50 protein-coding genes and 3 pseudogenes are annotated in these 57,671 nt (G+C 62.5%); 21 read left to right on the forward strand and 32 right to left on the reverse strand.

Annotated features, from left to right (window positions below):
* Nucleotides 1–399, forward strand: a pseudogene (locus BSIN_RS09850) (MgtC/SapB family protein); the annotation flags it as partial.
* 168 nt (nucleotides 400–567) lie between these two features.
* Here the strand turns inward: BSIN_RS09850 and BSIN_RS09855 are convergent.
* Nucleotides 568–1,287 (reverse strand): autoinducer binding domain-containing protein, encoded by a 720-nt coding sequence (locus tag BSIN_RS09855; protein ID WP_059514478.1) that lies wholly within the window; start codon nucleotides 1,285–1,287, stop codon nucleotides 568–570.
* A 71-nt stretch (nucleotides 1,288–1,358) separates the two neighbouring features.
* Between BSIN_RS09855 and BSIN_RS09860 the strand changes: the two genes are divergently transcribed.
* From BSIN_RS09860 to BSIN_RS09870, 3 genes and pseudogenes are all read left to right on the forward strand, one after another.
* On the forward strand, nucleotides 1,359–1,814 hold the full coding sequence (locus BSIN_RS09860; protein ID WP_069235747.1) for a DUF4902 domain-containing protein: 456 nt from the start codon (nucleotides 1,359–1,361) through the stop codon (nucleotides 1,812–1,814).
* A gap of 217 nt (nucleotides 1,815–2,031) precedes the next feature.
* Nucleotides 2,032–2,655, forward strand: a complete 624-nt coding sequence (locus BSIN_RS09865; protein ID WP_059514482.1) for an acyl-homoserine-lactone synthase — start codon at nucleotides 2,032–2,034, stop codon at nucleotides 2,653–2,655.
* 95 nt (nucleotides 2,656–2,750) lie between these two features.
* A pseudogene (locus BSIN_RS09870) lies at nucleotides 2,751–3,528 on the forward strand (hydroxymethylglutaryl-coenzyme A reductase).
* Here BSIN_RS09870 and ribA read toward each other — a convergent pair.
* Entirely contained in the window at nucleotides 3,491–4,153 is a 663-nt protein-coding gene (gene ribA, locus BSIN_RS09875) for a GTP cyclohydrolase II (RefSeq protein WP_173678661.1), read from the reverse strand. The pseudogene BSIN_RS09870 and the gene ribA overlap by 38 nt on opposite strands.
* Nucleotides 4,154–4,318: 165 nt before the next feature.
* Between ribA and BSIN_RS09880 the strand changes: the two genes are divergently transcribed.
* Entirely contained in the window at nucleotides 4,319–4,786 is a 468-nt protein-coding gene (locus BSIN_RS09880; protein WP_089340344.1) for a CBS domain-containing protein, read from the forward strand.
* Nucleotides 4,787–4,979: 193 nt separating this feature from the next.
* On the opposite strand, the gene BSIN_RS09885 is transcribed toward BSIN_RS09880, so the two are convergent.
* Nucleotides 4,980–5,309: a DUF4148 domain-containing protein gene (locus tag BSIN_RS09885; RefSeq protein WP_059514488.1), complete on the reverse strand. Its 330-nt coding sequence runs from the start codon at nucleotides 5,307–5,309 to the stop codon at nucleotides 4,980–4,982.
* A 527-nt stretch (nucleotides 5,310–5,836) separates the two neighbouring features.
* On the opposite strand from BSIN_RS09885, the gene BSIN_RS09890 reads away from it, so the two are divergent.
* Nucleotides 5,837–6,235: a GreA/GreB family elongation factor gene (locus BSIN_RS09890; protein ID WP_059514490.1), complete on the forward strand. Its 399-nt coding sequence runs from the start codon at nucleotides 5,837–5,839 to the stop codon at nucleotides 6,233–6,235.
* A gap of 151 nt (nucleotides 6,236–6,386) precedes the next feature.
* Here the strand turns inward: BSIN_RS09890 and BSIN_RS09895 are convergent, their stop codons facing one another.
* Nucleotides 6,387–7,505 (reverse strand): porin, encoded by a 1,119-nt coding sequence (locus tag BSIN_RS09895; protein WP_089340345.1) that lies wholly within the window; start codon nucleotides 7,503–7,505, stop codon nucleotides 6,387–6,389.
* A gap of 596 nt (nucleotides 7,506–8,101) precedes the next feature.
* Here BSIN_RS09895 and BSIN_RS09900 point away from each other — a divergent pair.
* Nucleotides 8,102–9,163 (forward strand): alkene reductase, encoded by a 1,062-nt coding sequence (locus tag BSIN_RS09900; RefSeq protein ID WP_089340346.1) that lies wholly within the window; start codon nucleotides 8,102–8,104, stop codon nucleotides 9,161–9,163.
* Nucleotides 9,164–9,250: 87 nt separating this feature from the next.
* On the opposite strand, the gene BSIN_RS09905 is transcribed toward BSIN_RS09900, so the two are convergent.
* Nucleotides 9,251–9,733: a GNAT family N-acetyltransferase gene (locus BSIN_RS09905; RefSeq protein ID WP_089340347.1), complete on the reverse strand. Its 483-nt coding sequence runs from the start codon at nucleotides 9,731–9,733 to the stop codon at nucleotides 9,251–9,253.
* A 193-nt stretch (nucleotides 9,734–9,926) separates the two neighbouring features.
* Between BSIN_RS09905 and BSIN_RS09910 the strand changes: the two genes are divergently transcribed.
* The gene (locus BSIN_RS09910; protein WP_089340380.1) at nucleotides 9,927–10,538 is read left to right on the forward strand and encodes a LysE family translocator; all 612 of its coding nucleotides are present in this window, start codon (nucleotides 9,927–9,929) and stop codon (nucleotides 10,536–10,538) included.
* Between the two features lie 646 nt (nucleotides 10,539–11,184).
* Here the strand turns inward: BSIN_RS09910 and BSIN_RS09920 are convergent.
* From BSIN_RS09920 to BSIN_RS09940, 5 genes are all read right to left on the reverse strand, one after another.
* Entirely contained in the window at nucleotides 11,185–12,123 is a 939-nt protein-coding gene (locus BSIN_RS09920; RefSeq protein ID WP_089340349.1) for a helix-turn-helix domain-containing protein, read from the reverse strand.
* 142 nt (nucleotides 12,124–12,265) lie between these two features.
* Complete coding sequence (locus BSIN_RS09925; protein WP_089340381.1) at nucleotides 12,266–13,753, reverse strand: APC family permease; 1,488 nt, start codon at nucleotides 13,751–13,753, stop codon at nucleotides 12,266–12,268.
* Nucleotides 13,754–13,892: 139 nt separating this feature from the next.
* Complete coding sequence (locus BSIN_RS09930; RefSeq protein WP_089340350.1) at nucleotides 13,893–15,239, reverse strand: aspartate aminotransferase family protein; 1,347 nt, start codon at nucleotides 15,237–15,239, stop codon at nucleotides 13,893–13,895.
* A gap of 34 nt (nucleotides 15,240–15,273) precedes the next feature.
* The gene (locus BSIN_RS09935) at nucleotides 15,274–16,776 is read right to left on the reverse strand and encodes an aldehyde dehydrogenase family protein (RefSeq protein WP_089340351.1); all 1,503 of its coding nucleotides are present in this window, start codon (nucleotides 16,774–16,776) and stop codon (nucleotides 15,274–15,276) included.
* A 196-nt stretch (nucleotides 16,777–16,972) separates the two neighbouring features.
* Entirely contained in the window at nucleotides 16,973–17,683 is a 711-nt protein-coding gene (locus BSIN_RS09940; RefSeq protein ID WP_089340352.1) for a response regulator transcription factor, read from the reverse strand.
* 188 nt (nucleotides 17,684–17,871) lie between these two features.
* Here BSIN_RS09940 and BSIN_RS09945 point away from each other — a divergent pair, with 188 nt between their 5' ends.
* Nucleotides 17,872–18,660, forward strand: a complete 789-nt coding sequence (locus tag BSIN_RS09945) for an SDR family NAD(P)-dependent oxidoreductase (protein ID WP_059514505.1) — start codon at nucleotides 17,872–17,874, stop codon at nucleotides 18,658–18,660.
* 108 nt (nucleotides 18,661–18,768) lie between these two features.
* Here the strand turns inward: BSIN_RS09945 and BSIN_RS09950 are convergent, their stop codons facing one another.
* From BSIN_RS09950 to BSIN_RS09965, 4 genes are all read right to left on the reverse strand, one after another.
* Entirely contained in the window at nucleotides 18,769–19,602 is an 834-nt protein-coding gene (locus BSIN_RS09950; protein ID WP_089340353.1) for an SDR family oxidoreductase, read from the reverse strand.
* The gene (locus BSIN_RS09955) at nucleotides 19,599–20,465 is read right to left on the reverse strand and encodes a molybdenum cofactor biosynthesis F family protein (RefSeq protein ID WP_089340354.1); all 867 of its coding nucleotides are present in this window, start codon (nucleotides 20,463–20,465) and stop codon (nucleotides 19,599–19,601) included. Before BSIN_RS09955 ends, BSIN_RS09950 begins: the two co-directional genes overlap by 4 nt.
* 301 nt (nucleotides 20,466–20,766) lie before the next feature.
* Entirely contained in the window at nucleotides 20,767–21,711 is a 945-nt protein-coding gene (locus tag BSIN_RS09960) for an aldo/keto reductase (RefSeq protein WP_089340382.1), read from the reverse strand.
* Nucleotides 21,712–22,172: 461 nt separating this feature from the next.
* Nucleotides 22,173–22,850: a DsbA family protein gene (locus BSIN_RS09965; RefSeq protein WP_089340355.1), complete on the reverse strand. Its 678-nt coding sequence runs from the start codon at nucleotides 22,848–22,850 to the stop codon at nucleotides 22,173–22,175.
* A 102-nt stretch (nucleotides 22,851–22,952) separates the two neighbouring features.
* On the opposite strand from BSIN_RS09965, the gene BSIN_RS09970 reads away from it, so the two are divergent.
* Nucleotides 22,953–23,852, forward strand: a complete 900-nt coding sequence (locus BSIN_RS09970; protein WP_089340356.1) for a LysR family transcriptional regulator — start codon at nucleotides 22,953–22,955, stop codon at nucleotides 23,850–23,852.
* Nucleotides 23,853–24,147: 295 nt separating this feature from the next.
* Here BSIN_RS09970 and BSIN_RS09975 read toward each other — a convergent pair whose 3' ends face one another.
* The 5 genes from BSIN_RS09975 to BSIN_RS09995 form a co-directional block, all read right to left on the reverse strand.
* On the reverse strand, nucleotides 24,148–26,415 hold the full coding sequence (locus BSIN_RS09975; RefSeq protein WP_089340357.1) for an ATP-dependent DNA helicase: 2,268 nt from the start codon (nucleotides 26,413–26,415) through the stop codon (nucleotides 24,148–24,150).
* Nucleotides 26,412–28,103, reverse strand: coding sequence for a VRR-NUC domain-containing protein (locus tag BSIN_RS09980; protein WP_089340358.1), 1,692 nt, complete (start codon nucleotides 28,101–28,103; stop codon nucleotides 26,412–26,414). The genes BSIN_RS09975 and BSIN_RS09980 overlap by 4 nt, the downstream gene beginning before the upstream one ends.
* A 202-nt stretch (nucleotides 28,104–28,305) precedes the next feature.
* Nucleotides 28,306–29,277, reverse strand: a complete 972-nt coding sequence (locus tag BSIN_RS09985) for a nucleoside hydrolase (RefSeq protein ID WP_089340359.1) — start codon at nucleotides 29,275–29,277, stop codon at nucleotides 28,306–28,308.
* Between the two features lie 95 nt (nucleotides 29,278–29,372).
* Nucleotides 29,373–30,722 (reverse strand): LLM class flavin-dependent oxidoreductase, encoded by a 1,350-nt coding sequence (locus BSIN_RS09990; protein WP_089340360.1) that lies wholly within the window; start codon nucleotides 30,720–30,722, stop codon nucleotides 29,373–29,375.
* 124 nt (nucleotides 30,723–30,846) lie between these two features.
* Nucleotides 30,847–31,191: a DUF3088 domain-containing protein gene (locus BSIN_RS09995; protein ID WP_089340361.1), complete on the reverse strand. Its 345-nt coding sequence runs from the start codon at nucleotides 31,189–31,191 to the stop codon at nucleotides 30,847–30,849.
* Between the two features lie 465 nt (nucleotides 31,192–31,656).
* On the opposite strand from BSIN_RS09995, the gene BSIN_RS10005 reads away from it, so the two are divergent.
* A complete protein-coding gene (locus tag BSIN_RS10005; protein ID WP_089340363.1) occupies nucleotides 31,657–32,541 on the forward strand; it encodes a metal-dependent hydrolase in 885 nt (294 codons plus the stop codon).
* Between the two features lie 520 nt (nucleotides 32,542–33,061).
* On the opposite strand, the gene BSIN_RS10010 is transcribed toward BSIN_RS10005, so the two are convergent.
* Nucleotides 33,062–33,352, reverse strand: a complete 291-nt coding sequence (locus BSIN_RS10010) for an H-NS histone family protein (protein WP_089340364.1) — start codon at nucleotides 33,350–33,352, stop codon at nucleotides 33,062–33,064.
* Between the two features lie 152 nt (nucleotides 33,353–33,504).
* On the opposite strand from BSIN_RS10010, the gene BSIN_RS10015 reads away from it, so the two are divergent.
* Entirely contained in the window at nucleotides 33,505–33,747 is a 243-nt protein-coding gene (locus BSIN_RS10015) for a helix-turn-helix domain-containing protein (RefSeq protein ID WP_069235727.1), read from the forward strand.
* A 136-nt stretch (nucleotides 33,748–33,883) separates the two neighbouring features.
* Here the strand turns inward: BSIN_RS10015 and BSIN_RS10020 are convergent, their stop codons facing one another.
* From BSIN_RS10020 to BSIN_RS10030, 3 genes and pseudogenes are all read right to left on the reverse strand, one after another.
* Nucleotides 33,884–35,269 (reverse strand): amino acid permease, encoded by a 1,386-nt coding sequence (locus BSIN_RS10020; RefSeq protein ID WP_089340383.1) that lies wholly within the window; start codon nucleotides 35,267–35,269, stop codon nucleotides 33,884–33,886.
* A gap of 588 nt (nucleotides 35,270–35,857) precedes the next feature.
* Complete coding sequence (locus BSIN_RS10025; RefSeq protein ID WP_089340365.1) at nucleotides 35,858–37,090, reverse strand: MFS transporter; 1,233 nt, start codon at nucleotides 37,088–37,090, stop codon at nucleotides 35,858–35,860.
* 87 nt (nucleotides 37,091–37,177) lie between these two features.
* Nucleotides 37,178–38,202 (reverse strand): annotated as a pseudogene (locus tag BSIN_RS10030) (VTT domain-containing protein).
* A 302-nt stretch (nucleotides 38,203–38,504) separates the two neighbouring features.
* Here BSIN_RS10030 and BSIN_RS10035 point away from each other — a divergent pair.
* Complete coding sequence (locus tag BSIN_RS10035) at nucleotides 38,505–39,290, forward strand: helix-turn-helix domain-containing protein (RefSeq protein ID WP_369828165.1); 786 nt, start codon at nucleotides 38,505–38,507, stop codon at nucleotides 39,288–39,290.
* 145 nt (nucleotides 39,291–39,435) lie between these two features.
* Here BSIN_RS10035 and BSIN_RS10040 read toward each other — a convergent pair whose 3' ends face one another.
* From BSIN_RS10040 to BSIN_RS10050, 3 genes are read right to left on the reverse strand one after another with little or no spacing between them, the layout of a single operon-like run.
* Entirely contained in the window at nucleotides 39,436–40,194 is a 759-nt protein-coding gene (locus BSIN_RS10040; RefSeq protein ID WP_059515453.1) for an amino acid ABC transporter ATP-binding protein, read from the reverse strand.
* A complete protein-coding gene (locus BSIN_RS10045; RefSeq protein ID WP_089340366.1) occupies nucleotides 40,191–40,871 on the reverse strand; it encodes an amino acid ABC transporter permease in 681 nt (226 codons plus the stop codon). The genes BSIN_RS10040 and BSIN_RS10045 overlap by 4 nt, the downstream gene beginning before the upstream one ends.
* A 14-nt stretch (nucleotides 40,872–40,885) precedes the next feature.
* Entirely contained in the window at nucleotides 40,886–41,662 is a 777-nt protein-coding gene (locus tag BSIN_RS10050; protein WP_089340367.1) for an amino acid ABC transporter substrate-binding protein, read from the reverse strand.
* 539 nt (nucleotides 41,663–42,201) lie between these two features.
* On the opposite strand from BSIN_RS10050, the gene BSIN_RS10055 reads away from it, so the two are divergent.
* The 3 genes from BSIN_RS10055 to BSIN_RS10065 all read left to right on the forward strand — a co-directional run bounded on the left by BSIN_RS10055 (nucleotide 42,202) and on the right by BSIN_RS10065 (nucleotide 44,837).
* A complete protein-coding gene (locus tag BSIN_RS10055) occupies nucleotides 42,202–42,894 on the forward strand; it encodes a heavy metal response regulator transcription factor (protein ID WP_069235719.1) in 693 nt (230 codons plus the stop codon).
* Entirely contained in the window at nucleotides 42,876–44,345 is a 1,470-nt protein-coding gene (locus BSIN_RS10060; RefSeq protein ID WP_089340368.1) for a heavy metal sensor histidine kinase, read from the forward strand. The genes BSIN_RS10055 and BSIN_RS10060 overlap by 19 nt, the downstream gene beginning before the upstream one ends.
* 150 nt (nucleotides 44,346–44,495) lie before the next feature.
* A complete protein-coding gene (locus tag BSIN_RS10065) occupies nucleotides 44,496–44,837 on the forward strand; it encodes a DUF4148 domain-containing protein (protein WP_069235718.1) in 342 nt (113 codons plus the stop codon).
* Between the two features lie 130 nt (nucleotides 44,838–44,967).
* On the opposite strand, the gene BSIN_RS10070 is transcribed toward BSIN_RS10065, so the two are convergent.
* From BSIN_RS10070 to BSIN_RS10080, 3 genes are read right to left on the reverse strand one after another with little or no spacing between them, the layout of a single operon-like run.
* On the reverse strand, nucleotides 44,968–45,357 hold the full coding sequence (locus BSIN_RS10070) for a DUF488 domain-containing protein (RefSeq protein ID WP_059514547.1): 390 nt from the start codon (nucleotides 45,355–45,357) through the stop codon (nucleotides 44,968–44,970).
* A gap of 39 nt (nucleotides 45,358–45,396) precedes the next feature.
* Nucleotides 45,397–46,599 carry an amino acid aminotransferase gene (locus BSIN_RS10075; RefSeq protein ID WP_089340369.1) on the reverse strand — a complete coding sequence of 401 codons (1,203 nt, stop codon included), beginning with the start codon at nucleotides 46,597–46,599 and terminating at the stop codon, nucleotides 45,397–45,399.
* Between the two features lie 37 nt (nucleotides 46,600–46,636).
* Nucleotides 46,637–48,022 (reverse strand): amino acid permease, encoded by a 1,386-nt coding sequence (locus BSIN_RS10080; protein ID WP_089340370.1) that lies wholly within the window; start codon nucleotides 48,020–48,022, stop codon nucleotides 46,637–46,639.
* Nucleotides 48,023–48,264: 242 nt separating this feature from the next.
* Between BSIN_RS10080 and BSIN_RS10085 the strand changes: the two genes are divergently transcribed.
* From BSIN_RS10085 to BSIN_RS10100, 5 genes are all read left to right on the forward strand, one after another.
* Complete coding sequence (locus tag BSIN_RS10085; protein WP_089340371.1) at nucleotides 48,265–48,732, forward strand: Lrp/AsnC family transcriptional regulator; 468 nt, start codon at nucleotides 48,265–48,267, stop codon at nucleotides 48,730–48,732.
* 955 nt (nucleotides 48,733–49,687) lie between these two features.
* Nucleotides 49,688–50,743 (forward strand): chitinase, encoded by a 1,056-nt coding sequence (locus tag BSIN_RS10090; RefSeq protein WP_143757395.1) that lies wholly within the window; start codon nucleotides 49,688–49,690, stop codon nucleotides 50,741–50,743.
* A gap of 827 nt (nucleotides 50,744–51,570) precedes the next feature.
* Entirely contained in the window at nucleotides 51,571–53,223 is a 1,653-nt protein-coding gene (locus BSIN_RS10095) for a hypothetical protein (protein WP_143757396.1), read from the forward strand.
* Nucleotides 53,213–53,740, forward strand: coding sequence for a hypothetical protein (locus BSIN_RS25275; RefSeq protein ID WP_143757397.1), 528 nt, complete (start codon nucleotides 53,213–53,215; stop codon nucleotides 53,738–53,740). The genes BSIN_RS10095 and BSIN_RS25275 overlap by 11 nt, the downstream gene beginning before the upstream one ends.
* Before the next feature lie 360 nt (nucleotides 53,741–54,100).
* A complete protein-coding gene (locus BSIN_RS10100; RefSeq protein ID WP_089340374.1) occupies nucleotides 54,101–54,733 on the forward strand; it encodes a recombinase family protein in 633 nt (210 codons plus the stop codon).
* Nucleotides 54,734–55,147: 414 nt separating this feature from the next.
* Here BSIN_RS10100 and BSIN_RS10105 read toward each other — a convergent pair whose 3' ends face one another.
* From BSIN_RS10105 to BSIN_RS10115, 3 genes are all read right to left on the reverse strand, one after another.
* Nucleotides 55,148–55,618, reverse strand: a complete 471-nt coding sequence (locus BSIN_RS10105; RefSeq protein WP_089340375.1) for a DUF2000 family protein — start codon at nucleotides 55,616–55,618, stop codon at nucleotides 55,148–55,150.
* A complete protein-coding gene (locus BSIN_RS10110; RefSeq protein ID WP_069235714.1) occupies nucleotides 55,602–56,006 on the reverse strand; it encodes a cupin domain-containing protein in 405 nt (134 codons plus the stop codon). Before BSIN_RS10110 ends, BSIN_RS10105 begins: the two co-directional genes overlap by 17 nt.
* Nucleotides 56,007–56,207: 201 nt before the next feature.
* Nucleotides 56,208–57,017, reverse strand: a complete 810-nt coding sequence (locus BSIN_RS10115; protein ID WP_256583730.1) for an AraC family transcriptional regulator — start codon at nucleotides 57,015–57,017, stop codon at nucleotides 56,208–56,210.
* Nucleotides 57,018–57,671: the final 654 nt, after the last annotated feature.

A 57,671-nucleotide genomic window follows, 5' to 3' on the forward strand; every position in this document is an offset into this window, starting at 1 on the left:
GGCCACTATCTGCCCGCGCTCGCCGGCACCGGCGTCGTGCTCGCCACGAACACGCTGCTGCGCGGCGTGAGCCACGCGATCAACGCGACGCCCGTATCGAATGCCGACCTCGTGCGCGAATACCAGATCGTCGTGATCTGCCTGGCAGCCGACGAAGTGCACGTGCGCACGCTGTTGTCGAACTCGATGTACGCGAAGCCGCTGTCGTTCCAGAGTCTGACGAGCGAGGACGTGCCGCAGGAGCCGAATGCGCCGGAGCGCATCAAAGTGACGGCCACCCTCAAGCTGCATCCGAAGGATCAGCCGAGGCTCGAACAGATCGCAAGCCGGATGAGCATGGAAAAAAGCATTTCGAGCGTGAGCTGGACTGCTAAGGAAGCCGAACCATTGATGGAGTGATCCGGCAAGAACGATCTGCCACGGCAAACGGGCCGCGCGGAACATTCATGCGGGCTGCGCCGCATGAGCGCTCGCGCTTCGATCCGGCGCCGCAGCGGCGGCCGACGCGGCTCGGCGCGCGCTATGGCGGCATGTCCCGGCCGCGATTGCACGCCCGCGCTCCATCCCTCAAGGCGCGTCCATCAATCCCATCGAGATTGCCTTGACGACCGCTTGCACCTTGTTCGTCGCGCCGAGCTTATCGAGAATGTTGTTCACGTGAAAGTTTACGGTGCGCTCGGAGATGCTCAGGATCTGGCCGATCTCGCACGCCGTCTTGCCTTCGCCCGTCCAGCAGAGCACCTCGCGTTCGCGCTGCGTCAGCGTAACGCACGCCTCGGGCGCGAGCTTGGGCACCAGAAAACGGCTCATCAGTGAATGCGACATATTGGCCAGCCAGTTCGTTTGCAGCGTGAGCTGATTGATCTCCGCTTGCGTGAGACGGTCCGCGTGCCGCGAAATCGTCAGGAGGCCGAACACACCACGCGGCGCCCAACTCGATTGCGCAACGCCGACCGCGAGCCCGTGCTCGCGCGCGTCGCTCCAGAGCGACGTCCCGTCCGAGGCGTCCGCGTCGGGCCAAATGATCATGTTCGGGCTGAGCGCGCCGTCGCGCACGGTCGAGTCGACCTCGAGATAATTCATCTCTTGATAGCGCTCCATCCAGCCATCCGGATAGGTGTCGAAGATCGCAACGGCGGGCTTCGAGATCGGCAGCGGCACGCGTATGCCGTAGCAACAATATTCAAAGCCGAGTCGCATCGAATACGCGGCGATCTGCTGAAAGAGCTCCTGCTCGTTCTTCGCAGCGCTGAGTTGAAGATAGGCATCCTGCCAACGCAGTTCCATATGATCCCCGGCTATTTCACGCTGTCATACTTGCTAGGTTTCAGCACGCGCGCCGGCTGATACATTGCGGCATGAATTCACCTTTGCTCCACCGCTTTCGCGGCCCATCCACTGACGGCTACGTCCGTTTGCCCATACAGGCGCTCGCCGGGCTCGAACTCGTCCATGTATCGTCCGGACTCGATTCCGAATTGCTCGCCGAGTTGCGCACGAGTGCGATCGACGCCCGCGTCGCCGGCTACACCGAATGGGAGCGCCCACCATCCGCCGGCGCCCCGCATCTGACGTTCGGCTGGGATTGGTACATCGACGGAGCCACCCACGCGTTCGTCATCGCATGGGGCGACGTCCGCAGCAACGTCATGGGCATCGACCAAAACGGCCTGGACATCGGCATGGCGTTCACGGCAGCCGAGCTGTCGCGCCGGCTCGCCCAACTCAATTGGCAAACCGTGGTCGCCTCGGCAATACACGACTACGGCCACCGCGAAGGCTTCTGGCCTCACGCGGGGCAAACGCTGCAATGACCAGCCCGGCTGCTACGCAACCCGTATTGTCCAATATTCCTTGAACATAGTGGATTGGCAAGCGATTTATCAATTTTTCGCCGGCAAATCACCTCAAAGTCCCCGTCCCCATATTCCTTCCCCGCTGTCCCGACCCTGTTAGGGTTAACAGTTACCTGTCCTCGGAGCGCGCGATGTAATGCGCCCAATCCAAAGCACACGCAACGAGGACGACAGCATGCAAACTTTCGTTCATGGCGACGGGCATCTGCCCAACAGTCTGGCGAATGATCTAGGCATTTATCGGCACCGCGTTTTCGTCGAACAGCTCGGCTGGAAACTGCCGTCGGCCGGCGAAGGCTTCGAGCGCGATCAGTACGACCGGGACGATACCGTCTACGTGATTGCCCGCGACGACGCCGGCGCCATCTGCGGCTGTGCGCGGCTGTTGCCGACCACGCGCCCCTATCTGCTGAAAGAACTGTTCCCGAACCTGGTCGCCGACGATCTTCCGATGCCGCAGTCCGCCGCCGTTTGGGAACTGTCGCGCTTCGCGGCGAATGGCGACGATCCGTCCGGCGCTGGCAATTCGAGCTGGATGGTACGGCCGATGTTGGCAGCCGTCGTGGAATGCGCCGTCCGGCTCGGCGCAAAGCAGCTCATCGGCGTGACGTTTCTGAGCATGGAGCGGCTGTTCCGCCGCATCGGCGTTCACGCTCACCGGGCCGGCCCCGCGCAGCGGATCGACGGACGGATGGTCGTCGCGTGCTGGATCGATCTGGACAGCCAGACGCTCGCCGCGCTCGACCTCGCTCCCACGCTGGCGCCACTACTTACCACGCAGCAGGCCGAAATGGCCTGAGTCCACCGGCTGGCACGCACCGTACCTGTCCAGTTGGTTACCCGCCTATTTAAGGAGAACGACATATCGTGGACCACTCATCGGTCTTTCGCACGATGCTGCCCACACTCGACGACGGCGCGACCACGCACATCACCATCGCCTACCCGCCGTTTGCCAGCCGTCTACCGCTCGTGCGGCTTGGCCGGCATGGGCTTGTCTTCCGCGCGCACGGCACGATGCCACCTGTCTTCGGCGTGCCGCGCTCGGCGACGCTCTATCTGGACGAGGTGCCGCTTTGCACGCTGCGGCTGATAGTACGCCAGAGCGCGCCACGCGATGACGGCACGCACGATCTGACGATGCAGCCCTCGACCACGAACGGCGACGCGTTGCTCTGGCACGCATTGCACGCACATTGCCGGGATGCCGGCATGCTCGCCCAGCAGGATGGCGCGGCGCAGGCCGCGCCGAGCGATGCCGCGTCACGTGAAGCATCCCCGGCCTCAGCCACACCCGCCGATGCCCGCCCGACACGCAGCGCGGCCTTCCGTCTCGCGGATCGCGGCGACGCGCGCTTTTTCGCCGACTGGCTCGAATATCACTTCGACGAGTTGCGCGCGCTCGCGCAGGGCCACTCGCCCGGCCTGCATCTGAATGAGCTCGAACATCGGCAGACCGGCGACGAGGTGGACGTGCGCTTCGTCTATGACATCGACGGCCATGCCGACCGCCAAACGCTCACGGACTGCGCGCGGCGCACGTGCGACTGGATCACCGCCGAAGTCCGGCGCCGCTTCGATCTGCCGATCGCCGAACAGCGCTTCGGCATGCGCAAGCCGCACCGCCCGTCGGGCTATTCGTTTTCGTCGAAGTAATAGTGACCGAATTTGAGCTGCTTGGTGCGGATATAACGCTCGTTTTCCTCGCGCACCGGCACCGCGAGCGCGACGCGTTCGCACACCGGGATGCCGTGTGCCGCGAGGGTGTCGAATTTCTTCGGATTGTTGCTCATCAGCCGGACTGACGTGACCTTCAAAATGCGCAGGATCGCGGCTGCGGAATCGTACTCGCGCGCGTCGTCCGGCAAGCCGAGGTCGAGATTCGCCTCGACGGTATCCCGCCCCTGCTCCTGCAGCGCATACGCGCGAATCTTGTTGCTCAAACCAATTCCACGCCCTTCGTGCCCGCGCAGGTACAACAACACGCCGCGCCCCTCAGCCGCGATATAGCGCAACGCAAGATCAAGCTGCTCGCCGCAGTCGCACCGGTATGACCCGAATACGTCGCCCGTCAGGCATTCGGAATGGAGCCGCGTCAGCACCGGCGATTGCCCGGTGACGTCGCCTGCCACCAACGCCAGATGCTCGGCCTCGCTGCCGGCAACACGAAACGCGTAGGACGTAAACGTGCCGTAGCGGGTCGGGAGCATCGCGGTTGCGACAAGCGTCACGCACTCGGAGGCGGCGCCGTCGTCCGGCTGCGTCGAAAAGGGACACGAAGACATCTTGGAATGCATCGAATAAAGAAATTAAGGAATGTACTGGATAGCGGGCGAATAAAGTTTACCGCTAATCTAACAACAGAATGTCCTGCCAGCCGCCGAGCAGGCCTATACTGAATTCTTCCTCGGTGCCAAGCCAGCGCCGCATTCTGTGCATCGCCCAGCCAACGGAGACCGCGTATGAGCATCACCGTCGCACAGATTCTCAAATCCAAGCCCGATTCCGGCCGCACGATTCATTCGATCAAAAGATCCGATTCCGTCTATGACGCAATCAAGCTGATGGCGGAAAAAGGCATCGGCGCGCTGCTCGTGATGGAAGGCGCGAAGATCGTCGGCATCGTGACGGAGCGGGACTATGCACGCAAGGTCGTTCTTCTGGACCGGTCGTCCAAAGCAACGCGCGTCGAGGAAATCATGACGTCGAGGGTGCGCTATGTCGAACCGTCGCAAACGAGCGACGAATGCATGGCGCTGATGACGGAACATCGGATTCGCCATCTGCCGGTTCTCGACGACGGCCATCTCATGGGCTTCATATCGATCGGGGATCTCGTGAAAAGTGTGATCGCCGACCAGCAATTCACGATCAATCAGCTCGAGCATTACATTCACGGCACGCCACACGCGGCTACGCATTTGCAATAAGCGTGGCCCCGCTGTCGCCAAAAAATGCCCAAACGCTTCACGTTTGGGCAAAGCCGCCGGGACGCGGCGACGGAGGTGTTCGCCCCCTGCATCGCGGGCCTCGCGCAACCTGCGCGGTCCTGCCGCGGATCGAATCGTGCTTTGCGCGCGGCACACCGACGACACGCGTCCGGGGTGGCCGCACGCGCCGCGTTCAATGACCAAAGTAGATCGAATTGACGGGCGAAGCCGGCTTCGCCGCGCGGCGGCCGGATTCGGCCATGCCAACCGGCTGCACGCCGTAGCCGCTCGTGTCGGCGTGCGTGAGCGTTTGCTGCGCCGGCTGCGCGCGGCGCGTCGCCGCCTGGACGTTTGCCGGGTATTGCGGATCACTGACTTCGGGCTTGTAACCGTTTTGCTCGAGTTGGACCAATTCCGAGCGCACCTGCTCGCGAGTCAGCGGTTGCTGATCGGCTTGCGCGAAAGAAGCGAGCGGTGCGGCGAGAATGGAAACGGCTATGGCTGCGTGGACAAACGATTTCATGGTGCTGACCTCCGAAATGTTTTAGTAGCGTCGCTCCGAACTCATTCGTCGTGTCCGAGGCGATTGATTTCAGTCTAGTCAGCAAGCCATCAAGGGAAAATACCTAGTTCGAACATACACTGTTGCAATGTCGAAAAAAATCGCAGGCCTTGGTCAGTCGACAAAAAGCAAAAAGCATCGTATCGGCAACAATAGTCGGATGTATGCGAAAGCCAAGCCATAGCTGCCTGCTCTGCCGCTTTGTTGTATATTTGTAAAGTTACGTTTTCCGCCGCCTTATTCTCCCGATCATGTGCCCGCAGGCCACCTCCACCGTCGCAACACGCAGCCCATGCGGCGTGCGCGCGATCATGGCCGCCAGCGCAACGCTCCCGCTTCTTCGAAGCATGCTTGCCGCGCCGCTCGCCGACGCCCGGCGCCTGATCTGACGTCATCCCTCCGCCGGAGCCGCGTCAGCCAGGCTCCGGGCGATTCCGCACACAGGTTGGCCTCGTCGCCTTTCCCTTATCGCCTACCCGGAGACGGTCATGAAAAAACGCATTTACCAGCTCACCGAACTCGACGTCGCACGCCTGGAAAGGCATGCGGAACGCAATCCGCACTATCAGGCGATGCTCGACACGCTGCTCGAGCGCGCGGATATCGTCGAATCGCCGAGAATTCGCGCCAATGTTGTCACGATGAATTCGCAAGTCAGCTTGATCGATAAGACATCCGGCCAGCAGATGACCTGGACGATCGTTTATCCGGACGCGGCGGACTTCGCCCAAGGCCATCTGAACGTGTTTTCGCCGGTCGGCATCGCGCTGCTCGGCGCGCGCCGGGGCGAGCACGTGACAGTCGCGTCGCCCGACGGCGGCACCGCAGTACTGACGATCAACGAAATTCTGTACCAGCCGGAAGCGAGCGGCGATTACGCACACTGACCGACGATCGCCAGTCAAACGAAAAAGCGAGGATTGCCTGCCGGCATCCTCGCTTTTTTGCTTTCGCTCCGCGCTTGCTTGCATGCGCATCATGCAGAAAAAAAGGCGCCCGAAGGCGCCTTTTCGAGACTGGACAAGCCAGCCGTCACGCTTAGAAGCGGTGACGCAGACCAACCGTCGCTGCGGTTTGGTTGATCGACGTGCTTGCCGGCGTCGTCGGATCGCCATTCCAGATCGATGCGCCGCCAGCGTTCTTCGACGCACGCTGGTACACAGCTTGTGCGTACACGTCGGTGCGCTTCGACAGCGCGTAGTCGGCTTGCAGACCGAACTGGTTCCAGTGAGCGCTGTCGCCGTTCAGCTTCGCGTTCGTGTACGTGTAAGCAGCACCCAGACCCAGAGCCGGCGTCAGGTTGTACTTCAGGTTCGCTTCGTAGTTGTCGGCACGCAGCGTACCAGCGTTGTTTGCACGATTGTCGAGACGCGATTGCGTCCAGAGCAGGCCGCCTTGCAGCGGGCCGTAAGCGTAGCTCGCGCCAGCACCGTAGACGCGCGAACGACCTTGCGAGGCGTAAGCCGAGTTGTCGATTGCGCCGATCACGCTGTTACCGCCGTTAGCCGGCTGACCAGCGTTGTTCGCTTGCGAATACGAACCGCCGATACGCAGGCCTTGGTACTGATACGAGAAACCGCCGCTATACGCACGGTTGTTCGCGAACTGCGAGCTGTTCGAGAACGAGTACGTACCGCCGAATTGCAGGCCGGCGTAGTTCGCGCTCGTGAACTTGATCGTGTTGTTCGAAGCGTAGCCGCCGTTCGTGTTCAGGTTGTCGTTGTTGAGCGGGTGCGCGAAATACGTGCCGCCCCAGGTGCCCGTTGCCGACAGCGGAGCCAGGTAGTCATACGTCGAATCGAACTGGCGACCCAGCGTGACCGTGCCGTAGTTGCTCGACAGGCCGACGAACGCTTGACGGTTGAACATGCCACCGTTGTTCTGGAACTTGCCGTTACCGATGTTGAAGCCGCTCTCCAACGTGAAGATCGCCTTCAGGCCGCCGCCGAGGTCTTCCGAACCACGCAGGCCGAAGCGGCTTTGGTCGATGCCGCTGCCAACCGACCACAGCGACTTGCCGCTGCCCGACGGCGTAGCGACGTTGCTTTGGTACGTGACGCCCGCGTCGAGCACACCGTACAGCGTGACGCTGCTTTGAGCGTGTGCGACAGTAGCGAACGATGCAGCGACTGCTGCAACAATCAGAGTCTTTTTCATGCGTGAAGCTCCCTTTACAAAAAAGGTCAGACCTTGCGGCCTCGTTTGTTAAACGGTCCACAACCGCCCGGAAGCGCCACGTCGGCTTTGTGAAACATCCACATGGCCGCGCCCGGATGGTTGCCCGTTCTGGAACCGAGAGTTTAGGGGTGCACCCTAGGGTCACCATTCACACATGGCGAAATAAGCTTTTCCAGAACTAGAAATAATAGAAATGCCCATTCCTTATAAGCTTTTGTTTTATATAAACTTTTTGGGTTATTGACGGCGCTTTTTTGGTGGGGTCACTTCGGCCATTACTTTGTGTCAGCGTCTTGACGGTTGCATAGAAACAACAATTCCATCTGCCTAAAAATGCCCGGCAATGCCATGGACGGCAATTTTTACCGTATTTTACACTCACGTCGTCGATCAACCGAAAGCTTGTGTGCGGAGAAATGCCACCGGATATCGGACTTTCCGTCATCGCCCATCGAGAATTTCTATCAAACATCCCTATTCGATGCAGTGTTGTTGGCTATCCGGCATTGCGCCGGTCTAAGCTTCGGAAATCGGCTGCACCCATTTCTCCCCACTGCATACTCGAGGCCCCTGCCATGCCCACCCTGTTCGACCCGCTGACCATCGGCGACCTCACGCTGCCGAATCGCATCATCATGGCTCCGCTCACGCGTGCCCGCGCAAGCGCCACGCGCATTCCCAACGCTCTGATGGCCCGCTACTATGCGGAGCGCGCATCGGCGGGGCTCATCATTAGCGAGGCGACGTCGGTCACGCCACAAGGCGTCGGTTACGCGAATACGCCCGGCATCTGGTCGCCCGAGCAAGTCACTGGCTGGCGGCTCGTCACCGACGCCGTGCACGACGCGGGCGGCCGCATTTTCCTGCAGCTTTGGCATGTGGGCCGCGTATCGGACCCGATTTTCCTCGACGGTACGTTACCCGTCGCGCCGAGCGCGCTGGCGCCGGAAGGCCACGTCAGCCTGGTTCGCCCGCAGCGGGCCTATACGACGCCGCGTCCGCTCGAGCTTGCCGAGATTCCCGAGGTCGTCGCAGCATTTCGGCGCGGCGCGGAGAATGCGCGTGCGGCAGGCTTTGACGGCGTTGAAGTGCATGGCGCGAACGGCTACCTGCTCGACCAGTTTCTTCAGGACAGCTCGAACCGGCGCACCGACGCATATGGCGGCCCGATCGAGAACCGCGCGCGGCTTCTGCTCGAAGTGGTCGATGCGGCGATCGACGTCTGGGGCGCGGGACGCGTGGGCGTGCATCTCGCGCCGCGCGGCGACGCCCATACGATGGGCGACTCGAACCCCGCCGCAACGTTCGGCTACGTCGCCCACGAACTTGGCCGGCGCGGGATTGCTTTTCTGTTCGCGCGCGAATCGGCCGGCGACGATTCGCTCGGCCCGCAATTGAAGGAGGCGTTCGGCGGCCCGTTCATTGCAAACGAGCGATTCACGCTCGACAGCGCGCAGGCGGCGCTCGCAACCGGACGCGCCGACGCGGTCGCGTGGGGCACGCTGTTCATCGCGAATCCGGACCTGCCGCGCCGCTTCGAATTGAATGCGCCGCTCAACCGGCCGAACGCCGCGACCTTCTATACGGACGGCGAAACGGGCTATACCGACTATCCGGTGCTTGAGGGCGCTGCGTGATGCCAGCCCGCGCGCGGTTGAGCCGATGCGCCCTCTCTGTCTATTTTCTTTCTAGATAGACACGCGCCGGCCGCCGGATGGTGCCGCCTAACGCCGCCCGTCGCCGAGCGCGCGGCTCATGAACACGCGCTGCGATTCGTCGAGCCCATGCGCGACATGCGCCGCGCGCACCGCGGCAAGCGTGGCGTCGAGCGTGTGGCCGTCGAGATCGACGAAGCCGAGACGCCGGTAGTACGGCGCATTCCACGGCACGTGCCTGAACGTCGACAACACCACCTGCCCGGCGCCGGCCTCCCGGGCACGCGCCACGACGGCGTCGATCAATGCAACGCCGATCCGCCGGCCGGCGTGCTCGGGCGCCACGTCCAGTTCCTCCAGATAAAGGCGCGCGGCATCGAGCATCCGATAGATCGCGAAGCCGGCAATCCGCCCGCCGTCCAGCGCGACAAGCGCGCGGCCCTCGCTGATCCGTGCACGTAAATCGGCAAGATCAGTCGGCGGGCTCGACGCGATGTGCGGCATGCCGATGTCGTTGAAACGTTGCGCGGCGGCGGATTCGAGGTCGGCCATCGTCGACGCCTCGTCGGCGCGCGCGGCGCGGATCAGGATTGGGGGGCTGGTTCGGGGCGGTATCGAGCGGGCTTCGGGATCGTATCCGGTCACGGGCGAGAACTGAAATAGAACGAGGGGCTTCGCATCGGCGTCAATATAATCGACTTTCCGCCTCGGAATATCGTTGCACGACGCAACGGGAGAATTCGACGTGCCATTGTCCAGCCTTGCTATCTTCGCCGCCGCGTTATTGGTCGCGGCAGGCTCGCCCGGCCCCAGCATCGCCGCGCTGGTTGCGCGCGTGCTGACCAACGGATTGCGCGACATCCTGCCGTTTCTCGCAGCAATGTGGCTCGGCGAGGTCATCTGGCTCACCTGCGCTGTCGCCGGGCTTGTGGCGCTCGCGCATGCGTTCGCACTGGGATTTCTTGTGCTGAAATTCACCGGCATCGCTTATCTGCTGTTTCTCGCGTGGAAGATGTGGTTCGCGCCGGCAGACACGCCCGCAGACGCGCTACCGGCCACAAGCTCGCCGTTGCGCATGTTTTTGACCGGCTTTGCGATCACGATGGGCAACCCGAAAATCATGGTGTTCTATGTCGCGCTGCTGCCGACGATGGTCGACGTATCGCACGTCGGCGTTGTCGCATGGTTCGAGTTGACGCTGACGCTGCTCGCCGTGCTGATCACCGTCGATTTCGGATGGGCGCTGCTTGCCACCCGTGCGCGCAAGCTATTGACGAGCCGTCGCGCGGTCAAGGCGGCCAACCGCGCAAGCGCGGCTGCAATGGCCGGTGCGGCGATCGCCATCGCGGCACGCTGAAGAAACCGGCCGCCAGCGCATTCACGGCCGCCGTCGGCCGCGATTTGCGCCAGTCACCGCCCTGGAGCGCGCGGGCCGCTTCGATAGGCTGCCGTTTGCGCCGACGCTCGGTCGATGAAACGCGCCGCTTCCCGGCCATCGGCTTTCGCGCGGTTGAAATATCCGCGAACGCAGCTAGGCGGCCGCGCGGTAAACGCATGAGCCGCATTCGGTTCGACGGTATCGCAGGCGAGCGATGCGCACCGAGGATGCGCCGGCGTCGAAAAGACAGCGGCCATATCCGAGCGAGACTCTGGGCAAAAAATATTTGATGGCTAGAGTCAGCCCTTCTATCAATTACCCGGCCGCGTCAAACCCGACGGTTTCAGAACCTCATGCGCCCCGCTTGCCCTGCCCTGCGGCCAGCGACCGGTCAAAGCAGGGAAAACCCTGGCAAGTCTTCACGTAGTCACTCTCGCTGCGCTCGAGGCGACCGTATCCGCCACTGCGCCTGTCTTTCGTTAGCATTGCCCGAAATGCCAACCGCCTGGCGGAATGCTCACGCGCGGCCGCTCATGCGGGCCGTCTCCCATGCGCGGATTTGGCTTGACGAATCCGGCAGCCGCGGTCAACCGCGCCGCACGCGATAAAGCGCGCCCTTCAACGCTCACGACAAACGCTGCGTCTGCGACGGCAATTCGCCAAACAGCCTGCGATACGCTCGGGCGAAATAACCAAGATGCGTGAAGCCCCAGCGCGCAGCCGCCTCGCCGACGCATAGTTCGTCAGCGCTAGTCATGCGCAGCAGCCGATGCACGGCGTTCAGGCGGATCGTGCGCAAATAGGTAACGGGCGTCACGTCGGCAACCCGCTGAAAGCTCGTCTGCAGCGTGCGCCGGCTGCAACGCAATGCGCGGCACAGCTCGAGCACCGTTACCGGCTGTTCGGGCCGCTGCCGCAAATAGCGCTCGCTGCGCCGGACGATATCGCTATAGGTTGCATGCGTGATATCGCGCCGCGCTTCGTGAGCCGCGTCGGCGAGCGCATCGAGAAACACGCCGAGCAGCGCGTCGCGGAACATCTCGCGGGCGGCATCGTGCCCGAGCCCTTCGGGATTGCGCTGCGCGTCGTCGATATACGACGACAACCGCGCACCGAGCGCGATGCCCCGTTCGTGCGCGAGACGCGTCACGTGCCGCGGCATCCGGCCTCCACGCGTACCGAACTCGACTTCGCATAGCTCGCCGATCATATCGGGCGTCGCGCTGATGCCCACGAGCCGCATTCCCTCCGGCGTATGGAATTCGAAGTCCTCGCCGGGATGCAGCGCAAGAAGCGCATAGCCGTCGACGTGCTGTCGCTGGAACGTGCCTGCCAGCGGCACAAGCACCGGCATCGCCAGCGAAGTCCGCCCGTGCGGCGATACGCCGGTTTGTGCGACACGCCGGTTGGTCGTCTCGCGGAAGAAATGGAAATCGTCGCACAAGACCTGCGTGACCGTGCCCTTGAAGCGGCCGGGCGTCATCTGCCGATAGATCTGCTGCCAGCCGGCAATGGCAAGCCCGTGATCGTGGACGTCTTCGAGCGAATGCGACTGAAACAACATGAGTGCCTCCAGACAATTCCGCTACGGCAAGCCGGACCGCGCATCACGGGCCGATGCATGCGCGCGGCGGCGCGGCATCCCGACGGCAGCCAGCGGCGTCCGTGCATGACATGCGCCACAGTATGTCAGATCGAGCGGCCGCTCATCGGGCCCGCCCGTTGTGCAGCGCCTCCTCGACGGGCACCGGCCTGAACGGATGCTTGCGCTGCACGACGATCGTCCAGAACAGTGCATACAGTGCGGTGAGTCCGAGCATCGTGCCGAACGGAATGTAGATGTCGCGACCGCTCATTCCCGGCGGGGCGATGTACACGATCGCAAGCACGATGCCGATGCTCGAGACGATTTGCGGCAGCGGAAACCACGGCGACCGGTATGGTCTGGGTAGGTCCGGGCGGCGAATCCGCAGCAGCACGACCGACAGCGTGACGAGCAGGTACGCGGTGCCCCATGCGCAAGTCGCGGCGAGCACGAGATGCAGGATGCTGCCGGGATTGCCGTGGATGAACCACGCATGCGCGATCGGCACGACTGCCGCCACGACGATCCCGACCACGGGCGTCTTGAAGCGCGGATGCAGATAGGCAAAGCACTTGGGCAACGCGCCGTCGAGCGCCATCCCGTACAGGATGCGCGGCAGCCCCGCCATCAACGTATTGATCGTCGCCGCGCCGGCACACAGGAACGCAATGCCGAACCAGATGCGTCCGAGCGGCCCGAGCACCTGCAGCGCGAATGCGGGAATCGCGCCGGGCGTATCGAGCAGATGGATGAGGCCGTCGGCGCTCAGCGCGACGTTCGGCACCTGCCGCTTGATCGCCGCGCCGTAGACGAACATGCATACCGCGACGCCCGCGAGCCCGAGCGCCATCGCGCGCGAAATCGTCTTGCCCGGCGCCTTCATTTCCGGCGCGAGCGGCGTGACGAATTCGCAGCCGACGAACATGAACATCGCCATCCCGACGAGCGACAGCACGGCCGGCACCGACACGCCCAGCGACGACGGCCCGAACCAGCCGTCGAAATGCACGGCGGGCGCGGCGACGAGCCCCAGCACGCCGAAGAGCATCAGCGACAGCCACATACCGGCCGTCAGCACGACCTCGAGCTTGCTGAACACCTGAATGCCGACGATGTTGGTGATCGCGAACACCGTGACGAGCCCCACGCCGACGAGCCACGCGCCGTTGTGCCGCTCGAATGCCGCGTTCAGCGATTCGAAGTTGACGAGCGCCATCACACCGCTGAGGATCGCCTCCGCCGTGCCGGCAAACACGTGAACGAGGAAATAGGCGGAGATCGTACCGGTGATCGCCCAGAAGCGGCCGAGCCCGCATGACAGATAGTCGTACACCGAGCCGGCTGTCGGCAGCATCGCCGCCGCCTCGGAGAAGGTCGTCGCCTGCGCCTGCATCATCACGAACGCGATCGCCATCGCAAGGGCGAATACCCAGCCGCCGGCGCCGAAGCCGGACGTCGCGGTCAGGATCACGGGACTCGCCATGATGAGACCGACGGCGCTCGCAAGCGCCGTCGGAAAACCGACTGAGCCCGCCGCCGGCTTGGGCTGCGCCGCCGGCTTCGCGGCGGGCACGGCCGGTGTGCCCGAACCGTCTGACCAATCCGACATCTGCGCCTCCTGATCGATGATTGCGTCGATGTCGAAAAAATACGAAGACCAAAATTCCCGGATGTAGCGCAAATTGGCAAAACGCCCGCAACCGCGCCCACGAGGCTCCGGGCAGGCGTCATGCGCCCTTCGCGCGCGCTCAGCCCGCGTTGAACGGCGTCGCCTCGAATCCGGCCGCCAGCCCCGCGACGATCTGCTCGATCTGCTCGCGCTGAATCACGAGCGGCGGCGACAGAATGATCTTCGTGCCGACCGGCCGCACGAGCACGCCGTTTTCGCGCGCGACCTCGGCAACCGCGTTCGCGTAGCCCGACGCGGGATCGATCGGCATACGCGTCGTCTTGTCGGCGACGAGATCGAGCGCGACCATCAGCCCCTTGCCGCGCACCTCGCCAACCGCTTCGAAACGCTCGACGAACGGCTGCAGCGCGTCGAGCAGATGCGCACCCTGGCGCGCCGCGTTCGCGGGCAAATCCTCGCGCAGCACGATATCGAGACTCGCCAATGCCGCCGCGCACGCGACCGGATGCCCCGAATACGTGTAGCCGTGCATGATCGCGCCGCTGAAATCCGCATTTGCCGCGAACGCGTCCTCGATGCGCGCATTGACCGCGGTTGCGCCGAGCGGCACGTAGCCGGACGAGATGCCCTTCGCAAGACACATGATGTCCGGCTTCACGCCCCAGCCGCGGCTGCCGAACAGGCTGCCGCTGCGGCCGAAACCCGTCACGACCTCGTCGGCAATCAGCAGCACGCCGTAACGGTCGCAGACTTCGCGCACGAGCGGCCAGTAGTTCGCGGGCGGCACGATCACGCCGCCCGCGCCCTGGATCGGCTCGGCAATGAACGCGGCAACCGTGTCCGGGCTCTGGAACACGATCTCGCGCTCGAGCAGCTCCGCGCAGATCCGGCCCAGCGCTTCGGGATCCTGCGTAAACGGATTGCGGTAGAGCCACGGCGTCTCGACATGAAAACAGCCGGGCAGATTGGGCTCGTAATTGCGCCGGAACACCGTGTTGCCGTTCACCGACGCGCCGCCGAAATGCGTGCCGTGATAGCCCTGCTTCAACGAGATGAACTTCGTGCGATCCGCCTGCCCCTGCACTTTCCAGTACTGGCGCGCGATCTTGAGCGCGGTCTCGACGCAATCCGAGCCGCCCGAGCTGTACAGCACGCGGCGCATGCCCTCGGGTTCCATCATGTCGATCAGCCGTTTCGACAATTCCTCGGCGCGCGGATGCGTGATGCCGTCGAACAATTGAAAGTATTCGAGTTCGTCGAGTTGGCGCACGATCGCCTGCTTGACTTCGGCGCGGTTGTGGCCGACGTTGACGTTCCATAACCCGGCGACGCCGTCGACGAGCTGACGCCCGCGATCGTCGTATACGTAGCAGCCGTCGCCGCGCACGATGCGGATCGGCTCGCGGCGCGTCATGTCGTTCGGGTGCAGCATCGGGTGCCAAAAACGGGAATCGTTGTCGCTCATTGCATTGCTCCGGAAAAACGTGCTGTCAGCGCGTTCAATGCGCGATACAGACGGATTTGGTTTCGGTGAAGCCGTCAATCGCGTATTGGCCGAATTCGCGGCCGATGCCGGATTGCTTGTAGCCGCCGAACGGCATCGCCGGATCGAGCGGCACGTGGCAGTTGACCCAGACCGTGCCCGCCTCGATGCGCGGCACGAGATCCATCACCGCCTTCAGATCGTTGCTCCACAAGCTTGCGGCCAGCCCGTAAGGCGACGCGTTCGCAAGCCGCACCGCTTGCGCGGGATCGTCGAACGGCAGCACGACGACGACCGGGCCGAATATTTCGTCGCGCACGATCGCGCTGTCGTGCTTCGCGTCGGCAATCACCGCCGGACGCACGAAATAGCCGGGCCGATCGCCGGCCGGATCGCCGCCCGCGAGAAACGTGACGCCGTCGCGGCGGGCCTGCTCCAGATGCGCGAGAACCTTATCGCGATGCTGGGCGGACACGAGCGGATTGATCTGCGCGGCCGGATCGAGCCCCGGGCCGAGCCGCATCGACGCGGCGACGCCAGCCAGGCCGTCGGCAAGCTGGCGGAACCGGCTGCGATGCACATAGATCCGGGATGCGGCCGCGCACACCTGACCCTGATTGAAGAACGCGCCGGCCGCGACGCCGGCGAGCGCTTGCGAGACATCCACGTCCTCCAGCATGACGACCGGATTCTTGCCGCCCAGCTCGAGCGAGAACCGCGTCATGTTCTGCACCGCGGCCGCGCCGACCAGCTTGCCCGTCGGCGTCGAGCCGGTAAACGAAATCTTGCCGATCGACGGATGGCCGGCGAGTGCGGCCCCGCATTCGCGGCCTCCGGTGACGACGTTGAACACGCCCGCCGGCACGCCCACTTCGCGCGCCAGCTCGGCAAGCCGCAGCGCGGTAAGCGGCGTTTCCGGCGAAGGCTTCAGCACCACCGTACAGCCCGCCGCGAGCGCCGACACCAGCTTCCAGACAGCGATCATCAGCGGGAAATTCCACGGCACGATCGCGGCGACGACGCCGACCGGCTCCTTGCGCGTGTACGCCGTATAGCGCACGCCGGGCGGAAACGGAATCGACACGTCGAACGTCTGGCCGGTGACCTTGGTCGCCCAGCCCGCCATATAGCGGACATACTCGATCGTCGCGCCGACCTCGACGCCGCGCGACACGAGAATCGATTTGCCTTGATTCAGCGTCTCGAGCTGCGCGAGTTCTTCCGCATGCGCTTCGAGCACGTCGGCGAGCCGCAGCAGGATGCGCTCCCGGTCCGCTGGCCGCAGTCCGCTCCAGACCCGCGCGTCGAACGCGCGCTTCGCGCTGGCGACAGCGGCGTCGACGTCGCGCGCGTCGGCGTCGGGCACGCGCGCGAGGCGCTCGCCCGTCGACGGATCATAGACGTCGAGCAGCCGTGGCGAATGCGCGGCGTGCATCACGCCGTCGATGAAAAGACCGAATTCGCGCCCGGTGAAGGCGCGTACCGCGTCGCTCACGGCGACGATGTTCGTCTGGGTCATAGGCGGCTCTCAATTTTGGAATGGGTGTCCGCGCGGCAGCGATCACGCGAACGATTCGCATCACTGTAGCCGCGCCCGTTTGCAATCGGTTAGCGCAAATTGGCAGCCCGGCGGCCCTCGGCCGGAAATTCGAGCCGCGCCTGCCCATGCCCGAGGCAGATCGATGCGGCGCGCCAGCCAGCCGCGCGGCCGGCCATCAAAGAAACAGCGCGCCAACGAGTTCGGTTCGATTCGACACGCCGAGCTTGCGGAACATGCGCAACAGATGTGTCTTGACCGTCGGCTGGCCGAGCGCCAGATCGCGCGCGATCTCCTTGTTCGAGCGGCCTGCGCGCACGAGACGCGCGATCTGCTCCTCGCGATGCGTGAGCCTCGTATCGGACACGATCCTGCGAATTCCGCGCACGGCCCGCAATGGCGGCACGAGCGCCGTCTCGACGAGCGGCTGGAGCACGTGCAGCGCCGCGATGTCGCCGGTCGAATAGCATCCGCCGCTTGCAAAACGCAACAGCGAAAACGCGGCGAGCGGCGTGCCGCCGTCGCGCAGCAGCACTTCGACGACATCGGCGACGCGATACCGGTGCAAGAAACCCGTCCAGTACGCCGATGCGGCGCGCCGCTCGTCCGGCAGTTGCGATGCCAGGGTGACGACCGCGCCCGGCTGCGCCGCGCAGCGCAACGGATGCAGAGGATCGAGCGGTCTGTAGCGATTCACGTATGCGCGATGCATCGCGGCCGTCATTCCGAACAGCTCGAAGTCGACGGGCTCGCCGCTCGTGTCGATCCGGTAGAACACCGTCGCGCTCGGCCGTGCGAGCGTTTGCAGAGCGGTTACGCAGGCGTGCAACGCGCGTGCATACGACGCGCAATCGGCGTCGATACCGTGACGGGCCAGAACTGGATTCATCGCGAAACACCTCGGGCGCAGACGGATGTGCGTCGGCACAGCTTAGGCGCGCGATCACCGCGGCGATGAGCGCAAATCGGCAAATCGCGCGCGTCCATTCAGCCGAATGGTCGATGCCGGACACCAAGCCCGCACCGTACACTCGTTCGTGAACCGGAAACCATCGCCCTATGCCAGGAGAGCTTCGAATGGAAAATACTTCGCCGCGCACGGTCGTCGTGACGGGGGCCGGAACCGGAATCGGTGCCGCATGCGCATTGCGCTTCGCTGCGCGCGGCGAGCGCGTCGCGTTGATCGGCCGCCGGCGAGCGCCGCTCGACACGATCGCGGCGCAAACCGGCGGCCTCGCGCTGGCCGGCGATGCGGCGCACGCACAAGCATGGGCCGGCCACATCGAACACATTCATGCCCGCTTCGGTCCGATCGATACGTTGGTCGCGTGCGCGGGCGGACACGGGCTCGGCCGTGCCGGCGAAACCAGTGACGCGGCATGGCGCGACGCGCTTGCGGCCAATCTGGATACCGCATTCGTCAGCGCACGCGCATGCTTGCCGGATTTGATCGCGCGGCGCGGTTCGATCGTGTTCGTTGCGTCGATTGCATCGCTTGCGGCCGGCGCGGGCGTATGCGGCTACACTACCGCGAAACACGCGCTGATCGGGCTGATGCGCTCGCTTGCACGCGATTACGGGCCGGCCGGCGTTCGCGTGAACGCCGTATGCCCAGGCTGGGTCCGCACGCCGATGGCCGACGCCGAAATGGCGCCGCTGATGCGGCGACACGGCGAAACGCTCGACGATGCATACCGGCGGGTCAGCGCCGACGTTCCGCTGCGCCGCGCGGCCGATGCCGGCGAAATCGCGGCCGTGTGCGGCTTTCTCGCGTCCGGCGATGCATCGTTTATGACCGGGGCGACGATCGTGGTCGATGGCGGCGCGACAATCGTCGATGTGCCCACGCTGGCGCTCGACGGATAAGGCCGCGCGTCGCGAATACCGTGCGCAGATGACAGGCGGCGCGTGGCATTGCCGCAGCGGCTGGCCCGGCAATCGCCCGCGACAATCGCACGACACGGGCCACGCAGGCTACACAGGCGCCGCCCCCGTTTCAGGCAACGTCGCACCGCCATCGACCACGATCGTCTGTCCGGTGATATAACCCGCACAATCCGATGCGAGAAACAGCATCGCGGCCGCGATGTCGTCGGGCTCGCCAAGACGGCCGAGCGGTATGCTCCGCGCAATACGGGCGGCATGCGCCGCATCGCCGAGATTAGCCGCCGCCGGCGTGCGGATCATCCCAGGCTCGACACCGTTGACGGTCACGTTCCGGCTTGCCAGCTCCAGCGCCGCCGCACGGATGAAACCGTTCACGCCGGCCTTCGATGCCGCGTAGTGCGCAAGCCCCGGATACGCGACCCGTGGCCCCGTCACCGAAGACGTCGCGAGCACGCGCCCCTGCCCGGCCCGCTCGAACGCGGGCAACGCTGCCTGCGTGAGCCAGAACAGCGCCGACAAATTGACGGCGAGCGTGCGTGCAAGGAGGTTGGGACCGATCGCGTCGAACGGTGTGAGCGGAAAATACGCCGCATTGTGCACGACCACGTCGAGCCTGCCGCTGTCGGCCTCGATCCGCTCGACGAGCCCGGTCAACTCGTCGCGCTGCGCCGCATCGGCGCGATAGGCGCGCACCGTTTGTCCGTCGGCAAGCCCGCGCAACGCAAGCCCGCCGGCGCACGCGGCGGCCGCGTCGGCTTGAAGATCGGCGATCGCCACTGTCGCGCCCGCCGCCGCGAACGCGCCGGCAATCGCCGCGCCGATGCCCTGCGCGCCGCCCGTGACCAGCACCACGCGACCGCGGAAATCCGCGACGAACGGCCCGCGCAGCGGCACCGCACGCATCGAATCGGCGCGGCTCATCGCGCGAACGGATAAACGGTTTCGTTCAGCATCCGGGCATGCGCGCCGACCGGAAAATTCGACAACGCGCCAAAATCGCCGTCGCGGTAGCCGAAGATCTTGCCGTCTGTCTTACACTGGTCAAAATCGATCAGCACGACGCCGAGCGTCGGTACGATTTTTTCGCGCCAGACGAACAGATACAGCGCATCGGCAAGCTTGAAGTAGTGGCAACGGTCGACATCCGCGAGACCGCGCTCGACGCCTTCGATGCAATGCCACGCATAGAAACCGTCGTTCAGGTAGATATGCTCGTAGCACTCGGTCGGGCTGTAGCGGTACATCACGCGCTTGCCGATCAGCTCGCGCGTTGGCGCATGCAACTCGCCGGATACGGACGCGCCGTCGATCGTGCCTTGGCGGAACGTCACCGCGACGCCCGTCAGCGGCAGGCCGCGCGCGACGCGGGAAAACGCGTCGAGACGCACATCCGCTTCGCCGGGCAGCACGCCATCGACCGATGTCCACACGCCGCGCGCCCAATCCAGCACGAGGCTGGTCGAGGTTGCGCGGCGGGCCGGATCGACATAATCGACGAGATAGACGCCGGAGCGCAATTGCGTCGCGCGATACGCGAGCGCTCCGCCTTCGCCGTGCTCATCGACGCTGCCGTTGCGCGCGCCGCGCTCGTGCCGCGCCCCAGGCCGCTCGCGCCAGCGCAGCGTGCACGCGTCGACGAAGACGTATTCGCAAGCCGCGCCGTCTTGCGCGGTAAGCGCAATGGTCCGTCCGGCCAGATCGCCGGCCGGCTCGAGAATATGGCTATCGGGCGCGAAACCTTCCGCCAGCTCGCCCACCTGGATGAATACCGGATCTGCTCCCATGCGTTTCTCCGATCGAGCGGCGCGCCGGCTGGCGCGGCCGCGGGACACGAAGCCATGGTGCACGAACACCGGGGGCGCGCGGTATCAACCGGAAGGATGAAGCCCATGACGGCCGGGCGCCAATCACGCGTTGCCCGCTGGCCAGCGCCTCGATGCGCTCATGAACATGCGCGACGAACCCGCGCCGCCGCACGTTGAAGCCCATGCGCCGGATGGCCAGACCTTCAACGACCAACAGCCACACCTGCCGCGCAACGCCTTTAGCCAGTGCCAGCCGAGCCGCCTACGGCAACACCCCGGCTTAAGGCGCGCTTGCGTCGTCAAGCTGTTTGATGTCGCCTGCATCGAGTCGCAGGCGGATCGCCGCACCGAGCGCCGTCAGTTGATCGAGCGACGTCGCGCTCGCGATCGGCGCCGTGACGCTCGGCCGCGCGATCTGCCACGCGAGCGCGACCGCCGTGGGCGTCGTATCGTGTTTGTCGGCCACCGCGACGAGCGCATCGACGATCCGCAAACCGCGTGGATTCAAATATTTCTCGACGCGGCTGCCGCGCGCACGCTCTTTCAGATCGGCTTCGGACCGGTACTTGCCCGACAGAAACCCGCTCGCCAGCGCGAAATACGTGACGACGCCAAGCTTCAGCTCGGTCGCGGCCGGCTCGATATCTCGCTCGTACTCCGCGCGGTCGTACAAGTTGTATTCGGGCTGGATCACCTGATACGCGGGCAACCCACCGCGCCGGCTGATTTCGGCCGCCTCGCGCAGCCGCGCGCCGCTGTAGTTGGACGCACCGATAATGCGCACCTTGCCCTGCTCGATCAGCGTCTGGTAAGCGCCGAGCGTTTCTTCGAGCGGAGTGTCGGCAAGGTCGCGGTGCGAGAAATAGAGGTCGATGTAATCGGTCTGCAAGCGCCGCAGCGAATCGTCGACGGCCTTCAGGATATTGTCGCGCGACAGCCCCGCGCGCGCCTGCAGCATGCCGACCTTCGTCGCGATCACGACCTGGTCGCGCTTGCCCGTACGCTTGAGCCACTTGCCGATGATCGTCTCCGATTCTCCGCCTTGATTGCCGGGCACCCAGGCCGAATAGACATCGGCGGTATCGATGAAGTTGATGCCGGTGTCGGCGAGCGCGTCGAGCAACGAGAACGACTGCTTCTCGTCGATGGTCCAGCCGAACACGTTACCGCCGAATACGACTGGCGATACCTGAATGGCCGAGGTGCCGAGTGAGCGTAATGCCATCTTTCTCTCCGTTTTGCATTCCGAGGTGAGGAACGACTCGGCGCGCACGCGGCGCATCCTGAGCCGGGTTGTCAACGATCGTAGCGCGCGAAGCGCGCCGCACAAACCGATTAAAGCTGATTTCCAAAGACCACGTACTGACAAGGGATCGTCAATGGCAAACGACCGATAGCGGCAATGACAACGCGAAAACGGCCCGTGAACGGACCATGAAGCGGCGCCGCGGCAACGCAAGCGCCGGTAAGGCGCGGCACCCGGCGGCGCCGTCAATGCACTGATCGGCGAATCGGCGGCCCATGCAGCAATCGGGCGGGCGCGGCCTGCGCGGCACAGAACCGCGATGCCACAGAACGCATCCGCCGCCGCAACGAAGCGCCGCCCGCTCGCGCCGGCTCACCCGCGCGCGGCACGATCCATCCGTGCGCCGAGGCTTTCTCGTCAAACGCCGCTCCGATCCCGCTTCAAACCCCGCTTTGCAATACCCGCTCAACAGCAGACACCGCCGCAGTCGGACCCGCATACAAGCTCGCGCTGTTCAACACATAGCCGCGCTCGCCGGTCGTCAGCAGCAGTTGCGGCACGCCCGATACGCCGAGTTGCCGCATCGCATGCTGCGCGCGCTCGATGCGTGCGGCCGTTGCGTCGGCGAGCGCCGCGTCACTGTCGATGCGGCGTGCCAGCGCATCGGCGTCCACCGTCAGCCCGGCCCGCGCAGCGACTTCCGCGGCCAAGCGCGCCAGCACATCGGCACGCGCGGTATCGAAACCGTCGACATAGCGCGCGCGCTGCGCCGCTTCGAGCAGCGGCCGCTCGAGCCGCGCGTCGATTCCGTGCATCGCGGTCAGCACCCGGTTCGCCGGCCCCGAATCGAAACGCACGCCGCCGCGCAGCAACACCTGTTCGCGATACGCGCTCGTGAAACGCTGGCCGGTCATCTGCTCGATACGCTGATCGTTGCGCCACGCGTATTCGGCCCATTCAGGCGTCAAATCGCACGCGGCTTCGTCAGCAAAGAGACCGGTAGGCATCAGCTCGAGCTTATCCGGATAAGCTTCGGCAAGACCCGCAAGCGAGGGCGCGCTCGCATAGCACCAGCCGCATAGCGGATCGAAGAAATACTGAAGTGTGAAGCGGTCCATCGCTGTTTCGTTGATAAGTCAAATAAAAAGCGAGTCTATTCGATCTAATCCCGATCAAATACAATAGAGTTGTCGACAATTTGTTGCGTAGATTGATCGAATATGGATCGAATCACCGCATTGAAGGTATTCGTCGAAACCGCCGAGCGCGGCAGCGTGTCGGCAGCCGCCCAGCATCTCGACATGTCGCGCGCGATGGCGTCGCGCTATGTCGCATTCGTCGAACAATGGGCGGGTGCCCGGCTGCTGCATCGGACCACGCGGCGTCTGTCGCTGACCACCGCCGGCGCGCAAATGCTGCCGCTCGCGCGCGATCTGCTCGGGCTCGCCGACGACGTCGAGTCGACCTTCGCCGAGCCCGGCGACGCGCCGCGCGGCCTGCTACGGATCACCACGAGTGTGCTGTTCGCGCAGGCGCGGCTGACCGACGCGATTCTCGACTATCTCGCCCGCCACCCTGCCGTCTCGGTCGACCTGCAGACGACGGATCGCACCGCCGATCTGATCAGCGAGCGGATCGATCTCGCGATCCGCATTACGAACGAAGTCGACCCCAGCCTGATCGCACGCCGGATCGGCACGTGCCGCTCGGTGATTTGCGCGTCGCCCGGTTATCTGGCCACGCACGGAACGCCCAAGCGGCCGCACGATCTGGCTCGGCACAATTGCCTGACCTACGCGTATTTCGGGCAAAGCCTATGGCATCTGACACGCGACGGGGAACCGTCGGACGTGCCCGTGCAAGGCAATCTGAGCACCAACGATTCGCTCGTGCTGCTGCGCGCGGCCACCGCAAACGGCGGCATCGCGCTGCTGCCCACGTATGCGGCGGCCGAATTGCTTCGCAGCGGCGCGCTCGTACGCGTGTTGCCCGATTGCATGGCGCCCGATCTCGGCATTTACGCGGTTTACGCATCGCGCAAGCAAATGTCTCTTGCGATGCGCACGCTGATCGATTTTCTTGCCCAGCGCTTCGGCGACACGCCGGATTGGGACAGGTAGCGGCAAACGGGAGCAGACAACGTGTGGGCAACGGGCAAAAGCGGCTCGGCTGCCGCACCTCGCACGCGCCCATCGCAAAACGTCGCTCGGCCGCACGGCGATCGAGCGCGAGCAAACGCTGGCGGAGGCCAGCGTATCAAGCCGCCGATCGTGCAATCGGCGGCAAGTTCGGCTGCATTCCGGGCAACCGCGCTGGCGCCGATTGCGTCGATTGCGCACAACGGCGCGCTCGCCGGCGGCAGCGGGCACCCGGTGCGGCCCGGCGCTCCACGCCCGGCGCGCCACCCGCCTCGCATCAACTCAACCGCCACCAGCGCGGCAACAAACGCTGCACGTCCGGCCGGCAAAAACGGTCGTCGATCAGATGAACGACGCCCTCGTCATGCTCGGTGCGAATCACACGCCCCGCCGCCTGCACCACCTTGCGCAGCCCCGGATACAGATAGACGTAATCGTAGCCGTGGCCGAAGCGCGCCTCCATCGCACGGCGCATCTGTTCATTGACGTCGTTGACCTGCGGCAGTCCGAGCGTCGCGACGAACGCGCCGATCAGCCGATCGCCCGCCAAATCGACGCCCTCCGCGAAAGCGCCGCCCAGCACCGCGAAGCCGACGCCCTGCCCGAGCGCATCGAAGCGCGCGAGGAACGCGTCGCGTGCGGCCTCGTCCATGCCGCGCGCCTGCTCCCAGACCGGCAATGCCGGATGCCGCTCGCGCAGCCGCGCGACCACCTGCTGCAAATAGTCGAAACTGCTCAGGAATGCCAGATAATTGCCCGGCCGCGCCGCGTATTGCCTGGCAATCAGCTCGACGATCGGCTCGATCGAATGTTCGCGGTCGCGCCAGCGCGTCGACACGTGCGCGGCCACCTTGACCGTCAATTGCTCCGCGCGAAACGGCCCGTCGACATCCAGCCAACCGGTGTCGTCCGGCAAACCCAGCGTATCGCGGTAGAACTCGAACGGGCTCAGCGTGCCCGAAAACATGACGGTTGCATGCGCCGCCGCATGGCGCGGCGCGAGAAAATCCGCCGGAACCACGTTGCGCACGCAAAGCAGCGACGCGTTCGCGCGGCGGCCGCGTGCCGTTGCGCGCACGAGTGTCGAATCGAAAATCGAATGCGCGCCGAACTGCTCGGCAAGCGCAACGAAGTGCATCGCGTCGAAGCAAAAGCGTTGCACATCGGCATCGATCGCGAGCGGCGTCTGCGCCGCGAGTTCGGAAAACCGGCCGATCAGATTCTGCGCGGCGGACAGCACGCGCGGCGGCACATCCGGATGCACGGCGTAGCTGTCGCTCTGTTCGCGATTGAGCGCATTCCATTCACGGTTCAAGCGTTCGAGCGCTTTGGCGAGCGACGCAGGCGCGAGTTTGCGAATCGCCGTGAGTTCGCGCTGATCGAGCGTCGCGCTATACATGCCGCGTGCGCGATCGAGCAGATTGTGCGCTTCGTCGACGAGCACGCCAACGCGCCACTGGTTCTGTTGCGCGAGCGCATACAGCAACGCGCTGCCGTCGTAGTAATAGTTGTAGTCACCGACGATCACGTCGCACCAGCGCGCCAGTTCCTGCGCGAGATAGTATGGGCATATGCCGTGCTCGAGGGCGGCCGCGCGCACCGCCGCGCGTTCGAGCCGGCCCTGTTCGACAGCGGCGGCACGTGCAGCCGCGAGCCGGTCGTAGAAACCCCGGGCAAGCGGACAGGCGTCGCCGTGGCATGCCGCGCCGGGATGCTCGCACGCCTTGTCGCGCGCGACGAGTTCCAGCACGCGCAACGGCAGCGCACCACCCGAGGCCGCACGCAGCGTATCTGCCGCATCGAGCGCGAGCGCGCGGCCGGACGTTTTCGCGGTCAGAAAGAACAGCCTGTCGAGACGATCCTGCGCACACGCTTTGAGAAACGGGAATAGCGTGCCGACCGTCTTGCCGATACCGGTCGGCGCCTGCGCGAGCAGCGTGCGGGCGTCGCGCGCGGCACGATACGCGGCGACCGCGAGCGGCCGCTGCCCGTCGCGAAACTGCGGATGCGGAAACGCCAGCGCATGCAGCGCCGCATTGCGCGCGGCCCAGTGTGCGGCTTCGCGCGCGGCCCAATCGGAAAATCGTTCGCACTGCTCGACGAAGAACGCGCGCAACGATGCAGCCGTATGCGCCTCGGTCAGCACCGTTTCGCGCAACGTGGAAATGTCCAGGTAGACGAGTGCGACCGTGAGTTCGCCGAGCCCGCGCGCTTCGCACAACAGATGTCCGTACACACGCGCCTGAGCCCAGTGCAGCGCACGCTGGTTGACCGGCATCCGGTCGAGATCGCCGCGATGCGTCTTGATTTCCTCCACCCGGTTCGACACGGGATCGTAGCCGTCCGCGCGACCGCGCACCGTCAGGCCGCGGTGCTCGCCGGCCAGCGTGATTTCCTTCTCATAACCGGCGCCGCGCCGTGACGCCACGACTGCGTGGCCCGCGATGCCCTCCTGCGCGCTCGGCGCGGGCGTGAAGCGCAGATCGAGATCGCCCTCGCGCGCGGTGAATTCGCACATCGCGCGCACCGCGACCACATAGCTCATGGGCGCACCTCGTCGCTCTGCCGTGCATTGCCGCTCCAGCGCACGTCGAGCACCCGCACCGGCATCCGATGCCGGAGGCAATAGTCGAGCCAGCGGATCTGATTGTCCTGCAGACGATCGCCCGGCCCTTTCACCTCGATCAATTCATAGCGCTGCTCGCCGGGCCAGAAGCGCACGAGATCGGGCAACCCCGAGCGGTTGCCGCGCACGTCGTCGAGCAGCCGCTCGAACCATAAACGCAGATGCGCGGCCGGCAAGCATGCGAGCGCCTGTTCGAGCAGCGTGCCGTCGAGCGCGCCCCAGAACACGAACGGCGACTGCATACCCTGCTTCTGCGCATAGTGACGGCAAATCGTGTCGCGATATTGGGTGCCGTCGAGCTGCGCAAGGCATGCGTCGAACTGCGCGGCGCGGCGCGCGCGAAAGTCCGGCGCATGCAAATCGGCCGGACCGCGCTGAAACGGATGGAAGAATGCGCCGGGTATCGCCGCGAACACGGGCTCCCAGCACAGCAGCCCAAACAGCGAGTTGATCAGCGCGTTCTCGACGTAATAGACCGGCGCATCCGTGCGGCTCAGATGATCGCGCGCGGCATATTCGACCGGATACGGTTCGTGCGGACGCACCAGTTCGATACAGTCGCGCGGAATCGGTTGCGCGCGCGGCGTGGCGCGCACAACCGGCAAGCCGGCTTGCCGCCGCAGCCGCGGCAGCATCCGCTCGATCTGCTGGCGTTCCGCGTCGCTCTCGGGAGCGCGCAGCGCGTCGACGGCAAGCGCGAGCGCCGCGTCCAAACGCGCGCAGCGCTCGAGCACGCGCACGCGCCGGCAACGACTGCCGGGCCACGCGCTCGCCTCATAAGCGGCAAGTGCGCCGTCCCAGTCCGCACGGCGCTCGCACGCTTGCCCGATGGCGAACGCGAGCTTCTCGCGGCGCATCGTCAGCCACGCATTGCCGCAGTCGATGGCGGCGGCCTGCGCGACTAGCGGCGCAAGGGGAGCCTCGTCCGGCCATGTGTCGAGCCGTTCCCGGCACGCGTGCAGCTTCAGGTACGTATCGACATCGTCACGCCGCTGAAACGCGCGCGACGACGGCTCGAACGCAACGGTTTCGTATTGCAGCAAGCCGAGATCGGCAAGCACGAACTCCGACCAGTCCTGATGCAGGTTGCCGAAAAACATGAGCCGCAGCCGATTGCACAGCGCATCGACCGTGACGCGCAGCACATGATCGTCGATCGATGGCAGCCACTCGGACCAGGTTCGCTCGCCTTCGTGCGCGGCGCGCAGTGCGGTCAGCCAATCGGCCTTGCGGCCAGCGCCGCCCAACGACGACAAATCGGGAAATCCACCGAGCAATTCGTGTTTCGTCGACAGCGAAAACAGCGTATCGAGCGTGAGCGCAGGCGACCGTTCAACCCAACCCAGTTCGACGAGCGCGGCGGATGCCGCGAGCGGGCAACCGATCTCGTCGTATGCGAGCTTGCTCGCCCGGAAATACGGCCCTTTACGCATCAGCATCCGCACCAGTAGCGCGCGCGATGCGCGCGGCAATTCACCGAACGCTGAGATGAACGCACGTTCGGATGCGTCGAGCACGCCGTCGTAACGCTCGAGCAGCCATTCGAGCGCCCGCTCGAAGTTCGACAGGTAGTAGAACGCGAAAGGAGAAGAAGAATCGGACGACACGGAATGCGGCGATCACAGAATGTATCGGCCGGGCGCCACGCATCCGTCATGGCGGCAAATGCAAGCGCCGACCGCGCAAGTCATCCGCAGATGATAGCGCATCGCAGCCGCCGGCCAGAGCGCGCCGCACCCAGCCGAGCCGGATCTCACCGGCCAGCCCGCCGACATCCAGCAGCTCGGCCCCGCCGCGACGCGCCGCCCGTCAACCAATCAAAGTATCGCGATACAGCGCGAGCACTGCGTCCACATCAACGTCGATGCATACGTCGCGCGACGGCTGCCCGTCCCACTGCGGCGCGGGGGTGCTCATCGTCGAAGGTTTCTGAATCGTCTGGCCCACGGCAATGCCTTCGGTCACCACGCGCACCGGCCCTTGCCGAGTCGTGTAGAGATGCGGCGCGAGCACATAGGCAACCGCCGACGGATCATGCGTATACGTGCCGTCGAAACCCGCACTCATGCGATGAAACGCATCATAGTGGCGCGACACTTCCCAGACAAACCGGCCGGCATCGCCCGCGTCGTCGCGCAGTGCGGCAAGATAGTCGGTCGTCATGATGGTCTTCTCGGTGACGTCGAGGCCGACGATCGCCAGCGGCCATGCAGCGGTCAGCACGATGTCCGCTGCCTCCGGATCAGCAACGATGTTTGCCTCCGCGGCAGGAGACACGTTGCCGAGCACGCCGTTCGTGCCGAACGCGCCGCCCATGATGACCACCTGCTTGACGAGCGTTGCGATCTGCGGATCTTCGGCGAGCGCATGCGCGAGATTCGTCAACGGGCCGACCGCGATCAACGTGACCTCGTTCGGATGCGCACGCACGGTATCGATCATGAAGCGGTGCGCTGCCCGCGCATCCAGGTTCGGCGCGCGCGCGGCGTCGGTCGATTCGGACAGGCCGGTATTGCCGAGGCCATCGTCGCCGTGAATCCAGCCGATCGGCGCGGGCGCGGGGCGGTTCAACGGCTTGGCCGCGCCGCGCGCCACGCTTACGCCGGGTGCGAAGCGGCCCGCGAGATAGAGGGCGTTGCGGGTCGTCGTGTCGATCGTCGCATTGCCGTATACGCTGGTCACGCCGAGCAATTCGATGTCCGGATGAAGCGCTTGGAAAACGAGCGCCAGCGCATCGTCGACGCCGGGATCTGTATCGTAGATGATCTTATGCAGGCTCATAGGTGTTCCGTGGTAAGGGCCGCGTTCGCGCCACACAATGATGCAGCAGTGACGAATGATAACCTCGCCACTGCGCCCGCCTCACCAAACCGGTTTCAACCCCCTGCTATGCCGCCGCTACGCGTGTTCGCCGGCCGAGAAAGGCCGAGGTGGTCGCGCAGCGTCGCTCCTTCGTATTCGGTACGAAAAATCCCCCGCCGTTGCAGGATAGGCACGACGCCGTCGACGAAATCCTGAAGCCCGCCCGGCAGCACGTCCGGCATCAGGTTGAAGCCGTCGGCCGCACCGGCGTCGAACCAGTGTGCGATGTCGTTGGCAACTTGCTCAGGCGTACCGACGATTACCCGATGCCCCGTGCCGCCCGCCATCGCGCGCACGAATTTGCGCACGGTGCAGCGATGCTGCCGCGCATACGCAAGCGTCGCGTGAAAAAACGTGTGATTGCCGTTTCCACCATCCGGCGGCGCAAGATCGTCCGGCAGCGGCGCATCGGGATTCAGCCGCTCGACCGGCACGCCGAGCGTAGCCGCGAGCCGGTTCAAGCTGTAGCGCAGCGGAATCAGATCGATGAGCTCGTCGCGGCGGCGCTGCGCATCGGTCTCAGTCGCCCCTACGATCGTCGTCAACCCCGGCAACACCTTGAGGCTTCGCCCATGCGCGGCCGCCGCGGCTTTCAGCTCGCGCGCGTAGCCGAGCGCCTCGTCGAACGATTGCGATACCGAGAACACCACCTCCGCGTGCTGGGCGGCGAATGCTCGCCCATCGGCGGAGCCGCCGGCCTGCACCAGCACCGGATGCCCTTGCGGCGAACGCGGCAAATTCAGCGGTCCGTGCACGCGAAAGTGCATACCGCGATGCGCAATCGGACGTACCTTGCTCGAATCGACAAAGCGGCCGTTGGCCTTATCGCCGATAATTGCATCGTCATCCCAACTATCCCAGAGTGCCTTCGCGACTTCGACGAACTCCGTCGCTCGCGCATAGCGCCCACCGTGATCAGGCGTCGCATCGAAACCGAAATTGCGTGCAGAACCCGAATCGGCGGTCGTCACGATGTTCCAACCGGCTCGCCCGCCGCTCGCGTGATCGAGCGAGGCGAAGCGACGCGCGAGATTGAACGGCTCGTTATAGCTCGTCGATGCCGTGCCGATCAAGCCGATATGCGTCGTCGCCGCCGCGATCGTCGCAAGCAGGATAGTCGGCTCGAGTGCAGTGATCGGACGAAAATCGAGCTGGTCGACGATCGATGCGTTGTCCGCCAGAAATACCGCATCGAACTTCGCCGCCTCGGCGATCCGCGCGACGCGCACGTAGTGTCCAACGTCGATGAACGCGCGCGGGTCCGCTTCGTCGAGCCGCCACGCGGAGGGTACAAACCCCGAATGCAGGATGTTGACGTTCAGATGTAATTGCCGGCGATGCGGCCGGTGCGGCGCGGCAGTCATGGCCGTGCAATCCCGCGCGATGCGGCTGCAGCGAAGCGATGCACGGCACGCGGCCCCCGTGCCGCGGCGGCCGCCGCAATCCCGAATCGGCCGTTATTGCGCCGCATCGTCACCACCGCCGCGCTCAATGCAGCTTCGGAAAACCATGCCGCTCCGCCAGCAATTCGAGAATGCGCCGCGGATCGTTGACGAAGCGCTTGTCGCCGAGCGTCAACGCATCGTCGGGCGCCGGTTGCTCATCGCCGAGCACGAGCACGGGTAACCCTTGATGGTCGGCGTCGAGCGCGGCGATCACCGCTTCGCGCGGCCGCGCGAAAGGCAGCCGGCGAATGTCGAGGCGGACCTGCTTCGGCGGATCGCTCGCAAGCAGCCCTTCGATCGGCGCGCTGCCGGGACAAACGAAACGCTCGCCCGGATATTGAGGATCGGTGAATCCAGGTTCCAGAAGAAGCAACAGATCACGGCTCATCGGTTGTCGGCCTCGTTTGCAACGGATATCGATGGGAATACCGGCGATTCTCATGCGATTGATCGCGCATCACCACGAATTTATCCGTAGATCGATATGCGCGGCCGCGCTAACGAATGACGCCGACGGCCGCGCCATCGCAGCGGCCGGATGCCGCGAATCGCGCATCCGGCCGGCCAAATCGACACCACGCCACGCCAAACGGCATCGCCCCAGGCGAAAGGATCAGCAAGCCAACGGCTGCCATGCGCGATCTGCCCGCTCTTTTCATAGTACAAATACATTGCACAATGAAACATTTGACAGAGAAAAGTTTGTTGCCTAAGGTTCGTACCGTAACGATCGTTATTTGAAGCACGCCGCGCCGGTCGATCTTGATCCAATCGCCGGTTCGACCGTCCGCATCTGCATGCGACTTTGGTTCGATGCGGATGCGCCACTGCATATTCGATAGGGAGACAACTCATGCACCCGATCATCCGGCGTGACATTCGCTTCGCGCTTCCGCCCGAGCGCATCGGCGACTGGCACATCAACGGCGTGGCCAACACGCACTACTTCAATGCACTTTCGCTGATGTTCCCGGCCGGCGAGCGATTTTTCATCGACGCGGTCCGCCATTACCGCGATCAAATTCAGGATCCCGAATTATTGAAACAGGTTCAGGGCTTCATCGGACAGGAGGCGATGCACAGCCGGGAACACGTCGAGTTCAACGATATCGCCGAAGCGGCGGGCTATCCCGCACACCGGCTCGACCGAGCCTTCTGGGCATTCGCGGGGCTGATGACGAAATGGCTGCCGGCACCGATACGCCTCGCTCTGACAATTGCGTTCGAGCATTACACGGCAATCATGACCGATTTGCTGCTCAGCGATTTCGAGCGCTTTCACGGTTCGGTCGACGCATACGCAAACATGTGGCTCTGGCATTCGATGGAAGAAACCGAGCACAAGGCGGTCGCGTTCGAGGTGTGGAATGCGGTCATCAAACCGGGGCCGATGCGTTACCTGATGCGTACCGGCTCGATGCTGCTCACGAGCATCGTATTCTGGGGGACGAACCTCCTTTTCCACTTGGCGTTCATGAAAGCGCACCGGCGCATGTACGGTAACGTGCCGGGCAAGCTCGCGTTTCTCCGGTTCTTCGTGAAAGGCATCGCCCGCTTGGCCCCCAAGACGCTTGCCTATTTCAAACCCGGTTTCCACCCGTGGAGCCACGACAATCGGGCTCATTTTGCGCAGATCGACAAGCTGCTCGCCAATATCGACGCCAGCAACGCACGATATGCGGCGAATGCATCGCCGCGGCGCATTCCGCTGCATGCGATCGCGGAGCCGGTGGGTTGAACGCCGCATCGTCATGCAAGACGGACGGCCGATTCGCGGCAACCCAACGTGCGCCAGCATGCAACGGCAGCCAGTGCGATCGATCTCGGAGGCAACGCCCCACGCATCCAGCGAAAACGCCCTGGAGCGCGCGCCACGGCGAGAACGTACCCGCTTCGCCTCAAGCAGCCATCTCGTCATAAGGGCAGCGCGGGCTGCCTTCGGATATGTGAGGGGCAGTCCCGCAGCGAATTCGGCCGTCGACACGAACCACGGTCAGCCTGCATGTGCGGTAATGAACTCGCCGACATCCGGCATGCTGGTGACGCACGCCGCATATTGGAGATCGGTCGATTCGGTATCCTGAGGGCCCCCACAGAATGCCGCAGTGCGTCTCAGGATCGGCGGCCGTTGACGGCACCGGCGCCTCGGTGTCCCACGTCCAGCGTGATACCGCACTGTGACCGCACGTCACGGCGCGACTGCGGCATGCCGTAAATCGCCCGCGCCATGAGACGCGGGCGCAATCGAACGCTATGCGTTATTCGATCCGGAATTGTTCGCGGTCCCGGCCCAAGATCCAAGCTGGAGCACGCCCACGGCCTGTCCAGGTTGAACCTGTTTCCGGATCTCGATAGCGCGGCTTCGGTTCGGTGTCGGCTTTTCTCGGCCGCCCGAGGCGCGGCGGGAACAAATCCTTCTGGGTCAGACCATACGTATCGATCAACCGGCGAAGCTCGACGATAATCTCGGGCAATTCGGCCGCGCGCGCGGTCCTCGCTTGCTGCTTCAGATCATCCAATTGCGCAAGCAATTCCTTGTATGTTGCCATTACTATTTCCCCGTAGAGTGACTGCCTCTTTTTTGACCGGCTGCTGAAATTCTGTTGTTATATCCAATACTGAGCTGCCGAGCCGGTTTTTGGCTATAATAGCCGAATTAGGCCAAGGTGGACTATTCCAATTCAGCAGGGAGCATTCGCCCATGCTCCCTTCCATCCATCACCCCCGTTACGCCGCGCTGCGCATGCATCTGCGCGCGCTGAGAAGAGCGGCAGGCCTCACCCAGACGCAATTGGCCAAACGTCTTCGTATTGATCAGTCTTACCTTTCCAAAATCGAACGTGGAGAACGTTATGTCGACATTCTCTTTTATCTCGATTGGTGCCGCCACTGCGGTGTTGAGCCGGATCAGGCCGTATCGGAATTAATTGATGCAGGCGCATGAAAAACCGGCATCGCACAATCCCATTATTTAAAAACTTATGAATTGCGAATTGCGCGCGCATACGTTTGCGCGCGCTATGACTGCCAACCGCCGCGGCCCGGACGTGTATCGCTACGCGCCGGCCGCGATTCACCACTCAAGCGTTCGTCGATGACATCGACGGCGCACGCCGTCCCGCCTGATGCGCGTAGTAGCAAACAGTCAACGCGACAATCCACAACGGTCCGACGACGAGCGCCACGCGCGTATCAGGCGAAAACGCCATCAGCACGACGACACACGCAAGAAACGCAAGCGCGACGAACGAAGACAATGGATAAGCCGGCACGCGCAGCGCAAGCTGGGCGAGACGCGCGGCCGGCACCTGGCGACGAAAGCGCAACTGGGCGAACAAGATCACGCCCCAGGTCCAAATCGCGCCGAACGTCGACACCGACGTCAGCCATACAAAAACTTTTTGCGGTGCAAAATAATTGAGCACGACGCCGACGATAAGCAGCAGCACCGAAACCAGCACGCCATACACCGGCACGCCGCGCCGGTTCACTGCCGCGAGGCGCGTGGGCGCCTGCCCCTGCTCCGCCAGATTGAACAGCATTCTGGCGGTGCTGAAGATCCCGCTGTTGCACGACGACAGCGCAGCCGTCAGCACAACGAAATTGATGATGCCGGCGGCAGCCGGAATACCGAGCCGCGAAAACGTCATCACGAACGGGCTGCCCTGCGTGCCGATCTGATTCCATGGGTAAATCGACATGATGACGAACAGCGCGCCAACATAGAAAATCACCACGCGCCAAAACACCGAGTTCACCGCCTTCGCAAGCGACTTCTCCGGATTGCGCGCCTCGCCCGCCGTAAGGCCGAGCATTTCGACGCCGAGATACGCGAACATCACGATCGGCAACGCGTCGACCACTCCCGACCAGCCGTTCGGCATGAAGCCGCCATGCGCCCACAGGTTCGAGATACCGGTGGCAATACCACCGTTGCCGACGCCCGCGACGATCATCAGCCCGCCGCCGGCAATCATCAGTACGATCGTCACGATCTTGATCAACGCGAACCAGAATTCGAACTCGCCGTACAGTTTGACCGCGATGACATTCACCGCGCCCATCACGATCAATGCGGCGAAAGTCCAAATCCAGTTCGGCACATCGGGAAACCACATATGCATGTAGATGCCGACGCCGGTGATTTCCGCCATGCATGTCACGATCCACATGAACCAGTAGGTCCAGCCAGTCAGATAGCCCGAGAGCGGCCCGAGATAATCCTGTGCATAACGGCTGAACGCGCCGGCGACCGGATTATGAATCGCCATCTCGCCAAGCGCTCGCATAATGATGAAAATTGCGAGGCCGCCGGCAATGTATGCCAGCAGAATCGCCGGACCGGCCGCCCGGATCGCCGTGGCCGAGCCGAGAAAGAGCCCGACGCCGATGGTTGCGCCGAGCGCCATCAAATTGATATGCCGCTCCTCCAGGCCGCGATGCAGCCGTTCTTCTTGTGATGTCACGAATAGTCTCCTGACGGCGCTGCACACGCCGCCGCTTTTGGTGGAAAAAAGGAAACCGACCGGAGCGCCGAGGCGCGGCGCCAACTGCGATTCGACGCCGTGCGAGCCGCTGAAGACATGCCCGGCATGCGGGAAAGACACATGCGGCGTGACCCGCGCCGCCGGCACGAGCAACGCGGCCACTCTCGCATTGGACAACGCGAGCAGGCAATGGCGATCAAGCGAACGCCGGCGCAAATGCGTCGGCGTTTTGATCGATCCTGTACATCCGGTCGGAATGCAGCGCCAATTATATGAACAATCGACTGCGCGTTGCCAGCGTTTGCTTCGCGGGCGCCAAGATGAGCGGGTTCGGCACTGCACCGGACAAAATATGATCGCAGTTCCTCGATCAGCGTCCGATCATCGAACCCCAGCCATGTGCCGAGATTTGATGCATTGTCCGCCGTCGATCAGATCAAACGGTGCGCCACGCGACTGATAAACAAACAATCGCCGACGCTTCGCGACATCGTTCATACGCGGACAAAATTACTCGTCGGCCGATGCCCCGATGCCCCGTCGAGCGCCCGCGCCATGATCTCGCCGTCAATGGCGAGCATCGGCAAGCGCCCCGCCGCCGCCTTTGACGAAGCCGCACATCGCGAGCGACATCGCGGCAAATGCCATGCCGGCAAAAAATGCCGCCGATGCGCCGTAGCACGTCCAAAGCCAACCGGCGATCGCATTTGCCGCCAGCACGCAGACCCCGCTCGCCAGGTTGAACACACCAAACGCCGTGCCGCGCCAATCGGCCGGAGCGGTTTCAGCGACGAGCGCGGCCAGCATCCCTTGCGTGAAGCCCATGTGCAGCCCCCAGACAACGGCGCCGGACCACAGCGCTGCCGGCGACGCGCTTGCGCCGAACAGCAGATCGGCGGCGATCAGCAGCGCCATGCCAACCGCCAGCGGCGCACGTGCGCCGAGCCGGTCCGCGACCACGCCGACCGGATACGCGGATAACGCATATGCCGCATTCATCACGACCATCACAGCCGGAATCCAGGCAAGCCCGATGCCCGCCTGCTGTGCGCGCAGCACGAGAAATGCTTCGCTGAAGCGCGCCAGCGTGAACGAAGCACCGATCAACACAACGAACCAATAACGCGGGGGAAACGCGCGCAGCGCTCGCCAGTGCATCGGCGAGCGGAACACACGGGCAGAAACGCCCTTATGAGCCGGCTCGTCGACACCGAACACGATCAGCGCAATCGACAAAAACGCGGGCACCACCGCGCACCACAACACGAGCCGAATATGCTCGGCAAATACGAACATCAGCACGATCGCGAGCAGCGGCCCCGCAAACGCGCCGATCGTATCCATTGACTGCCGCAGCCCGAAGCATGCGCCGCGCATCTCTGGCGGCGCGACATCAGCGACGAGCGCATCGCGCGGCGCACCGCGAATGCCCTTACCGAGCCGGTCGAGCAGCCGCGCGGCGACGACTTCCGATGGCCCGTTCGCCAGCGGAAAAAGCGGCTTCGTCAATGCCGCGAGGCCGTAGCCCGCGATGAGCAGCGCCTTGCGCCGGCGGAGCCAATCGCTCAGCGCGCCGGAAAAGATCTTCACGATCATCGCGCTCGCCTCGGCCATGCCTTCGAGCACGCCGAGCGTCACGACGCTCATGCCCATCGTCATGACGAGATAGATCGGCAACAGTGCATGAATCAGCTCCGACGATAAATCCATGCACAGGCTGACCAGGCCAAGCGCCCATACGGTGCGCGGAATCCGTGCGCGGGCAGGCTTACGGCCGAAAACGGAGGAGCGTTCGGGCATGAGCGGCGTCGAAATCGGTCGGGGCAAGTTCGCTGCACGGCATCACAGTACCGCCGCCGCGCTCGGGCACAGCAGGCGCCCGGTGCGTCACTCCGTCAAACCGGCGGCACCGCATAGCCGCCGTCGCGCACGGACAGATCCGCGGCCGGCGCGACATAGCGCGCGGCATCGAAATCGGCGGGCAACGGCTCCACCGGGAAGCCCTCCTTCTCCCATGCGTCGAGGCCGCCCTTCAGCGCCAGCACGTGACGCATTTGCTTGCGATGCAATTGGCTGACGATGCGCTTCGCGCTCGCTTCGTTCGGGCATACGCAATAGACAACGATCGGGCGCACCATCAAATCGGGGTGCAGCGGGTCGGGAGAATCGAGATCGAGTGGATACGCACCGGCGATCCGGTACGCTTCCTTCGCGCGGACCGCACGCGGCCGCGCATCGAAAACGACGGGCGGCGCGCTCGAGCGCATCATCTCGTCAAGCTGCTGCGGGCTGATGCGGACTTTCGCGAGCCAACGGCGAAAGCGCAACCGGCAAACCCATCTATACAGCAGGAATGTAACGAAGATCGCGGCAAGCGCATCGAACAGCGTGCCGCCGCTCGCGCTCACCCACTGCATCAGCCGGGCGATCTCGTTATGCAGCGCGGCGCCGCCGAACAACCACACGCCCGCCCACAAAGACGCGCCCGCGATGTCCCATGCGAGGAACACCCACACGGCCACAGCCGTGGTGCCAAGAAGCGGCGCGGAAACGAGGCCGAGCCCCGGCAGGAATTTCGCGAGCACGAGCAGCGGCGCGCCGTGCTTTTCGAACACCTTGCGCGCGACGCGCAGCGTCGTGTCGAGCGACAGCGAGAAACGCACCAGCGAATTGAGAAGACGCCGGCCACGCGCACGGCCGGCAAAAAACCACAATGAATCGGCAAGCACTGTCGCGCCGACGGCCGCGCATAGCATGCTCGCATACGATGCCTGCCCCATCGCCGCCATCGTGCCGCCGACGATCAGCATCGGCACGGCCGGCACGGGAATGCCAAGTTGTGTGATGAGCACACTGACGAATACGGCCAGCGGACCAAGCGATGCGGGAATAGCCTGCGGAAAATGCCACACGGAACACACCTCGAACGCAGCGAATGCCGAGCGGTTGCAGCGGCACCGGCATAGTGCCCGGCGCCGGCCGCGGCGCATGCGCGGCGTGAATCGGCATTTCGCATTCTAAACTTGTTTCATTACAGCCCCGTCAACCTGCGACGGCCCGCTCTTTTTCGTCATAGCGCGAAAAGCCGAAACCGGCGCTGTACAATGCACAGGCATCAGCCATCGCGTCCGCGCAACAGACGCAGCCGTGCCAATGCCCGGCAGGCGCCGGTGCTTGTTGCATCGAACGGCAACCGTAGCCTCGTGGGAGATTCATGGATTCGGACATCATGCACATCGGCGGACGCATCCGCCGCCTGCGCCGCGAGCTGAAAAAAACGTTACTCGAAGTAGCCACCGAGGCCAGCCTGTCGGTCGGATTCCTGTCGCAAGTCGAGCGTAACCTGACCGGCATCTCGATTTCCTCGCTCGTCAACGTCGCGAAAGCGCTCCAAACGCCGCTTTCCGCGCTCATCGACCAGCCGCGCCAAGATGCGCCCAACTCACACCAGAACAGCCGCGAATCATATTCGATCCGCCCCGCCCGGCAGCGCTACGAGCGTCTGTCGACCACCTTTCCGGGCAATCAGCTCAATGCCGTCAAAGTGTCGATGATGGAAGGCTATTGTTCGGAATGGGTCGCCCATGCAGGTGACGAATTCGTGTTCGTGTTGTCGGGGCAAGTGCGCTATACGGTCGGCAAGCGGGACTACCTGCTCGGTCCCGGCGATTCGCTGCACTTCAACGCGCATACCCGGCACCGCGTCGCAAACGCCGGGGACGAACCTGCCGAACTGGTCGCAGTGGGCACGCTGCCGCTCTTCGGCGACGGGCAGCCGGCATTTCCGTCGCTGCCGGGCGAACAAAAACCGGCGCGTGCGCCGGGCGCGCGCCAATCGAAGCCTCGAGTTGCCGCACAAGCCGTGCCCACATCGGGCTCGCGGCGCGCAAAGCGCGGCGCGAACGCGCCGGATGCCCCCATGCGTGACGCTACACCAGCCGCTGCGGCTGCTATCCGCCGGGTCGCCACGCGGCGCGGCGAGAAAAAAAACACACGTTAGGCACTGCCAAGGTCACCGCCCTGCTGCGCCCCACACGATCCGCAGCGTTGCCGCCCGCCCCATTGCGCCATTACGAATGTTTGACGCGACAGCCGGACGCCCGCATCGAGCAGACCGAGTCGGCACACTTGCCCGGGCCATTCGCTCAGGGTGCCCCCATGTGCTGCGTGAGCGTCGAGATGAAGCGAACGGTTCGCGGATCGCGCGGCCGAGCGAACAAATCGCGCGAGGTGCCAGCCTCCACAACCCGGCCTGCCGCCAGAAATATCGCATCGTGCGCAATCGACGCGGCAAGACGCAGATCATGCGTCGCCATCAACATCGTCGTGCCATCGCGCGCCAGTTGCCGTAGCACTTCGACCACTTCAGCCGACAGTTCGGGATCGAGCGAGGAGGTCGGCTCGTCACATAACAAAACCTGCGGCGAAGGCGCGAGTGCACGCGCAATCGCAACGCGCTGCTGCTGGCCGCCCGACAGCGTCGCCGGCCACGCATCCGCTTTGTCGGCAATGCCGACTTTATCGAGCAGACCGAGCGCCCGTTGCCGTGCCTGCTCACGGCCCCACCTCTGCACCGTCACCAGCCCCTCCATCACGTTCTGCACGACGGTCAAATGCGGAAATAATTGGAAATTCTGGAACACCATGCCAGTTTGACGGCGCACCGCGAACAGCGCGTCGCGAGACAGCCGCTGGCCCGGTGCGAACGCAATGCGCGCGTCGCCAACCGTAAGCACACCGGACTCGGGCACCTCCAGCAGATTCACGCAGCGCAACAGCGTACTCTTGCCGCTGCCTGACGGGCCGATCAATGCCGTGACGCTGCCGGGCTTTAGCACCAGATCGATTTGCGAGAGCACCCGGTGCTCGCCGAAAGATTTGTCGATGCGTTCGAGCTGGATCATCGCCACTGCGCCTGGAAAAGCGCATGGCGTCCGAAATACGTTTCGAGACGCCGCTGCGCACCCGACAATACCGAGCTGAACAGCAAATAGATCAACGCCGCTTCGGTATAGAGAATGAGCGGCTCGTATGTGACCGCCGCGATGCGCTGCGCGGCCTGGAAAATCTCCGGCACGGTCAGCACCGCCGCAAGCGACGTATCCTTGACGAGCGAAATGAATGAGTTCGCCAACGCGGGCAGCGCGACTCGCGCCGCCTGCGGCAAGATCGCACGCCGCAACGCCTGCGCGCGCGTCATGCCCATCGAGTATGCGGCCTCCCACTGCCCTTTCGGAATCGATTCGATCACGCCGCGAATCACTTCGGCGTTATATGCGCCGACGTTCAACGAAAAACCGATGACGGCAGCCGTCAACGGATCTAGCACGATGCCGATATTCGGCAATCCGTAAAAAATCACGAAAAGCTGTACCAGCAGCGGCGAACCGCGAAACAGCCAGATATAGAAGCGCACCGCCGCCCGCGCGCCGCGCGGCCCGAACAGCCGCAAGAGCGCAGAGGCAAAAGCGAGCAGAAGTCCGATCGCAAACGATGCGAGTGTCAACGGCACCGTAAACACCAGCCCCGCGTACAGCAGCGGCCACAGCGATTGCGTCATCAAATGCAACCAAGCCGGCATCGTTCGGCTCCACGTCACTGCGAAACATCACGGCCGAAATACTTGTGCGAGATCTTCGCGTAAGTACCATCGGCTTTAATGTCGGCGAGCGCCTTGTTGATTGCGGCAAGCAGTTCCGGGTTGCCCTTTCGGATCAGCACGCCCGACTGTTCGCCCGCGCCGGTTGCATCCGTCGCGGCAATCTTCAGCTTCGCATCGGGCTTGTGTTTGCGGAAATCGAGATAGGACAGCGAATCGTTGATCGTCGCATCGACGCGCCCGGAAGTCAGCAGATCCACCGCTTCGTTGAAGCCTTGCACCGGCACGACGTCCGCGCCATGCGCGGCCGCGAGTCGGCCAAAATTGCTCGTCAACGTGTTTGCCGACTTCTTGCCCTTCAGATCGTCGAACGAGCGAATCGCCGCGTTGTCGGTACGCACGATCAGCACGGCCCGCGACGTGATGTACGGCGTCGAGAAATCGTACTTCGCCTTGCGTGCATCGGTGATCGCCACTTCGTTGACGACCGCGTCAAACCGGTTCACATCAAGCCCTGCGATCAGCCCGTCCCACTTGCCCTCGACGAACTGCGGCTTGACACCGAGCCGCTGTGCGACCGCGGTGGCGATGTCAACGTCGAAACCCGTCAGCTTGCCGGTTTCGTCATGGTACGTAAACGGCGCATAAGTGCCTTCGGTGCCGACTCGGAATACGCCGGACGATTTGATTTGAGCGAGATCGTCAGCAAATGCACTTGTCGCCAAGACGGCCTGGAACAATACGACGAGCAGCATGGAGCGGATGAGTTTCATGGCGCATACCCTGATTGATGGACGGAATTGAGCCCTCCCGCCAGCGGGCACCGATCGAGAGGTGCGCGAATTCTACCGACGCGCCACGGACCGGCAAAAAAGCAAATCGGGTATCGATATGAACGCGCTGAATAAGGCGCGCGCGACACGCGATCTTGAAGACCGACGCGAACTGGCGACGCGGCACGCAGGCTCGAATTTCCGAACGGCGTCGAGAAATGGCTTGCTCCATCGATCGATCCGCTCGATCAATATCCCAACATATTCGTGCTTCAAATTAATTCATGTTCAGTTGCACCAGAGCATGGTCTTTTTACGCACGCTTAATAGATAAATGACAAACTCGTCATGTTCGAACACCAAACCGCCCCTTTGTACGATCCGACGCGTTATCCGACCGACTTGCCATGCGACTTTTCGCCGCATATCCGGTGTCTTTTAAGAGTGCAAAAAATTCACATTTAATCGGATAACGAAATGTTGAACTATAAACCGCCCATAAGCTCAAATATAACTTCACGCAATTCCATGATTTTGAAATGAAGATCCTCATCGTAGAAGACGAGCCGAAGACGGGTACGTATTTGAAGCGCGGGCTCACCGAGGCGGGCTTCGTTTGCGACTGGGTACAGGATGGCGTCAGCGGTCTGCATCAATTGCAGACCGAAGACTACGATCTCGCGATTCTCGACGTCATGCTACCCGGCTGCGATGGCTGGACCATCGTGCGCGAGCTGCGCAAGACCCATCGCACACCAGTACTGTTTCTCACTGCCCGCGACCAGGTCGACGATCGCGTGAAAGGTTTCGAACTCGGCGGCGACGACTATCTGGCCAAACCTTTCGATTTCGCCGAGCTGCTCGCACGCGTGCGTTCGCTGCTGCGGCGCGGACAGACGTCCGATACGTCGGTGCTTTGCGTGGCCAACCTCGAACTCGATCTGATTCAACGCAAGGCGCGCCGCCAAGGCAACACGATTCTGCTGACCACCAAGGAATTCCTGTTGCTGTGGTTGCTGATGCGCCGGCAAGGCGAGATTCTGCCGCGCTCGCTGATCGCCTCCCAGATCTGGGACATCAATTTCGACAGCGATTCGAATGTCGTCGATGCGGCGATCAAGCGCGTGCGCGCGAAGGTCGATCAAAACTATGAGCCCAAGCTGATCCATACGGTTCGGGGAATGGGATATGTGCTCGAACAGCGAGACGAGTCATGCGAATCCTTCGCGTAATCCGCCGCTGGGAAGGGCGCACCATGCGCGCGAAGCTGACGATCCGGTTTGCGCTGTCCACGACAGTGCTGCTCGCAATCAGCGGTCTGATGCTCTATGAAACGCTGACGCGTACATTTGCCTATTCATCGGAGCGTGCAATGGAAACGACGCTCGCGGGCGTGATCGCGCACGTCGGCGATGCAAGTGATATGACGGATCTGCGCGAAAAGGCGCATCGTTTTTACGACTCGTTTCATAGCGACGAAAAAGTCGATTTCGCGATCTACGACGCGCAAGGCACCGCGCGCATGCAAAGCAGTTGGTTCGTCGCATACGATGGCGTATTGCGGGCGAACGCGAGCGGCCATGAATCGATCGTCGACGACAAACGTCACGCCAAACGCTACCTGGTGGCACCGATACACATCGGCGATCAACCAAACCAGCCATTGCGCGTCGCGATCCAGTACGATTTTCGTCGCGAGCAATCACTGCTGCGCACTTGCGCAATCAGCATCATCGCGATCATTTTTGCCTGCACGGCCTGTGCGGCGGCGCTCGCGCATTGGATTGCCGCGTACACGCTCAGGCCATTGCGCCGCTTCGCATTGCAGGCCGACCAGATTTCGAGCAGCCGGCTCACGCAGCCGCTACCTGAAACGGAAATGGCAGGCGAGCTGCGGGAACTTGCGGTATCGTTCAACCGGATGCTCGCACGGCTCGACGCATCGTTTACGCGGCTGAAGGAATACTCGTCCGATCTCGCGCACGACATTCGCACGCCGCTCACCAATCTGCTCGCCGAGGCGCAAGTCGCGCTGTCGCAGCGGCGCTCGGTCAGCGAATATCGTCAGGTCATCGAATCAAGTGTCGAAGAGTATCAACGGCTCGCGCGCATGGTCGACGACATGCTGTTTCTCGCCCGTGCGGACGGCCATCAGAACACGCTCGCGATCGAGCCGATCGACGCCTATGCAATGTCCGACCGGATCGTGCGCTACTACGAGACGGTTGCCGAGGATCGCGGCATCCGCATCACGGTGGAAGGCAGCGGCCACTTCCAAGGCGATCTGATGCTCGTGCAACGCGCGCTAAGCAATCTGCTGTCGAATGCGGTCCGTCATGCGCCGGACCATTCGAGTGTCGTCGTCCGCTGCGAGCCATCGGAGCGGCACGTCGTGATCGCCGTGACCGATACCGGCCGCGGACTCGAAGCGGTGCATGTGCCACGCATCTTCGATCGCTTCTACCGCGTCGATCCTTCGCGATACGATTCCGCCTCGGGCACTGGGCTGGGGCTCGCGATCGTGCGCTCGATCATGACCGAACATGGCGGCGATTGCTGGGTGGAGAGCGTGCCGAACGTCTTTACGACGTTCTTTCTGCGCTTTCCTCGCGAGCACGCGGCCAATTACGGCGATCGCGCTTCGCCCCACCATGAATCGCGCCTGCATCTGGAACAAACCTGAACCGTTTCGCGAGTTATTTTATATTCGACCTCGCCCTTGTCATCAAAATGACAAAAACATCATAGGCGGGTCACGTTGACGGAGGGACTCTTCTTCAGAATGTCAATCATCGAATTCGCTTGTTGGATTCGAGATCGATATGGAGAACGTATGAAAGCCAAATTCCTTACCGCCGCCCTCGCCGCCGCAATCGTTTCGCCGGCGGCATTCGCCGACATGCCCGTCGGCAAAACTCGCGCCGAGGTTTATCAGGAATTGGTCGAAGCCAAGGCCAATGGGCTCGATTACATAACCGACGCGTCGTACCCCGAAATTTCGCCGTTCTATGCACACCGCTTTGCGAACAAGACGAAATCGCAGCAGCCGGTGCACGCGGTCGCCGATACCCGCAGCGAAACGCGCTCAGGCTCGACGCGCGAGCTTTCGGAAGCGTATCAGGAAGAACGCTGCGTCGGCCCGCGGACGTTCTGTAATCCGTACACGGGATCGTGAGCGGCCCCGTAGCATGCCGTAAGCACCAGCGGCCGAACCTGACTGTGCGTCACTCTTGTCGCTCGGCGGCAAGAGCGCGCGCGAGGAGACCAACATTTGCCAATCGCCGATACGAGCGTGCGCGGCCGCATCACGGACGCACCGACGCGCCGCGCTCCTCGAACAACCGGCGCAGAATACCGCGGTGGCATCGCGCCTCGTCGTCGCAATAACAGCCGACGGCAAAATTCGCCGTCGCCGATAGCGCCGCCAGTACGTCGAGCACCTTGCTCGCATCGCCATGGCTCATCTCGGCGCGGAATTTGCGCTCGAACGCGCGCCATTCGGCGTCCGAACTCGCGGCCTGCGCTTCAGCGACGAGTTCGGCACTCGGCGAAAGCGTCGGCAGCCACACGTCGTAGTAGTTGCGCGACGCAAATTGCGCTTTCGGGACCCCGCGCGGCGGTCGCCGCACGGTGCCGATTCGCACTCCCTCATCGGCCGCGCGCGGCGTGCCAAGCTGAACGATGCTGATGCTCATACGCGCTTGCCGTTGCGTGCTGTAACGATCGATACCATATCAAACGCCGCTCGCGATCACCGCGCCGAAAGCCTCCGACACGATGCCGACATTCGCCTCGTTCAACCCGGCGACGCACATCCGCCCCGAGCGCAACACATACACGCCGTGCTCCTCGCGCAGCCGGTCGACCTGCGACGCGCTCAGCCCCGTATACGTAAACATCCCGCGCTGCCTCACGTAACGGGCAAGGGCATCGGCCGGCACATGCGCGCGCAGGCCGTCGTGAATCGCGGCACGCATCTTCGCGATGCGCCGGCACATTGCCGCAAGCTCCTCTTCCCACTGCGCACGCAGCGCGGGCGTCGTGAGTACCTGGGCAACGATCTTTGCGCCATAGATCGGCGAGCTGCTGTAGTTCGAGCGCACGACGCCCGCGAGTTGACCGAGCACGCGCTGCGCAACCGCCACATCGTCGCAAATAGCCGACAATGCGCCGACGCGCTCGCCATACAGCGAGAAGTTCTTCGAGAACGAATTCGCAACGAGGGCCGGCACACCGCGACGTGCCAGCTCGCGCAATGCGAACGCGTCTGCCGCGAGCCCCGCGCCGAAACCCTGGTATGCGATATCGACGAACGGCAACAGCTCGCGCGCCTGCACGACATCGATCAGCTTGAGCCACTGCGCTTCATCGAGATCGACGCCGGTCGGGTTATGGCAGCATGCGTGCAGCAACACGACACTGCGCGGCGGCAACGCGTCGATCGCCGCGAGCATCGCGTCGAACTTCAGGCCGCCCGTCTCGTCGTCGTAGTACGGATACGTGTTGACCGTCAGTCCTGCGCGCTCGAAGATAAACCGATGATTCTCCCAGCTCGGATCGCTGATCCACACTTGCGCGCCGGGAAAATAGCGCTTGATGAAATCCGCGCCGATCCGCAGCGCGCCCGATCCGCCGAGCGTTTGCACCGTCGCGATGCGGCCGGCCGCGCGCGCTTCGCTGTCCTCACCGAACAGAACCGTCTGCACGGCGTCGCGATACGACGCCAAGCCCGTCATCGGCAGATAAGGTTTCGGGCCGCCTTCTCGCTGCACGATCGCCTCGGCTTCACGCACGGCGTTCAGCACCGGAATGCGGCCTTCGTCGTCGAAGTAAATGCCGATGCACAGATTGACTTTGCGCGCACGCGGATCTTGCTGAAAATTCTCGTTCAACGTGAGAATCGGATCGCCGGGAAACGCATCGATATGTTCAAACATGGCGGTTTCTGACTGATGAATGGAAAGGGAAATCGGGTCAACGCGCCGAAGCGCCGTCCGTCAGCGCATATTGCACGCCGCGCGGCCGCAGGCGGTAGCCAATCGCGAGCACCGCGAGCCATACCGGAATCAAATAGACCGACAGACGCAGATCCGGTGTTCGATACATGATGACGAGAATGGCCGCCATGAACGCGAGACACAGGTAATTCGTCAGAGGATAGCCGATGCTCTTGAAGCGCGTTTCGGCGCCCGCAGCACGTTTGGCGCGGCGAAAACGCAGATGAATCACGCTGATCATCGCCCAGTTGATGATGATCGCCGATACGACGAGCCCCATCAACAACTCGAATGCCTTACCCGGCATGAAGTAGTTGATCAGCACGCACAGCGCGGTTGCGAGCGCCGACATGCCGAGCGCCGCAATCGGAATACCGCGCCGGTTGACATGGGCGAGCGCGCGCGGCGCATTGCCCTGCTGCGCAAGCCCGTACAGCATCCGGCTGTTGCAATAGACGCCGCTGTTGTAGACCGACAGCGCGGCCGTCAGCACCACAACGTTCAACACATTCGCCGCGATATCACTCGATAGCGCATGAAAGATCATCACGAACGGGCTGCCGCCGGTGACGACCTTCTGCCACGGATACAGCGCGAGCAACACGCCGAGCGCGCCGATATAGAAAATCAGAATCCGGTAGATCACCTGATTGGTTGCGCGCGGAATGCTGCGGCCAGGATCGTCCGCCTCGGCAGCCGTGATACCGACAAGCTCGAGCCCGCCGAACGAGAACATAATGCCCGCCATCGCCATCGCGAGCCCGCCGACGCCGTTGGGGAAAAAACCGCCGTGCCGCCACAGATTCGACACGCCGGCTTCGGGCCCCGCGTGCCCCGACATCAGTAAATAACCGCCGTAGACGATCATCCCGACGATCGCGGCCACCTTGACGAGCGCAAACCAGAACTCCGTCTCGCCGTAAGACTTGACGCTCGCGAGATTGATCGCATTGATCGCGCAGAAGAACACCAGCGCGGAGATCCAGGTCGGCACGCCCGGCCACCAGTACTGAACGTAGATGCCGACCGCGGAAAGCTCGGCCATGCTGACGAGCACATACAGCACCCAATAGTTCCAGCCAGACAGAAAGCCGGTGAAATGCCCGCAGTATTTATACGCGAAATGGCTGAACGAACCGGCGACAGGCTCGTCGACGACCATCTCGCCAAGCTGCCGCATGATGAAGAACGCAACGACGCCCGCCAACGCATAGCCGAGCAACACCGACGGCCCCGCCGTCTGAATCGTCTGAGCAATACCGAGGAAAAGCCCGGTGCCGATCGCGCCGCCTAACGCGATTAATTGAATGTGACGATTCTTCAACCCCCGTTTGAGGCCATCGTCGTTCTGATCCAAAACCATGTCTTCTCCATTGGGTCCGCCCGCGGCGGAGCGGCGACGCGCATCCAGACCGGCCGGGGCGCCTTATATAGTGTTTCCGGCACCCGGTCGCGGTTTCACGCCGGGCTTACCGGGCTGGGGACTGCCGAAAAGCCGGCGCTCAGTTTATCGCTGGCGGGACGAAATCGGGTTTCGTACCCCCTTCATGCAAACCCTACATTATGAGATAAAATTGCATGCAGGAGACAAATCAGGAAACAAAAATGCAAGAAGCGCTTCTGGATCGCATCGATCGTCAATTGCTCGGCATCCTGCAGGAACGTGGGCGGATCTCCAATTTGGAATTGGCGAGTGCAGTTGGGCTGTCGCCCGCTCAAACATTGCGGCGACATCGCCGGCTCGAGGAAATCGGCGCGATCAAACGCTACGAAACCCGGCTCGATGCCGGCATGCTGGGCTTCGGAGTCACCGCGTTCGTGCAGGTCACGATGGAGCGCGGCCATATCCGCGATTTGTCGACGTTCCAGAAGCTTGTGTCCGAACTCGCGCAAATCCAGGAATGCTTTTCCGTCACCGGAGATATCGACTACGTGCTGAAGGTCGTCGCCGCGGATCTGAAAGGGTTGTCGACGTTCCTGCTCGATACGCTGATGCGCATTCCCGGCGTGAGCGGCGTGCATTCGAGCGTCTGCCTTGACGAGATCAAATGCACCAGCGCGGTACCGCTGTAGCCCAGCCGCCGGCAGGACATTCCGCCGTCGCGTGCTTCGATTCGCCGCGCAAGGCCATCGGCAAACCGGTTGATCTTTACGCGGCCGCGCAACGGTGCTCGCGAAACAAGCTGTAACGAGAACGTGCGTACTCGAGGCTGGCCGTTTTCGGAACATGCGCAGCATGCCACTGCCGCGCCGGCTCGCCACGCTCGAGTGGCATTCGGCATGCCTGGCTCGCCTCGGAAAATGCGCCGGACGGATGGCGTCGGCATCATCGGGAAAGCCAGCGGACTTGCATTTCTCGGCGATTTCCGCCTCGCCAGATGATCAGGATTCCTGGTCATCCAGGTATCGATATGCCCGGCTCTCGGAGCTGCACCGAATCGGCGCGCATTTGTGGGCATCGGTCGAAGCGGCCTACGGAGCACGCGGTCGGCGCTACTTACGTCGAGGTGCCGTCAATTTAACGCAAACCACCGTGCCAGATATTCCGGAAATTGTTACTCAATGTCCGTTGATTCGGAGCGGAAAACCATGCCGCAACACCATTTGCCAAGACACAAAGTGGATTCAATATCCGGTACATTGAAAAATCCAATGTGGCAAACAACTATTCAAACGAGAAAAATTCGAATCAATTTTTATGGGCTACATAGTTCATCACAAACAATCCGGACAATATCGATAGTTTTAAAAAAACGTTTTCCACCAACCAAATCATCCCATCGATTCGAATTACTCAATAATTTTCACAAATTATCTTGAGTCAATAATTTGAAGGCAAAATTCGGCAGACCACCCAACATCGCAACTCAGGAAAAGCCAATTTTTTTCGTCAATTGATGCAAAATTATTTCTGCCACCCAATTCCTCACCTTCAAAATCCACACAAAATAATTTGACAAAACAGAAGCTTTGTATAAGTTATGTAGGACGAAATAACTGCGGTTCCATCCCCCCAACAAGGACGATCATGAGAAAAGAAATGCTAAAACGCGCCGTTTCGATTCTTGCCGGATGTTTGCTGGCAGCATGTGGAGATGGCGGCTCCAGCGGTATATCGGGCATAGCGCAAAAATCGATGAAGGCGGCAGCTGCGGCCACGCCCCGATTGATATATAGTCCTTATAAAGACATCACGATCAGCATGAACTGGAACACGAACGTCATCTCCACCAACGTGACCGGTTCGCTTCAACCCATCCTCAACGTCATGCCGAGCAATCTGGATACATTGACTTGGGCATTCGCCACCGGAGAGTGCGGCAGCGAGAACTGGGGAGGGCTTCAGCCTGCAATGGTGGCCAGCGCCAACGTGCAAAGCATGGTGAACGCCGGAAAGAAATACATCCTGTCGACCGGCGGCGCGGCCGGCTCATTTACCTGTAGCTCGGATGCCGGCTTTCAGAAATTCATTCAAACCTACTATTCGGCTAATCTGGTCGGCGTCGACTTCGACATCGAGGCAGGCCAGAGTCAGGACGCAATCAACAATCTCGTTCAACGCGTGATCAACGCCGCGCGGATCTACCCACAACTGCGCTTCAGCTTCACGCTCGCGACGCTCGGCGGCAATTCTGCGCAGAGCCTGAATCAGACCGGCGCCATGGTCATGAACGCAATCAAGAGCTACGGACTGACCAATTACACCATCAATTTGATGACGATGGATTACGGTAGCGCCAATCCAGGCAACTGCGTGATCGGCAGCAATGGGTTGTGCGACATGGGAAAATCCGCCATCCAGGCAGCCGTCAATCTGCATAATTACTATGGCACCCCGTATTCACAAATCGAATTGACGCCGATGATTGGAGGAAACGATACGCAGGACGAAACGTTTACACTCAACGACGTCAACACCATCTCGTCCTTTGCGCAACAAAATGGCCTCGCGGGCATCCATTTCTGGTCGTTCGATCGCGACAACGATTGCCCTCCCGGCTATGCATCGCCCATCTGTAACAGCTATGGACAAGCTGGAACGCTTGGATTCACCAAGCGATTCCTGTCCGCGCTGAATCTTTGACGGCCGCGCCGGTCCGTTCGTCGAGGCAATGGCAAAGGCCGATTGAAAACAGTGAAGTTTATCTACGCTGCCGGGGCGCCCAGCATGGGCGCCTCGCGGTTCGCGGTTCGCGGCGCGTTGCTCCTCGGCATCACGTCTTCGGATCGATCCACGAAAGTCCGGCGCGCACTTGCACTGGGTTCAGAGCAGCAACGCCAACCCAGCCGTTCCGTATCGAACCGGTATGACGCCGGCCGATCGACGAAATGCCTTCGCGAATACCGCCCGAACACCTGCCCCTTTCTTCGATACGAAACGCAACCCGCTTTCGAAAACCACGATAGAACCAAGCTTGCCTGGATTGAATCGACGGTTTCATTCTTAATCCAAACCGGAACACGTGCGTCGCCGGACCGACAGCGCCACTTCCAGTACCGCATCGGTAGATTTATTGCGAAGCCGCCGCCCATTTACTTCGGCATCCGCTAGCGGAACCACCGCCCTTGCCACGCACCGCCAAACCGTTTCGTTCGCGGCGCCTGCACCTTCATCCACGATTTCATACAGTCACCGCCGCAGCAGATGGCGTGCCGCGGATCATATTCGGCTTTTCGCAGGCGTTAAATCGATTTCGCGTATCGATCACATCGTTAATTTCGCGCCATTAAAGTAAAACTATCATCATTGATTCATATTCGTTAAACATTGAAAATTAAATTCCAGATAAAACCGAATTAAAAATGCCGTCGCACCGGATATGGTCATTCGATGCCATATCGGCGCAAGCGATCGATGCCGGACAAAGTTCGGCGGATCAGCGCAACCCTCAACCTGCGTAAACGAATGCCATGCCGACCACCACCAACACCACTGCGATGCCATGTCCGGCGTTTGCGCCCAGCGCACCTCCCCTTCCCAGCCCCGCCGCCGCCCCAGCCAGAATGATGAAGCGCTCGGAAAGTCTGCCGGCCAGGATTTCCGCCGATCATCTCCCGGCACGGCGCCCCATCGGCCTGGCAAGGCCATATGGTCGTTTCGTGTCGCCGAGGAATCTAGCCAACGACGTCGCAAACAGTTTTCTGAAGAATGCCGGCTTCGATCTGGCGCTTCGCGAAAACAAATTGATCGTGACCCGCCACCGTGATCTCGAAGCGGCCGAGGCTCAATATCCACCGTCGGGACAAGTTCTCGCGCAGGTCTGCCAGGCATGGATGACGATGGAGCCGAAGCCGGCGAAACTGGACATCGCCGCGGCACTTCTGCCGGCGATCAATGCGCAGCTCCTCGAACACATCGAGGATTGCAAGATGGAAGGTAGCTTGAAGGAATCGGTCAAAGAACTCGCCAAAAAATACCTGACGGCATTCGGCGACCGGGATTTGGCAATCGACGATCTGATTTCCACCGTCAATACTTATTTTTTCGACAAGATCGGCACGAACAATACGCTGACGAACGCCAATATCGCCTCGGCAGCATTGACGGCTCTTTTCATGCTCGTGCCCACCATCGGCAAGAACCTGCCGATCCTCATGGCGGCCGTGCGAGACAAGCGCTATAAGGACGCCATCCTGCCGGCGTTGTCGATCATGTCAATTACCGCGATGACGCTCAATCCGACGATGGCCGCATTGGGGCGGGATCTTTCATCGGCGATTGCCGGTTCGGTAGGCAACCTGCTGATGATGATGCATTTGCCGGAAATCCTGCATCACGGTTACGAATGGGCCCAGCTCAAAAAAACCCGCTTCCCCGCCGAAACCCACCCATTCACCCATTTTGCGCGCAACCACGGATTGGTCGACCAGGGTTTGCACGCCGCGTTGGATTTCATGCATGAATTCGGCGCGCAGTCCGGCTTTTTAGCACTCAATATGGTCAACGCGGTCACCAACGGCGGTTCCGCACGCAATCCGGCGGGCTTCCCGCTGCTCGCGATGCTGCTCGGCTCGTTTGTGCTGCACACGACCAGAGGCGAGCCGCCGTTCTCCGAATTCAAGGCGGACCGCAACGCCATCGCCGAAGGCCTGACGGCGAACAGCGAACACCATAGCGCACGCGCGCGCGCCGCGATGCTTTTCCTTCAGCAAAAGATCGCCGCGACTTACGACGCGAATTTCGGAAGCATCATCGCCCCGCAGTTGAACAGGTCTTTTGCCGATGCGCACATCGCGCGCCAGCTCGGCGGCCATACGTTGTCCGATGAAGACGAGAAAACGTTCGTCAAAAATCTTCTCAGTCATTTTGTCAACGAAAAAAAAGCGAAGGACGCGATTCAAGTAGCGATCGACAAAATTTACCGCTACGAGGACTTCGATCCGGCAACCAACGCGTGCGGCGATCCGCAGTTGGCTGAAATCCTGCGCTTCGTTCAGGCGCAACGAAACAAGGATCGGGCCTTTCTGCGTAACACGCGCGGCTTCGCCCATTCCAATCACGTTTATCGCAACATCATCTCTCACGCAATCCAATGTGCGGTCTTCGAAGAGCTTGGACGTTAGCACCGGCCTCGCCTCGCCGGGCATCACGAAAACGCCCGGTCATAAAGGGCTCGCACGCGTGCGTCGATCGCCGCCTGCGAGCGGCCTGTTCGGTTTTTTCATCCGTGTATTTCACCGCCCGTGGAGCGGCTCGCCCAGCATCGCCGGCACTCGGTCAGTGATGTTCGCCGCGACCCAAAACAAAAATAGAAATTCCGTCTTATCCGTTTGCTCGACGCGAGCCCGCCTGCTTGCGGCACGCTTTCACATGATCCGCGCCGATGCCCGATCGGAACCGCGTGCGCGGCGCGTTGAACGGAACACGCGATTATTGGAAGACCGCTATTCGCGGACTGCGATCCCGGCTCCCGCCTTCGGCGCAAACGTCGCTCAAACTCTTTCTCATCCGGCTTATCTTCCGCATTCGTCGCGTTCATCGATATTGCCGGCATTCATTCTCTTTACCGTGCCGTTTCATAAGAAGCTCCGCGCTGTCCGAAACAGCCATCAAAACTATCATTCAATGAATTACTCATGAACGTTGTTCAAGAAAATTGAATATAATGCAAAAAAATCAGCTTTTATCGCCGCGGAATTCGAGCACTGACGTCACGACCATCTGATTGATTTAACAATGGTTCGTGGTAAATTTCGACCGCTCGACAAAAACGGACCTTTTTGTCTAGAGGATTTTGCCCCTACCCGCAAGCTTATCTTTGTTGAACAATCTATTTGCTTATTGCGTGGCAACGCGCATCTTCGATGCGATGCATGATCTGCTCGAAGAAATTCAATCCACTCGTCGATGCCCGACGCGCTCCATTTATGGGCTATTCCTTTGTGCTGTCTTCGTCACCTCGGTACGCCAATGACCAGTCAATCTGCCCACCCTTCACGCATGCGTCAAAACCACGCAACTCGCGCTCTACAGTCTGTTATTCCGAACCACCGCCCACCCGTTAAAATCGGTTATGCCCGCGTCTCGACTGACGAACAAAATCTCCAATTGCAAATCGACGCGCTGCAATGCTGCGGTTGCGAACGCATTTTGACCGACCAGGGCATTTCCGGCACGGACTTCAGCCGTCCCGGTCTCGACAGTGCGCTGGATCTGCTCAAACCTGGCGATACGCTCGTCGTCTGGCGGCTCGACCGCCTCGGACGCTCGCTGGCGAAGCTCGTCGATCTCGTCAATTTTCTGAGCCGGCGCGACATCGACTTCGTGTCCATCACGGAATCCATCAACACCGCGTCGCCGGGCGGCGTCCTGGTGTTCCATCTGATGGCCGCCCTCGCGGAATTCGAGCGCAGCCTCATCAGCGAGCGCACCCGCGCCGGCCTCGCCGCCGCCCGCGCACGCGGCAAACGGCTCGGCCGCCGCTCCGCGTTGTCCGCCCATCAACGCGCGGAGGTTTTACAACTCATTCAAACCGTGTCGATCAACGAAGTCGCCGCGCAATTCAATGTTCATCCCCGTACCGTCAAGCGATTGATCCATGCGTGCAACTTTTCTCAATCCGTTGACGAATAGCATTTCAGCCTCTAATATCGGACCGACTTGCCTCTCCCCGTGGCAAGTCAATATCAGAATCATTGATCGGCGCGACCTTCACGGCCGCGCTTTTTTTATTTAAGGAATACGGGAATATAATCCGCAATATAAACCGGGTCGGCCGCCTATTTTTAATGTCACACATGCCGCCCGAAGGCCGCCGGCAAACGGATCTAAAATCTCCGCACACTGCATTTTCCGCTCGTTCATTATATTTTCCAGATGTTTCTAAACACCAAATTACGATTTACGCTCGATTAAAACAAACCGATCGCCAATATATTTTGAAGCCGATTAAATTGAGATAAAATCAATTTCCAATTCGCTCATCCGGAAATTCGTTACCGCTCCCCCATGTGCCTGTGTGCATGATTTATGTCAGACAGGCTCAGATCAGGCATGCATGCGCACCCCCTTCGTCACCTTGTCGACGAGTTTTCTGTGCTCGCGCAGCGCAAGCCCGACCACCTTTGCATCGGCCGGCGCATACTCGGCAAATACTGCCCGGTTCGCCGCATCGTGACCGGTCGTGAACATTTCCTCGATATAGACCCCCAACCGCATATTGCGCTCCAGCGCACGCCGCTGGATCGCGCGCATCGTCGCCTGGTCAGCCGACAGCACGATCACCGGCTGCACGCAAAGGCTGTGATAAACGTGCCCGTCGGCATCCCGGTACGGATCACCGACGATCTCCGGCGCCGCGCCAACAACGCCGCTCATCAAAAACGCCGTGACATTGAGCTTCTGCCAGACGGCAAGATCGTCTCGAACCACGATCGCGATCTTGGTGTCGAACGCCGCCGGCGCCAAGTGCGGCGAAGCATCAGCCCCAACCGGCAGGAAATCAGATCCAGATATCATTCTTCGCCGTCCTCTCGTTCGTTTCCTGTCCGGTATTGAGCACGCCGCGCGGCTCGATCAGCATCAGCCTGACTTCACGCTCGGCATAGGGTTTGTGTTCTTTTCCTTTCGGCACGACGAACATTTCGCCTTTTGAAAGATGCACGGCGCCATCGCGGAAATCGATGCGCAACGTACCGTCCAGCACGATGAACGCTTCGTCCGTATCGGTATGGGCATGCCAGACGAAATCGCCTTCGATCCTGACGACCTTGAATTGATAATCGTTCATCTCCGCCACGACGCGCGGCTGCCAAAGATCGTGGATTCGCGCGAATTTCTCGTCGAGATTGACGCACGCATACTCCACGGGTGCGCACGATGCGCGTGCAGATTCGGTTACTGTCATGGGCATTTTGCTCACTGTCGGATGAAATCGAGCCGATCGTACCGGTGGCGCGAATTGGCCGTCTTGAACGATCGTGCATCCGTCGCGGCGGAAAGCGGCGGGTGTGGCGAGCCTGATCCCCATGCGCGTGCATCGCGGCAACCTAGACAGACGCGCACGCCGGCCGGGCCGCCCCGAACGGACGGCCCGGCCGGCCGGCGCTCACGCTGCGCGAGCCGACAGCATCCTGAGCCACCGCGCCGGCGGCAACCCGTAAGCCCGTTTGAAATGGCGCGTCATATGGCTCTGGTCTGCGAAACCGGCGCGCGCAGCCGCATCAGCGAGCGGAACTTGCCGGACGATCAGCGCGCGCACGCGCTCGAGACGTCGCATCGTCAGATATCGGTATGGGCTCGTGCCGAAGAAATGGCGGAAATCGCGGCACAAGCTCCAACGGTCCTGCCCCGCCATGCGCGCGAGATCGTCGAGCGTTATCGCGTAATCGGGCACATCGTGCAGGCAGGTGCGCGCGAGTTGCGCCGCGCGATAGTCGCCCGTGCGGTGCACGCGTTTCGCGCCGCTCGCCGCGTCGAGCGCCATCGCCAGATCGAACAGCACGTCGTCCTGCTCGAACGAATCGCCCCCGCCGTCGAGCTGTAGCAGCAGCGTGCCGGCGGCGGCGTGCAGCCGCGGATCGTCCGACATTGCACCATCGATGAACGGCAGCGGCCGTCCGCCGAGCACCTGCTGGACGAGCGCCGGCGCCACATAGATCATCCGGTAGCGAAATCCCCGTTCCGTACCGGCTTCGCCGTCGTGCGGTTCGTCGGGATGAATGACGATCGTGCGGCCGGGCCGGCTATGCACGACGTTGCGCCGGTAATGGAACGATTGCACGCCGGACAGCGTGCAACCGATCGCATAGGTATCGTGCCGGTGCATGTCGTAAGCATGCGCATGGAAATAAGCTTCGATACGCTCGAGGCCGCCGTGCGACGTCCGATGGATCCAATCGGCACGCGTGTCGGGCATGGGGTTGCCCAGCGGCTCGCCCGGCATTGCGCTGCCCCCTCGTTTTCCATGTCGTCTTCGCCGCGAAAATGAAGCCGGAAAGTCACGCCGGCGCGTGAAAATCGATGCTCCGGCTCATCAGTTGAGCAACGCCGGGCAAAAATTCTAGCACTGCGCACCGGATGCGTGGACCGTCCATCCCGCGCCTGCCAGACAAGCGTCCATTGGCTACGGCCGTGGGGCCGCCGTCCATCGTCTTCCAGCCAGTCCCAGGCTTGCGAAGCACCGTCGGTGAGGGAACGCGGCGCGCGCATCCGCGGCTCCCGCGCGACCCCAAAACCTCGCGCGCGGCACTATCGTCAGACGCATCGAGCGCCGAGGTCCCGCCCGATGTCCCGCGAATCGCTCCCGAATCCCGTCGAACCGCCCGAGATCCGCCGCACGTGCCGAAGCCGCCCGGCGCTTCTCCCCGCCAGGCGCCATGTGGCGCCGACGCATCACTTTCCGCGCTCGCGACACCTGCCCTACGATCATTTTCTTCTATCGATAGGCGGCCGACGACGCGTGCCGCCCCCCCGACCATCCGTTCGTACCGCGAATCTCCGGCCGCTACCGCGCTCCCCGGCAACATCTGCTCCGATCGGTGCACCGGGCGGCGTCCGGATTTGTTAAGCA

Source organism: Burkholderia singularis, from assembly GCF_900176645.1.
Classification (GTDB): Bacteria; Pseudomonadota; Gammaproteobacteria; order Burkholderiales; family Burkholderiaceae; genus Burkholderia; species Burkholderia singularis.

Bases quoted from the DNA above. Each gene is read 5' to 3' on its own strand.
- BSIN_RS09855 (WP_059514478.1), bottom strand. From the start codon at position 1,287: ATGGAACTGCGTTGGCAGGATGCCTATCTTCAACTCAGCGCTGCGAAG.
- BSIN_RS09860 (WP_069235747.1), top strand. From the start codon at position 1,359: ATGAATTCACCTTTGCTCCACCGCTTTCGCGGCCCATCCACTGACGGC.
- BSIN_RS09865 (WP_059514482.1), top strand. From the start codon at position 2,032: ATGCAAACTTTCGTTCATGGCGACGGGCATCTGCCCAACAGTCTGGCG.
- ribA (WP_173678661.1), bottom strand. From the start codon at position 4,153: ATGCATTCCAAGATGTCTTCGTGTCCCTTTTCGACGCAGCCGGACGAC.
- BSIN_RS09880 (WP_089340344.1), top strand. From the start codon at position 4,319: ATGAGCATCACCGTCGCACAGATTCTCAAATCCAAGCCCGATTCCGGC.
- BSIN_RS09885 (WP_059514488.1), bottom strand. From the start codon at position 5,309: ATGAAATCGTTTGTCCACGCAGCCATAGCCGTTTCCATTCTCGCCGCA.
- BSIN_RS09890 (WP_059514490.1), top strand. From the start codon at position 5,837: ATGAAAAAACGCATTTACCAGCTCACCGAACTCGACGTCGCACGCCTG.
- BSIN_RS09895 (WP_089340345.1), bottom strand. From the start codon at position 7,505: ATGAAAAAGACTCTGATTGTTGCAGCAGTCGCTGCATCGTTCGCTACT.
- BSIN_RS09900 (WP_089340346.1), top strand. From the start codon at position 8,102: ATGCCCACCCTGTTCGACCCGCTGACCATCGGCGACCTCACGCTGCCG.
- BSIN_RS09905 (WP_089340347.1), bottom strand. From the start codon at position 9,733: ATGGCCGACCTCGAATCCGCCGCCGCGCAACGTTTCAACGACATCGGC.
- BSIN_RS09920 (WP_089340349.1), bottom strand. From the start codon at position 12,123: ATGTTGTTTCAGTCGCATTCGCTCGAAGACGTCCACGATCACGGGCTT.
- BSIN_RS09925 (WP_089340381.1), bottom strand. From the start codon at position 13,753: ATGTCGGATTGGTCAGACGGTTCGGGCACACCGGCCGTGCCCGCCGCG.
- BSIN_RS09930 (WP_089340350.1), bottom strand. From the start codon at position 15,239: ATGAGCGACAACGATTCCCGTTTTTGGCACCCGATGCTGCACCCGAAC.
- BSIN_RS09935 (WP_089340351.1), bottom strand. From the start codon at position 16,776: ATGACCCAGACGAACATCGTCGCCGTGAGCGACGCGGTACGCGCCTTC.
- BSIN_RS09940 (WP_089340352.1), bottom strand. From the start codon at position 17,683: ATGAATCCAGTTCTGGCCCGTCACGGTATCGACGCCGATTGCGCGTCG.
- BSIN_RS09945 (WP_059514505.1), top strand. From the start codon at position 17,872: ATGGAAAATACTTCGCCGCGCACGGTCGTCGTGACGGGGGCCGGAACC.
- BSIN_RS09950 (WP_089340353.1), bottom strand. From the start codon at position 19,602: ATGAGCCGCGCCGATTCGATGCGTGCGGTGCCGCTGCGCGGGCCGTTC.
- BSIN_RS09955 (WP_089340354.1), bottom strand. From the start codon at position 20,465: ATGGGAGCAGATCCGGTATTCATCCAGGTGGGCGAGCTGGCGGAAGGT.
- BSIN_RS09960 (WP_089340382.1), bottom strand. From the start codon at position 21,711: ATGGCATTACGCTCACTCGGCACCTCGGCCATTCAGGTATCGCCAGTC.
- BSIN_RS09965 (WP_089340355.1), bottom strand. From the start codon at position 22,850: ATGGACCGCTTCACACTTCAGTATTTCTTCGATCCGCTATGCGGCTGG.
- BSIN_RS09970 (WP_089340356.1), top strand. From the start codon at position 22,953: ATGGATCGAATCACCGCATTGAAGGTATTCGTCGAAACCGCCGAGCGC.
- BSIN_RS09975 (WP_089340357.1), bottom strand. From the start codon at position 26,415: ATGAGCTATGTGGTCGCGGTGCGCGCGATGTGCGAATTCACCGCGCGC.
- BSIN_RS09985 (WP_089340359.1), bottom strand. From the start codon at position 29,277: ATGAGCCTGCATAAGATCATCTACGATACAGATCCCGGCGTCGACGAT.
- BSIN_RS09990 (WP_089340360.1), bottom strand. From the start codon at position 30,722: ATGACTGCCGCGCCGCACCGGCCGCATCGCCGGCAATTACATCTGAAC.
- BSIN_RS09995 (WP_089340361.1), bottom strand. From the start codon at position 31,191: ATGAGCCGTGATCTGTTGCTTCTTCTGGAACCTGGATTCACCGATCCT.
- BSIN_RS10005 (WP_089340363.1), top strand. From the start codon at position 31,657: ATGCACCCGATCATCCGGCGTGACATTCGCTTCGCGCTTCCGCCCGAG.
- BSIN_RS10010 (WP_089340364.1), bottom strand. From the start codon at position 33,352: ATGGCAACATACAAGGAATTGCTTGCGCAATTGGATGATCTGAAGCAG.
- BSIN_RS10015 (WP_069235727.1), top strand. From the start codon at position 33,505: ATGCTCCCTTCCATCCATCACCCCCGTTACGCCGCGCTGCGCATGCAT.
- BSIN_RS10025 (WP_089340365.1), bottom strand. From the start codon at position 37,090: ATGCCCGAACGCTCCTCCGTTTTCGGCCGTAAGCCTGCCCGCGCACGG.
- BSIN_RS10035 (WP_369828165.1), top strand. From the start codon at position 38,505: ATGGATTCGGACATCATGCACATCGGCGGACGCATCCGCCGCCTGCGC.
- BSIN_RS10040 (WP_059515453.1), bottom strand. From the start codon at position 40,194: ATGATCCAGCTCGAACGCATCGACAAATCTTTCGGCGAGCACCGGGTG.
- BSIN_RS10045 (WP_089340366.1), bottom strand. From the start codon at position 40,871: ATGCCGGCTTGGTTGCATTTGATGACGCAATCGCTGTGGCCGCTGCTG.
- BSIN_RS10050 (WP_089340367.1), bottom strand. From the start codon at position 41,662: ATGAAACTCATCCGCTCCATGCTGCTCGTCGTATTGTTCCAGGCCGTC.
- BSIN_RS10055 (WP_069235719.1), top strand. From the start codon at position 42,202: ATGAAGATCCTCATCGTAGAAGACGAGCCGAAGACGGGTACGTATTTG.
- BSIN_RS10060 (WP_089340368.1), top strand. From the start codon at position 42,876: ATGCGAATCCTTCGCGTAATCCGCCGCTGGGAAGGGCGCACCATGCGC.
- BSIN_RS10065 (WP_069235718.1), top strand. From the start codon at position 44,496: ATGAAAGCCAAATTCCTTACCGCCGCCCTCGCCGCCGCAATCGTTTCG.
- BSIN_RS10070 (WP_059514547.1), bottom strand. From the start codon at position 45,357: ATGAGCATCAGCATCGTTCAGCTTGGCACGCCGCGCGCGGCCGATGAG.
- BSIN_RS10075 (WP_089340369.1), bottom strand. From the start codon at position 46,599: ATGTTTGAACATATCGATGCGTTTCCCGGCGATCCGATTCTCACGTTG.
- BSIN_RS10080 (WP_089340370.1), bottom strand. From the start codon at position 48,022: ATGGTTTTGGATCAGAACGACGATGGCCTCAAACGGGGGTTGAAGAAT.
- BSIN_RS10085 (WP_089340371.1), top strand. From the start codon at position 48,265: ATGCAAGAAGCGCTTCTGGATCGCATCGATCGTCAATTGCTCGGCATC.
- BSIN_RS10090 (WP_143757395.1), top strand. From the start codon at position 49,688: ATGAGAAAAGAAATGCTAAAACGCGCCGTTTCGATTCTTGCCGGATGT.
- BSIN_RS10095 (WP_143757396.1), top strand. From the start codon at position 51,571: ATGCCGACCACCACCAACACCACTGCGATGCCATGTCCGGCGTTTGCG.
- BSIN_RS10100 (WP_089340374.1), top strand. From the start codon at position 54,101: ATGCGTCAAAACCACGCAACTCGCGCTCTACAGTCTGTTATTCCGAAC.
- BSIN_RS10105 (WP_089340375.1), bottom strand. From the start codon at position 55,618: ATGATATCTGGATCTGATTTCCTGCCGGTTGGGGCTGATGCTTCGCCG.
- BSIN_RS10110 (WP_069235714.1), bottom strand. From the start codon at position 56,006: ATGACAGTAACCGAATCTGCACGCGCATCGTGCGCACCCGTGGAGTAT.
- BSIN_RS10115 (WP_256583730.1), bottom strand. From the start codon at position 57,017: ATGCCCGACACGCGTGCCGATTGGATCCATCGGACGTCGCACGGCGGC.